This is a genomic window from Streptomyces macrosporus (genome assembly GCF_039533145.1).
GTDB lineage: Bacteria > Actinomycetota > Actinomycetes > Streptomycetales > Streptomycetaceae > Streptomyces > Streptomyces macrosporus.
The window spans coordinates 56,151-107,022 of record NZ_BAAASZ010000028.1 but is presented as its reverse complement, the minus strand read 5'-3'; the positions used below and the strand labels follow the sequence as shown (position 1 = coordinate 107,022).

The 50,872-nt window shown below is 72.5% G+C and carries 36 protein-coding genes and 7 pseudogenes; 18 read left to right on the top strand and 25 right to left on the bottom strand.

Going from position 1 to position 50,872, the window contains the following annotated elements; genetic code table 11:
- The 3 genes and pseudogenes from ABD335_RS21245 to ABD335_RS21235 form a co-directional block, all read right to left on the bottom strand.
- Positions 1 to 530 (bottom strand): annotated as a pseudogene (locus ABD335_RS21245) (hypothetical protein); the annotation flags it as partial.
- A complete protein-coding gene (gene pelF / locus ABD335_RS21240; RefSeq protein WP_344325954.1) occupies positions 527 to 2,035 on the bottom strand; it encodes a GT4 family glycosyltransferase PelF in 1,509 nt (502 codons plus the stop codon). The gene pelF and the pseudogene ABD335_RS21245, both read right to left, overlap by 4 nt.
- A 53-nt stretch (positions 2,036 to 2,088) precedes the next feature.
- Positions 2,089 to 4,395: a hypothetical protein gene (locus ABD335_RS21235; RefSeq protein ID WP_344325951.1), complete on the bottom strand. Its 2,307-nt coding sequence runs from the start codon at positions 4,393 to 4,395 to the stop codon at positions 2,089 to 2,091.
- 786 nt (positions 4,396 to 5,181) lie between these two features.
- On the opposite strand from ABD335_RS21235, the gene ABD335_RS21230 reads away from it, so the two are divergent.
- Entirely contained in the window at positions 5,182 to 5,313 is a 132-nt protein-coding gene (locus tag ABD335_RS21230; RefSeq protein ID WP_344325948.1) for a hypothetical protein, read from the top strand.
- Positions 5,310 to 6,470, top strand: coding sequence for an MAB_1171c family putative transporter (locus ABD335_RS21225; RefSeq protein ID WP_344325946.1), 1,161 nt, complete (start codon positions 5,310 to 5,312; stop codon positions 6,468 to 6,470). Before ABD335_RS21230 ends, ABD335_RS21225 begins: the two co-directional genes overlap by 4 nt.
- Before the next feature lie 70 nt (positions 6,471 to 6,540).
- Here the strand turns inward: ABD335_RS21225 and ABD335_RS21220 are convergent, their stop codons facing one another.
- From ABD335_RS21220 to ABD335_RS21200, 5 genes are read right to left on the bottom strand one after another with little or no spacing between them, the layout of a single operon-like run.
- The gene (locus tag ABD335_RS21220) at positions 6,541 to 7,827 is read right to left on the bottom strand and encodes an ABC transporter substrate-binding protein (protein ID WP_344325943.1); all 1,287 of its coding nucleotides are present in this window, start codon (positions 7,825 to 7,827) and stop codon (positions 6,541 to 6,543) included.
- Positions 7,824 to 8,804: a hypothetical protein gene (locus ABD335_RS21215; RefSeq protein ID WP_344325940.1), complete on the bottom strand. Its 981-nt coding sequence runs from the start codon at positions 8,802 to 8,804 to the stop codon at positions 7,824 to 7,826. The genes ABD335_RS21220 and ABD335_RS21215 overlap by 4 nt, the downstream gene beginning before the upstream one ends.
- Complete coding sequence (locus ABD335_RS21210) at positions 8,804 to 10,468, bottom strand: vWA domain-containing protein (RefSeq protein ID WP_344325937.1); 1,665 nt, start codon at positions 10,466 to 10,468, stop codon at positions 8,804 to 8,806. The genes ABD335_RS21215 and ABD335_RS21210 overlap by 1 nt, the downstream gene beginning before the upstream one ends.
- Positions 10,465 to 12,825, bottom strand: coding sequence for a serine/threonine-protein kinase (locus tag ABD335_RS21205; RefSeq protein WP_344325935.1), 2,361 nt, complete (start codon positions 12,823 to 12,825; stop codon positions 10,465 to 10,467). The genes ABD335_RS21210 and ABD335_RS21205 overlap by 4 nt, the downstream gene beginning before the upstream one ends.
- On the bottom strand, positions 12,822 to 14,585 hold the full coding sequence (locus ABD335_RS21200) for a trypsin-like peptidase domain-containing protein (RefSeq protein WP_344325932.1): 1,764 nt from the start codon (positions 14,583 to 14,585) through the stop codon (positions 12,822 to 12,824). Before ABD335_RS21200 ends, ABD335_RS21205 begins: the two co-directional genes overlap by 4 nt.
- 80 nt (positions 14,586 to 14,665) lie before the next feature.
- Between ABD335_RS21200 and ABD335_RS21195 the strand changes: the two genes are divergently transcribed.
- Positions 14,666 to 14,989: a trypco2 family protein gene (locus tag ABD335_RS21195; RefSeq protein ID WP_344325929.1), complete on the top strand. Its 324-nt coding sequence runs from the start codon at positions 14,666 to 14,668 to the stop codon at positions 14,987 to 14,989.
- Between the two features lie 43 nt (positions 14,990 to 15,032).
- Positions 15,033 to 15,551 (top strand): NUDIX hydrolase, encoded by a 519-nt coding sequence (locus ABD335_RS21190; protein WP_344325926.1) that lies wholly within the window; start codon positions 15,033 to 15,035, stop codon positions 15,549 to 15,551.
- Here ABD335_RS21190 and ABD335_RS21185 read toward each other — a convergent pair.
- Both ABD335_RS21185 and ABD335_RS21180 read right to left on the bottom strand, forming a co-directional pair.
- On the bottom strand, positions 15,487 to 16,785 hold the full coding sequence (locus tag ABD335_RS21185) for a DUF4132 domain-containing protein (protein ID WP_344325923.1): 1,299 nt from the start codon (positions 16,783 to 16,785) through the stop codon (positions 15,487 to 15,489). The genes ABD335_RS21190 and ABD335_RS21185 overlap by 65 nt on opposite strands.
- 58 nt (positions 16,786 to 16,843) lie before the next feature.
- A complete protein-coding gene (locus tag ABD335_RS21180) occupies positions 16,844 to 17,716 on the bottom strand; it encodes an LLM class flavin-dependent oxidoreductase (RefSeq protein WP_344325920.1) in 873 nt (290 codons plus the stop codon).
- An 80-nt stretch (positions 17,717 to 17,796) separates the two neighbouring features.
- Between ABD335_RS21180 and ABD335_RS21175 the strand changes: the two genes are divergently transcribed.
- A complete protein-coding gene (locus ABD335_RS21175; protein WP_344325916.1) occupies positions 17,797 to 18,279 on the top strand; it encodes a hypothetical protein in 483 nt (160 codons plus the stop codon).
- A gap of 35 nt (positions 18,280 to 18,314) precedes the next feature.
- On the opposite strand, the gene ABD335_RS21170 is transcribed toward ABD335_RS21175, so the two are convergent.
- From ABD335_RS21170 to ABD335_RS21150, 5 genes are all read right to left on the bottom strand, one after another.
- On the bottom strand, positions 18,315 to 18,560 hold the full coding sequence (locus ABD335_RS21170) for a WhiB family transcriptional regulator (protein ID WP_344325913.1): 246 nt from the start codon (positions 18,558 to 18,560) through the stop codon (positions 18,315 to 18,317).
- Between the two features lie 256 nt (positions 18,561 to 18,816).
- A complete protein-coding gene (locus tag ABD335_RS21165; RefSeq protein WP_344325910.1) occupies positions 18,817 to 19,404 on the bottom strand; it encodes a hypothetical protein in 588 nt (195 codons plus the stop codon).
- A 65-nt stretch (positions 19,405 to 19,469) separates the two neighbouring features.
- A complete protein-coding gene (locus ABD335_RS21160) occupies positions 19,470 to 20,264 on the bottom strand; it encodes a hypothetical protein (protein ID WP_344325907.1) in 795 nt (264 codons plus the stop codon).
- A gap of 68 nt (positions 20,265 to 20,332) precedes the next feature.
- A complete protein-coding gene (locus ABD335_RS21155; protein ID WP_344325904.1) occupies positions 20,333 to 20,917 on the bottom strand; it encodes an Rv1352/Rv1906c domain-containing protein in 585 nt (194 codons plus the stop codon).
- A gap of 52 nt (positions 20,918 to 20,969) precedes the next feature.
- Entirely contained in the window at positions 20,970 to 22,199 is a 1,230-nt protein-coding gene (locus tag ABD335_RS21150) for a DNA sulfur modification protein DndB (protein ID WP_344325901.1), read from the bottom strand.
- A 231-nt stretch (positions 22,200 to 22,430) separates the two neighbouring features.
- On the opposite strand from ABD335_RS21150, the gene ABD335_RS21145 reads away from it, so the two are divergent.
- Positions 22,431 to 24,545, top strand: coding sequence for an N-6 DNA methylase (locus ABD335_RS21145; RefSeq protein ID WP_344325898.1), 2,115 nt, complete (start codon positions 22,431 to 22,433; stop codon positions 24,543 to 24,545).
- 517 nt (positions 24,546 to 25,062) lie between these two features.
- Here ABD335_RS21145 and ABD335_RS21140 read toward each other — a convergent pair.
- On the bottom strand, positions 25,063 to 25,479 hold the full coding sequence (locus tag ABD335_RS21140) for a hypothetical protein (RefSeq protein ID WP_344325895.1): 417 nt from the start codon (positions 25,477 to 25,479) through the stop codon (positions 25,063 to 25,065).
- Positions 25,480 to 25,553: 74 nt separating this feature from the next.
- Positions 25,554 to 27,704: a tetratricopeptide repeat protein gene (locus ABD335_RS21135; RefSeq protein WP_344325892.1), complete on the bottom strand. Its 2,151-nt coding sequence runs from the start codon at positions 27,702 to 27,704 to the stop codon at positions 25,554 to 25,556.
- 412 nt (positions 27,705 to 28,116) lie between these two features.
- On the opposite strand from ABD335_RS21135, the gene ABD335_RS21130 reads away from it, so the two are divergent.
- The 3 genes and pseudogenes from ABD335_RS21130 to ABD335_RS21120 form a co-directional block, all read left to right on the top strand.
- On the top strand, positions 28,117 to 28,386 hold the full coding sequence (locus tag ABD335_RS21130) for a hypothetical protein (protein WP_344325889.1): 270 nt from the start codon (positions 28,117 to 28,119) through the stop codon (positions 28,384 to 28,386).
- On the top strand, positions 28,379 to 29,014 hold the full coding sequence (locus tag ABD335_RS21125) for a DUF6879 family protein (protein WP_344325886.1): 636 nt from the start codon (positions 28,379 to 28,381) through the stop codon (positions 29,012 to 29,014). Before ABD335_RS21130 ends, ABD335_RS21125 begins: the two co-directional genes overlap by 8 nt.
- Before the next feature lie 131 nt (positions 29,015 to 29,145).
- Positions 29,146 to 29,271 (top strand): annotated as a pseudogene (locus ABD335_RS21120) (DUF5655 domain-containing protein); the annotation flags it as partial.
- Between the two features lie 347 nt (positions 29,272 to 29,618).
- Here ABD335_RS21120 and ABD335_RS21115 read toward each other — a convergent pair.
- A pseudogene (locus ABD335_RS21115) lies at positions 29,619 to 31,193 on the bottom strand (helicase-related protein); the annotation flags it as partial.
- A gap of 525 nt (positions 31,194 to 31,718) precedes the next feature.
- On the opposite strand from ABD335_RS21115, the gene ABD335_RS21110 reads away from it, so the two are divergent.
- The 3 genes and pseudogenes from ABD335_RS21110 to ABD335_RS21100 all read left to right on the top strand — a co-directional run.
- A complete protein-coding gene (locus ABD335_RS21110) occupies positions 31,719 to 36,503 on the top strand; it encodes a DUF6531 domain-containing protein (RefSeq protein ID WP_344325883.1) in 4,785 nt (1,594 codons plus the stop codon).
- A 68-nt stretch (positions 36,504 to 36,571) separates the two neighbouring features.
- The gene (locus tag ABD335_RS21105; protein WP_344325880.1) at positions 36,572 to 37,108 is read left to right on the top strand and encodes an SMI1/KNR4 family protein; all 537 of its coding nucleotides are present in this window, start codon (positions 36,572 to 36,574) and stop codon (positions 37,106 to 37,108) included.
- Positions 37,105 to 37,299: pseudogene (locus tag ABD335_RS21100) on the top strand (SUKH-3 domain-containing protein); the annotation flags it as partial. The gene ABD335_RS21105 and the pseudogene ABD335_RS21100, both read left to right, overlap by 4 nt.
- 138 nt (positions 37,300 to 37,437) lie before the next feature.
- Here the strand turns inward: ABD335_RS21100 and ABD335_RS21095 are convergent.
- Positions 37,438 to 37,719, bottom strand: a pseudogene (locus tag ABD335_RS21095) (VOC family protein); the annotation flags it as partial.
- A gap of 789 nt (positions 37,720 to 38,508) precedes the next feature.
- Here ABD335_RS21095 and ABD335_RS21090 point away from each other — a divergent pair.
- Together ABD335_RS21090 and ABD335_RS21085 are read left to right on the top strand one after the other, a co-directional pair.
- Positions 38,509 to 38,649 (top strand): hypothetical protein, encoded by a 141-nt coding sequence (locus ABD335_RS21090; protein ID WP_344325877.1) that lies wholly within the window; start codon positions 38,509 to 38,511, stop codon positions 38,647 to 38,649.
- A gap of 894 nt (positions 38,650 to 39,543) precedes the next feature.
- Positions 39,544 to 39,672 carry a DUF6408 family protein gene (locus ABD335_RS21085; protein WP_344325874.1) on the top strand — a complete coding sequence of 43 codons (129 nt, stop codon included), beginning with the start codon at positions 39,544 to 39,546 and terminating at the stop codon, positions 39,670 to 39,672.
- Between the two features lie 76 nt (positions 39,673 to 39,748).
- Here the strand turns inward: ABD335_RS21085 and ABD335_RS21080 are convergent, their stop codons facing one another.
- The 3 genes and pseudogenes from ABD335_RS21080 to ABD335_RS21070 form a co-directional block, all read right to left on the bottom strand.
- Entirely contained in the window at positions 39,749 to 40,642 is an 894-nt protein-coding gene (locus ABD335_RS21080) for a DNA/RNA helicase domain-containing protein (protein WP_344325871.1), read from the bottom strand.
- Positions 40,643 to 40,736: 94 nt separating this feature from the next.
- A pseudogene (locus ABD335_RS21075) lies at positions 40,737 to 41,174 on the bottom strand (DNA/RNA helicase domain-containing protein); the annotation flags it as partial.
- A 907-nt stretch (positions 41,175 to 42,081) separates the two neighbouring features.
- A pseudogene (locus ABD335_RS21070) lies at positions 42,082 to 43,963 on the bottom strand (DNA/RNA helicase domain-containing protein).
- 293 nt (positions 43,964 to 44,256) lie between these two features.
- On the opposite strand from ABD335_RS21070, the gene ABD335_RS21065 reads away from it, so the two are divergent.
- Positions 44,257 to 44,565 (top strand): transporter, encoded by a 309-nt coding sequence (locus ABD335_RS21065; RefSeq protein ID WP_344325868.1) that lies wholly within the window; start codon positions 44,257 to 44,259, stop codon positions 44,563 to 44,565.
- 48 nt (positions 44,566 to 44,613) lie between these two features.
- Here the strand turns inward: ABD335_RS21065 and ABD335_RS21060 are convergent, their stop codons facing one another.
- A complete protein-coding gene (locus tag ABD335_RS21060; protein ID WP_344325865.1) occupies positions 44,614 to 44,949 on the bottom strand; it encodes a hypothetical protein in 336 nt (111 codons plus the stop codon).
- Between the two features lie 261 nt (positions 44,950 to 45,210).
- On the opposite strand from ABD335_RS21060, the gene ABD335_RS21055 reads away from it, so the two are divergent.
- Positions 45,211 to 45,732, top strand: coding sequence for a hypothetical protein (locus tag ABD335_RS21055; protein ID WP_344325862.1), 522 nt, complete (start codon positions 45,211 to 45,213; stop codon positions 45,730 to 45,732).
- A 130-nt stretch (positions 45,733 to 45,862) separates the two neighbouring features.
- On the opposite strand, the gene ABD335_RS21050 is transcribed toward ABD335_RS21055, so the two are convergent.
- A complete protein-coding gene (locus tag ABD335_RS21050; RefSeq protein ID WP_344325859.1) occupies positions 45,863 to 47,035 on the bottom strand; it encodes a dienelactone hydrolase family protein in 1,173 nt (390 codons plus the stop codon).
- 178 nt (positions 47,036 to 47,213) lie between these two features.
- The gene (locus ABD335_RS21045; RefSeq protein WP_425583694.1) at positions 47,214 to 48,842 is read right to left on the bottom strand and encodes a M4 family metallopeptidase; all 1,629 of its coding nucleotides are present in this window, start codon (positions 48,840 to 48,842) and stop codon (positions 47,214 to 47,216) included.
- A 322-nt stretch (positions 48,843 to 49,164) separates the two neighbouring features.
- On the opposite strand from ABD335_RS21045, the gene ABD335_RS21040 reads away from it, so the two are divergent.
- Entirely contained in the window at positions 49,165 to 50,094 is a 930-nt protein-coding gene (locus ABD335_RS21040) for a carbohydrate kinase family protein (RefSeq protein ID WP_344325854.1), read from the top strand.
- Between the two features lie 100 nt (positions 50,095 to 50,194).
- Positions 50,195 to 50,872, top strand: a 678-nt coding sequence (locus tag ABD335_RS21035; protein WP_344325851.1) for an RNA ligase family protein, incomplete at its 3' end; no start/stop codon positions are given.

The window sequence follows — 50,872 nt, the reverse complement described above, 5'->3', positions numbered from 1 at the left end:
TGGGCGAGGGCCTGGTTCCAGGCCCAGGCGGCGAGCGCGGAGGCGGCCAGCGCGACCGTGCCGGCCGGGAGCCCGAACCGGTCGGGCGTCCCGGTGAGGAAGGGGGCGCCCAGCGCGTAGCCGAGGCCGGGGAGGGTGAACACCAGCCCCCGCAGCAGCGCGGCGAGCGGGTCGGCCCGCCAGGGGTCGGGGGCGGGCGGGGGTTCGGGGAAGGCGCGCGGCACCCGGGCGTACAGCTCGGCCGCGGCCTCGAAGGTGTCGCGCCGTCCGTAGCGGCGTTCGATCTGTTCGTTCGTCAGCCCCTGGGCCTCCAGGTGGGCGGCGATCTCGTCCGGGTGGACGGCCGCGGCGCACACCTCGGCCAGCTCCTCGGCGAGTTCGTCCAGCGGGTCGGCGGCCCAGCTCGGGCGCCGCCGCGGCCGGCGCGTCGGGGCGGTGCGGGAGGACGGGCGGGGCGCGGGACGGGGCGCGGGGCGGGCCGGCGCGGGTGGTTCCGGTGCGCCGGGGACGAGCCTGAGCGTTCCGCTCACCGGGCACCTCCCGCGGCCGGTGCCAGGGCGAGGGTGGGCGTGTCCGTCCCCGTGCCGGGCCGGCCGGACTCGGCGAGCTCGTGGTAGATGTCCCGGAAGGCGCTGATGGTCTGTCGGAGGGTGAACTGCTCGATCACCCGCAGCCGGGCGCCCTCGCCCATCCGCGCCCGGGTCTCCGGCTCGTTCAGCAGTCGCAGCGCGGCCCGTGCCATGGCCTCCGGATCGCGGGGCGGCACGACCAGGCCGCACTCCCCCACCGCCTCGCGCACGCCGCCCACGTCCGTGGAGACCGTGGCGCGTCCGCAGGACATGGCCTCGATGAGGGTGAAGGGGAAGCCCTCGCTGACGCTGGAGAGCATCACCACGTTCCCGGCGGCGTAGGCGTCGCGGATGTCCTCCACCCGCCCCTCGAAGGTGACGGCCTCGGCGACGCCCAGGTCGGCGGCGAGCTTCTCCGTCTCCGTCCGGTACGCCTCGGCGCCGCGCGGGGTGCCGCCGAAGATCCGCAGCCGGGCCGCGGGCAGCTCCCGGCGGACCAGCGCGAAGGCGCGGACGAGCGTGGCCAGGTCCTTGATGGGGTCGATGCGTCCGGCCCAACTGAGCGTCGGCTCCGCCGGTTCGGGGCCGGCGGGCGGGAACGCGGCGGGGTCGACGCCGTTGTAGACGGTGCGTATTCGCTCGGGCGGGGTGCCGCCGTGCTCCTCCCAGCGGCGGTTGTAGCGGTTGCCGGGGGTGACCAGCGCGGCGCGTCGGTAGCCCTCCTCGGCCAGCAGCCGGAAGAAACCCAGCAGCACCGCCTTGACCGGCCACCGGTACGGCTCGGAGCGGCTGCTCAGATAGCGTTCGCGCAGGTAGACGCCGTGCTCGGTGAGGAGGAACGGTACGCCGTGGCGGTGTCGGGCGACCAGGGCGGGCAGGGTGGCCAGCCCGCCGCTGACCGCGTGGGTGATCCCGTCGGTCACCGGCGGGGCGGCCAGCGGGCGCAGGGCGTGCTCCAGCAGGTCGACGGCGGTCAGCGCGTCGTGGAGGGTGGGCCGCGCGGCGGCGGTGGTCAGGTCGGGGCGGTTCCACAGGCGGGCGAGGGTGCGCACGGCGCCCTCCGAGCGCAGGGCGGGCGAGAGTTCGCCCCGGGCCGCGTGGTCGGCCAGGGTGTGGAGGGCGGCGGGGAACCGCTCCTCCGCCGCGGGGTCGAGGAGGCTCAGCAGGAAGTCCTCCAGGTCGGTGAGGACGCGGCGCAGCCGTCTGCCGCGCGGGGCGCGTCCGGGCGGGGGCGGGCCCCACAGCGGGAGGGTGCGGACCTCGCGGACGTGGGCGGGCGTGTCCCAGACGGGGGTCTCGTCCCCGGTGCCGGTGACGGCCAGGACGCGGAAGTCGACGTCCGGCATCCCGTGCACCAACTGGTCGCACCACACGCTGACTCCGCCGTGGCTGTGGGGGTAGGTGCCCTCGGTGAGCAGGGTCACCGAGGGGGTGCCGAAGCAGGGTTCGGCCAAGGGTCCGTGCATGGGGGTTCGTCGTCTCCGAAAAGAGCGGGGCGGCGGCTGACGGGCCCGGCGGTCTAGCGGCCGGTGGTGTCTCCGGGGCCGTACGGCACGGGGTCGGCGACCCCGGCGGGCACGGGGAGTTCTCCGGCGGGCTCGGCGTCCGGTGCCGTGGACCGTTCGGCGTCCGGGACGATCGCGCCGCACAGCTTCTCCAGCAGGCCGAGGAGGTCGAGGAGGCGCAGGAACTCCGGGAGACATCGGGGGTCGGGGGCCTGCGGATCGTCCGGCTCGTCCGGGGTGTCGGGGGTCTCCGGGGTGTCCGGGACGCCGGCCAGGTCGAAGACCGACGCCCGTCCGTCGGCGGCGGGCCCGGCCCAGCCCGAGCGCAGGCCGGCGTAGGCGCCGCCGAAGGCCCGGTCGGTGCCGTCCGTCCGCTGCGTGGCGCCCTCCGGCAGGGTGAGGGGGGCGTGCGTCCCGTCGGGGGCGGTGACGGTGACGGTGTCGCCGATCCGGTGGGCGGTGACGTCCCCGGCGTCCAGCGCCGTCTTCCAGGCCGCGCGCCGCCGCAACTCCTCCCCGATGTCCTTCATCCGCAGGTTGACCAGCGGGGTGTCGTCGGCGAAGAGGTCCGCGTAGTCGTCCAGGAGCCGTTCCAGGACGGGATAGGCGATCCGGTCCTCGGCCAGGTTGGACTGGTGGACGAAGTGCGGGCGCGGGTCGTTGGCCAGCACGTGCCGCAGGGCGATGCGGGCCTCCAGGGGCACGATGTACGACGTGTAGCCGGTCGCCGGGTCCAGCGGGGCGTCCAGGCAGGTGGTGGTGGAGGAGTTCTCGCAGATGCCGCTGCCGCCGTCGGAGGCGCGGGTGTAGATCCAGTTGTACTCGTCGACCTGCTCGGCGGCGCGGCCCGCGTTGTAGAAGACGTTCATCGGGTGGCGGGGCACGGTGCGGGCGGGACCGGCGGCGCGCTGCCCGCTCTCGCGGGAGGCGTCGGAGGCCAGCCAGGTGACGCCGGTGTCGGTGAGCGCGGGGCCGAGGTTCGGGTTGTCCTCCGGCTGCTGCGGGAGGACGGCCAGGCCGGAGTGTTCGCCGGTGACCAGTTCGGTCGGGTCCACGGCGAGGCCGTTGGCGGCGGCCCAGTCGAGGTTGTCCCGGATCTGCGCGGTGACGGTGGACCGGCTCGTCCAGACGGTGTTCCCCCGCTCGTCGGTCTCGCACCGCCACGGCACCACGGTCGTGTTCTGCGCGCAGCCCAGGAAGGGGTGGTCGTAGGTGTGGTTGATCCAGCGGTGGGCGTCCTGGTCGGCCAGGAGCCGGTCGGCGAGGGGGTCGGCGCCGTCGTTCTCCTCGCGGTGGGTGACGCTGCCGCCGCCGTTGAAGGCCATGTCCAGGGTGAGGCCGTGCTCGTCCGACCACCGCGCGGCGTGCTCGGCGTCCGCCGCGGTCATCCGGATCGTGTCGGGCTCCACGCCCTCGCCGGCCTCGCCGCAGTCCACGTCGCCGGGGGTGCAGTTCAGCTCGGTGTTCCAGCGGTCGTCGGCGGCGAGGACGTCGTCGACGTGGACGGCGAAGTGGTTGCGGTCCACGCCCAGGTGGACGCCCTGGGTCAGCCAGGCCACGATGCCGCGGGCCAGCAGCCGGAACTGCTGCTGGTACCGGTTGTAGACGAAGGTGACGACCAGTTCGCGCCGGCCGTCGTGGGCGTACTCGCCGATCAGCGAGCCGCGTGCCGAGGAGTCCGGGACGGGCGCGTCGACGTAGGAGGTGAAGACGGCGTCGCCCGGCGGGTCGGCCAGGGGGACGGCCAGGTATCCGTAGCTCTCGTCGACGCGCGGGTCGTTGTCCTCGAACGGCACCTCGCCGTCGAGGTAGCCGAACGGTCCGGCCTTCCCGGCGTCCGTGACGCGGGCGGTGGTTCCGTCCAGGGGGCCCGCGTGGCCGGGGTCCTGCGGCCGGTTGAGCCCGACGGCCGGGGCGGCGTAGGTGTAGGCGTCGACCTGTCGGACGCCGAACTCCGCCTCGTACGCGGCGAGGGCGGCCATCTCGGGCGAGCCGGCGCCGAAGGGGTTGTCGTCGGGCAGCACCACGCCCTGGTACTTGGCGCGCGGGCGTCCGTCCACGGTGTCGGCGAGGAAGTCCTCGTCCACGGTCGGGCGTCCGTCGTCGGACAGGTCGACCGTGGTGTAGGGGGTGCCCGCGCCGTCGAGCGCGGCGGTGACGGCGTCGATGGCGGGTCCACCGTCGTCGACGACCAGCACCCGCAGGTCGACGCGCGGTTCGAGGTCGTCGGCGGGGTCGGCGACGGCGGTGCCGACCGGCGTGAGGGCCGCCAGTAACGCCGCGGCGAGGCAGGCCGCGGCCGTACGGATCGCATGCCTCATGGCTGTTCTCCCCCCGGGGCGGCGCGCGAGCGGGCGGCGCCGGCCTGTGTCGACGGCGCTCGGGCACCTCGAGGGCGTGCCGTGTCCGCGCCTGTTTCCCCTTGGCAGGTGGTGGCCGCGGTACCCGGGGCTCCCCTCCCCGGTCGGTGTACGGCGGACACCGTGGGCGCCCGAACGGGGCCGGTCGTTGCGGGAAAAGACGTTCCCGGTTCCGCCGGCCTGTCGGTCGCCCAGCCATATAGTGCGTCATCCCGGGGCTCCGCGAACGTCTCCGGGCCAAGACGTCGGAAGCCGTTCGCCGTGGCGTGACCGGAATTCACCGGGGCGCAACCGGTTGTGCGCCCCCCTTTCCGGAACCTCGGGTTCGGCGGCATCTCCCTCGCACGCTGCGTCATCAGTGGTCTATACAACTTCCGGGGCGGGGCGCGTCCCGCGACGCGGGGAGTGACGTCCCCGGCGCGCTCCCACCCGAAAATCGGCCGAATGACGACGGTTCGCTTTGCCGCCTTTCCACCGCCTTCGCCCTGATTCCGGGAGCCGTCTTCCGGCCTCCGGCCCACGATTCGATTCCGTTCGCCGCCGCCACCGGGCCATCGACGCGCCACGTCCGCCGTCTCCGCCGGGGCGCGCGGCTGGACTCGTTCTCCCGCTCCTGCCACCCTCTGTCCCCACGAAGGAGGCCGGGACGGATCACGGGGTGGTCGTCCCAGCCGGGCTCCGTGCGCGGGGAGGCGTGCGCCGCGGCGCACGGCCCACGACGGCGAACGGGAGCGGGAGGCCGGGACGGTGGCCACGATCGTCTTGGAGACCGCCCCGGAGCGGGCCTCGGTCCCGGACCGCGTGGCCCCGCGCTCGTCCGCCGACGCCGCGGCCCGGCGCATCGGCGCCTCCCTCGGAGACGGATGGGGCTGGTTGTGAGTCTGCTGCTGTTGCTGTACGGCGCGGGGTCGTCGCTGGTGCTGGCGTGGGCGGCCCACCGGCTGGCGCGGGCGCCGCGCGACGTGCCGACGTGGGCGGTCACCGGGCTGGTCGCCTGCTGGGCCGCCGCCTACCCCTTCGGGCTGGCGGCCGACCGGAACGAGGTGTTCCTGGGCCTGGCCCCCATGACGTCCCGGCTGCTCCAGCACCTGCTGGCGCTGTCCGCGGTGAACTGCATGGTGTACTTCTACTTCTTCTCGGCGCTGGAGCCGGCCAGGGCCCGCAGACGGGCCGCCTGGTACGGACTGGCGCTGCTGGCCGCGGTCACCGTCCTGACCGCGGCGGTCGCCGCGACGCCCGACGGGGTCCGCACCCGGGACCACACGGTCACCGGCGTGGCGGTGTTCTTCGTGACGGCCGACCTCTACCTCGCGGCGGGCTTCGCCCTGGGCTGGGTGTGGACGCGGCGGCTCGCGCGCGACGCCGCGCCCCGTTCGGCGCGCGGGCTGCGGATCACCTCCGTCGGCATGGCGGCGGTCGTGGCGGCCAACGCGCTGTTCGTCCCCGCGGTGTTGATGCGCTGGGCCGGCGGCGAGCGGGCGCCCGACTCGCTGGACACGGCGGGAGCCGCGGAGACGACGCTGGGCTGGTTCGGCGCGGTCTTCCTCCTCCTGCCGGGCATCGCGCTGATCCTGGTCGGCATCACCTACCCGGCCGCGGCCACGCGGCTGACCGCGCTGCGCGTGTGGTGGCGGCACCTGCGGGCGTACCGCGGCCTGGAGCCGCTGTGGACGGCGCTGCACCGGCACCTCCCCGAGGACGCGTCCCACCGGCCGCCCGCGCGGTCCCGGCGCGACGCGCTGAGCCCGCGCGGGGTGCACCGCCGCTACCACCGCCGGGTCGTCGAGTGCCGGGACGGACTGGCCCGCGTCGGCCTCCGCCTCGCCGCGCCCGACACGGACGGCGGCGGGACGGGCGAACCGGCCGGCGCCGCCCCCGAGGAACCGGCGCGGCGGCTGCGGGAGGCGCTGCGGGCGCACGCCGAGGGCCGCCCGGTGTCCGCCTCCGCCGTGCTCGTCGCCGTGCCGGACGAGGGCGGCCCGGACGCCGAGGTCCGCCGCATGGTGGCCCTGTCCCGGGCGTTGCGGTCCCGGTGACCGGACGGACCGGCCGAACCGGACGGACCGGCGTGACCGGCGTGACCGGCGCGGGGCGCGGCATCCCGCGTCAGCCGCACGCCCTCCGCAGCCAGGGGGTGTCCTCGGGCAGCCCCTCCTTGACGCGCTGGATCTGCTCCAGCAGCCGGACGGGGTCCTGCCGGGGGTCGGCGAGGAACTCCAGGACCTTCTCGTGGAAGATCCTGCGGATCGCGGGCGGCATGACGTCCGAGGCGTCCAGGCACAGCCGCTCGGCCTGCCGGAACTCCCGCACGATGCGGCGGCTGACGGTGTCGCCCTCGGGGTACGCCTCCTGGGTGACGCCCCGGTGCGCGGAGAAGAAGGGCGGGTCGACGCCGGTCGCCCAGGCCCGCTGGGCCTCCAGGGAGGCCAGGAAGCGCATCAGCGCCCTGGCCTGGGCGCTCTCCTTGAACATCGCCGCGAAGTCCCCGGACACCTCGCGGACGTCGCTCTGGCCGTCCGCTCCGGGCAGCAGCAGGGGGGACGCCACGAAGTCGGCGCGGGGGGCCTCGTCGCCGTACAGGCTGCGGGCGAAGCTGCCCTGGTGTTCCAGGTCGCAGTCGCGGTCGGGGTCGAAGAGCAGTCCGTTCCCGTCCTCGGGGCCGCGGTGGTCGGTGGTCAGCGCGGTCTCGGCCGCCCGGTCGTCGCCGGACATGAACGCGCCCCAGGTGCGCCAGGCGTCCACCACCGGGTCGGCGGTCCACGCCATCTCGCCGGTGGCCCAGGCGTCGTAGTCGTCGGCGCCGGACCGCTGGAGGAGGATGTCCTCGATCCAGTCGCTGCCGGGCCAGCCGGAGGTGGCGTCGGAGCCCATGCCGATGCACCAGCGGGCCACGTCCTCCCTGGCGGCGGTGCCGGGCGAGCGCCCCTTCTCGTACCAGACGATGCTCTTGAGGTCGACCTTGACCGGCAGCCAGTAGCGTTCGGACATCCCGGTCGGCTGGGACAGCCAGGGGCCGCCGTACTCGTCGTCCTCGACGATGTCCTCGTCCAGCCGCCGCAGTTGGTTCCGTTGGACGTAGTCGGCCAGGTCCCCGAGGACGGGCAGCACCGCGACGTCCGGCGGGGCGCCCGCGAGCACCCCGGAGAGCAGCACCTCGCGGGTGGCGGTGGTCCCCTGGTAGTCGACGCGGACGCCTTCGTTCCGCTCCTCGAAGCGGTCCAGCAGCGCTCCGAAGGACTCCGCCTCCCGCCCCGTCCACGGTCCCAGGACCGTCAGGACGTGGCGGGGTTCGTCGGCCTGCCGGGCGCAGCCCGTCGGGCCCGCCGCGAGCAGCAGGCACAGCAGGCCGAGCACGGCCCGTCTCGCGCGGCGCGCGCGTCCCGGCCGGCTCACGAGCGGAACCTGTACTGGCTCAGGTGCCGTTGCAGTCCGGCCAGGGACAGCGCCGCGACGGCGAACCCGCCGGCGACGATCACCGCGACGCCGGTCCCCCGGTCGGCCGTGGCGTCCATGGCGCGCGTCACCTCCTCCAGGGCGTCGGCGGTGGCGGCCCTCGTCTCGTCCAACTCCTCCTCCCGGAACCCCTCGCCGACCCGCACCCCGCTCTGCCGGTCGACGACCTCCACCAGCTCCTCGCGGGCCCCCTCCAGCAGCCGCTGGGTGCCCTGCGCCCACGTCACGGGCTTCACCGAGGCCAGGAGGATCAGACACGCCGCCAGCAGGCAGGGGTTCAGGCGCTGCGGGAAGCGCTCGTTCAACTGCCACTGCACGACGGCCAGCGCCACCGCGAGCACGGCCAGGGCCGCGGCGGCCGACTCCCAGGCCGTCCGCCGGGGACCGGTGAACACCGTCTGCTCGGACAGCTTCCGGAGCTGGTCGTCCTGGAGTTCGTCGAGCCGGGCCAGGATGCCGGTCTCCCTGCGGTTGAGGATGGTGTCGGCGCTGTGGAACCACGCCCGGCCCAGGGCGCCCTGCTCGGCGTGGCGCACCGCCAGGTCGATCGCGTCCTGGTAGACGACGAGCAGGGCGGTGACGGTGCTCAGCGCGCGTTCGCCGGCCTCGCCGGCGACCTGCTCGTCGGCGATCTGGGACAGGCTCTGGGTGGCCGCCGCGGCCTGGGTGCGGTAGGTCTCGTCGGTGCCGGCCTCGTCGGTCAGCCCGGAGTCCAGGTGGTCGCGCGCGGCCAGGTGGGCGCTCATCAGCGCGGTGCGGGCGGCGGCGACCTCCAGGACCGCCGGCGCGATCCGGTCCCGTACGGCGCCGGGGCGGCGGTGGGTGTCGTCGTAGGCGGCGGACAGGGCCACCGAGGCGACCGCGGTCAGCGCCAGCAGCACGCCGAGCTGGAGCCGCAGCAGGCGCCGGGTGCCCATCACCGCTCCCCCGTCCGGGAGGTGCCGGGGCGGTGCCCTCGGGAGACGTCGAGGGAACGGTCGAGGGATCGGTCGAGGGGGTGTCCGCAGTTCTCGCAGAACCGTCCCGGCCGCACCCGTGCGGAGCACCGGGCGCAGCGGACCGGTTCACCGCCGGAGGGCGAGGGCGGCGCCCCGCCCCGGCCGTGCGCGCTCGGCGGGGCGGCGGTGTGGCTGCTGCGGACGATCAGCGCCTGGACGCGCCCGGGGGTGATGTCGTCACGGATCCGCACCTGTCCCAGGGCCGCCTTCTCGACGGTGACCAGATCGCGCAGCCGCTCCAGGCGCGCCTCGTCCCTCAGCTCGTACGCCAGGCGCACCGCCCGGCCCAACTCCCGTTCGGCCTCGGCGGTCTCGCCGTGGTAGAGGGCCATGGCGCCGGCGCGGGACGCCTCCCGCAGCTCGTCCTGGCGCCGGAAGTGCCGGCCGGCGGTGCCGAGGTCGGTCGGCGGCGCCTCCTCGCCCGTCCACCGGACCGTGACGTGCTCCTCCCCGGGCAGCTCCACGTCCTCGGCGCCCTCGGCCTCCAGCCGCACGGTGGCGAGCCGCGCGGCGTGCGGCTCCCGGCGGCCGGGGTGGTCGGGGTGGTCGGGGTCGACGCGCATCCTCAGCTCGTACCAGCGGTCCTCGTCGCCCCAGGCCCCGGTGGGGAAGAGCGTGCGGTCGCCCTCGTCGACGGCGGTGTCCGTCAGGTCCAGGACGGTCGGGTGGACCTGACGGAAGAGGTCGACCGACAGGTACGGCGCGGTGCGCACGTCCAGGGTGAGCTGCGGCAGCGCCCGGCGGGTGGAGGCCCCGACCAGTTCGTGGAACAGCCCGGTGAGCTGCGCCTCGAACTCCTCCGCGCCGTCCGCGACGACCGCCTCGGCCCGGCCGTGCAGCCGGTCGGCGATCCGCTGGAGCTGCGCGGCGTCCCAGTCCTCGCCGATGCCCAGCGCGTCGCAGGTGAACTCGCCCGCGCAGACGTCCAGGACGCGCTCCAGCTCCTCGGCCCGGCCGTGCTCGTCCCTGCCGTCGGTGAGCAGCAGGGCGTGGCGGAAGGGCGCGTCGGGGCGCGCGGTGAGCAGCCGGTGGGCCAGGGTGAGCCAGGCGGAGATCCGGGTGCCGCCGTGGGCCTCCAGGGTGCGGGCGGTGCGGCTGCCGTCGGCGACGGTGGCGGGCGTGGCGGCGACGGTGGCGGGCTCGGTCGGGTCCGCGAGCCGGTCCCGGGCGGGGTAGGCGAGCCGGGCGGTGTCCGTCCCGGCGACGAGGGCGAAGTGGGTGCCGTCCGGCAGCCTCTCGATCGCCGCGGCGGCGGCCTTCCGGGCGGCGGCGATCTTGCGGAGGGTGGGGTGGGCCATGGAGCCCGAGCAGTCGATGATGACGACCTCGGACCGCTGCGGAGGACGGCGCGGCACGACGGCCTCCAGGCCCTCCGTGCGGACCTCCACGATCACGTTCACCTCGTGGTCGTCCCGGGCGTCGGGGTCGCCGACGGGGCTGTACTGCTCGCGGGCGTACTCCACGGCCAGGTGGACGCGGGGCCGCCCCGGTTCCGCGCCGGTCGCCGGACGGGCGGTGCCGGGCGTCGGACGGGCGGTGCCGGGCGTCGGACGGGCGGTGCGGTCGGTCGCGTGGTCGGTCATCGGGTCGGCTCCTCGGCCGGTCGGACGAACCAGGTGCGGGGGAACACGGCGTTGGAGCAGTCCACCAGGTGCTCGTTCTCGGCGCGGGTGACGCCGGGCTGGTGGGCCAGGTCGCGGAAGGAGCGCGCCAGCAGCGTGCGCAGGCCGCGTTCGGTGGGGGGCTCCCCCGGCCCGCCGCCGAACAGGGCGCCGCCCAGCTCCGCCGGGGGCGTGCCGTCCGTCCCCGCCGCGCCCCCATCCGCCGCGCCGGCCGCCGGGGCGTTCGCGGCGCCGGGCGCCGTCCCGGGCGGCGCGGTGACCCGCTGGAGCCAGTCCAGCGCCCACTCGCGGATCTCGGCCTCCAGCCGGGCGCGTTCGCCGGTGTCGAGGACCAGGCGGGGCAGCTCCCTCTGGACGGCCGCCAGGCCGCGCCGGTCGGGCAGGCCGTCCCGCCCCGGGGAGAGCCGGGCGGCCCGGATCCGCACCGCGGCGATCCGGACGGCGTCGTAGTGCCGCGACATCGGCGGCACCCTGCCGAGCACGTCGACGGCCTTCTCGCGCTCGCCGCGGGCCAGGTGGACCCGGGCCAGGCCGAAGGCGGCGCTGCCCTGCTGGGTGTTGCGCCGCCACACCGCGTGGTAGAAGCGCTCGGCCCGGTCCAGGTCGCCGCGGTGCTCGGCGCAGTAGCCCAGGGCCAGCTTGGGGGCGTACTCCCCCGGCAGCGCGCCGTGGACCTCCGCGAAGTGCTCCTCGGCGGCCCCCACCTCCTCCCGCGCGAGGCGGACCAGGCCGCGGTGCCAGGCGATGCGCCAGTCGGGGACGGAGTCCCGGCCCGAGGGGAGGCCCAGGATCTCCTCCGCCTCCCGCAGCCGCCGCTCCGCCTCCCGCAGCCGCTCGCCGCGTTCCCGGTCCCCCGGCGACAGGTTGTCGCGCACCTCCAGGTGGGCGCGGCACAGCCGCAGCCGGACCTCCACGCTCGGCGCGTACTCGTCCCCGTCCAGGAAGCTCTCCAGCCGCCGCACGACCGCGCGGGGGTCCTGCGGGGCGGGCAGGCGCAGTTGGACGTCGGCCGGGTCGTCGCGGCGCGGCAGCGGCACCGGCAGCCCCGCGGCGACCCGGGAGGGGGTGGGGCGGCCGGGGTCCAGCGGGGGGCTGGTGACGGTCCGCCGGTAGGCCCGGGCCCGGCGGTCCCGCCAGCGTCCGAGGCCGGGCACGGCGCCGAGCCCCGCGTCCAGCAGGGCGTGGGTGGGGGCGAAGACGTCGGAGGGCCGGGTGTACTGCCGGCCCGTCCGCAGCGAGATCAACTCCCGTAGGACGCCTTCCAGTTGCTCGGACATCTCGGTGGCGGACGAGAACCGGCGCTCGGGCCGCGCGTGGGTGGCGCGTTCCACCACCCGGTGGAAGGAGTCGTGGCCCAGCCCGGTGCCGGCGGCGCCGGGTTCGCCGTCCACGGCGGCCCGGGCCAGCTCCGCCAGCGTCCTGCCGACGGTGTGGACGTCGTGCGCGACGGTGGGCGGCCCCTTTCCGTCCTCGACCTCGGGGGCCGCGTACCCCTTGGTGGTGACGGGCGTGCGGTCCGGGTCGCCGGGCCGCTGCACGCCGCCCAGGTCGATGAGCACCACCCGGTCGCCGCGGTGGATGACGTTGTCGGGCTTCATGTCGGAGTAGACCAGGCCGCGGTCGTGCAGGACCGCCAGGGCGCCCAGGATCCGGCAGCCGTAGCGGGCGACGTGCTCCAGGGTCAGCGGCTCGCCGGAGCCGAACGGTCCCGCCTCCGTCCCGGCGTCCTCCAGGATGCCGCGCAGCGACTTGCCGCCGACGTACTCCATCACGATGTAGTCGGCCGGGGTCCTGTCGTCGTCGGGCTGGTGGGGCACGTAGTCGACGATGCGGACGATCGACTCGTGGCCGATGGCGATCATCTGGTTCCGCTCCTCCAGCATCCGCTCCCGCGCCTCGGGGTCGTGCGGGTTGAGCACGCCCTTGAGGACGATCGGACGGTTGCGCAACCGGGTGTCGACCGCCAGGTAGACCCAGCCCAGGCCGCCGTGCGCCAGCGGGCCGCGGACCTCGTAGCGCCCGCCGTCGAGCGGCTCCCCGGGCCTGAGCTGGGGAAGCAGGGAGTAGCGGGTGCCGCAGTTCGGACAGTAGCCCTCGTACCGGACGGGCGTGCCCGGGTAGCGCGTGCCGACCGTGCGGCGGCACCGGGGGTTCCCGCAGGGGCGGCCGAGCAGGGGCGGGGTGGGGTTCCGCAGGACGAGGGCCTCGGGGGAGGCGGGCGGGGGCACCTCGGGGAGGCTCAGCAGCCCGCGCCCCTCCCCGGTGGGCTCTCCGCCGGGCTCCGGTCCCGCGCCGTGCGCCGTGCGTCGTCCGTTCACCGCCGCCCCTCCGGTTCCTCCCCCGCCGCGTGCCCCTCCGGCTCCCCGTGCCCGTCCCCGTGCCCGTCCGGTTCCCGCGGCGGCCAGCCGAGCACGCGGCGGACGGCGTCCACGTAGCCGGCGACCGCCTCCGCCGCGTCCTCCGCCGCGAACCGCCCGCTGTACAGCGCCCGGTGGGCCGCGCGGTACACCCTGTCGAGTTCGACGTCCTCGATCCGGCCGTGCCGGACGGCCAGTTGGCGGTACGTCCGCAGCTCCCCGCGGAGTTCCGCCCTGCGCTCGTACCCCCTGCGGGCCGTCTCCCAGGCGGCGTCCGCCTCCCGCTCCGCCCGCCCGGTGCGACGTTCCAGACGCTCCAGGCGGTCCTGCGCGGCGCGCGTCCACCGCGGCGTCGGACCCTCTCCGACACGGTGGGCGTGCCGCAGCAGGGACAGGTCCATGTGCAGGTCCGTCACGGCGTCGCCCGGCGGCTCCACACCGGCCAGCCGGGCCCTGGCCCGGGCCAGGCGGCGCAGTCGTGCGTCGAGCGCGTCGAGGCGTTCGGCGAGGGCGCCCATGCGGTGCCGCAGCGCCAGGTCGTCCTCGGTCTCCCGGCCGGGTCGGGTGCCGGTGCCGTGGAAGACCAGCAGCAGGCGGCAGCCGCGCTCGGCGAACTCGCCGCACAGCCCGAGCAGCCGGTCCGGCTCGGCGGACTCGTTCACGCCCAGGAGCGCGACGGTCAGCGGCATGCGGCCGGCGCGCAGCCGCTTGAGCGCCCGCGCCGGGTCCGGCTCCTTGAGGTTCATCCGCTCGGCGACCTGCGCGACCACCTCGTCCACCGTCGCGTCCCGCGCGTCGACGGCCAGGTCGAGGCTGCCGACCGGGGGCACGGTCTCGGCGGGATCGGTGGAGAGCACGGTGGGCGCGTCCACGGACAGTTCGCGGTCGGCCAGGGCCAGGGCGCGCTGGAGGGTGCGGTCGCGTCCGGAGCCCCGCTCGACCTCGGTGACGTGGACCGGCGAGGGGTTCCCGCCCCCGAGCCAGGCGGCGAGCCGTTCGGCGTAGTCGAAGTCGGTCGTCCGGCCGGTGGAGGCCGAGGAGGCCAGGTGCGGCCTCACCCCCGGCGGTCCCGTGACCCAGGGCCGCACGTCCGGCAGGTGCCTGACGATGGTCTCCACCGGGATCATGTGCGCCATCGCCAACGGCGCCGGCCCCGCGGAGTCGAAGTACCGGGTGACGGTGATGCCCAGCACGCTGGGCGGGTCGTTCATGTCCAGCACCGGGCCGCCGCTGAAGCCGCGCCGCGGCAGGTGCGAGGGCGGCAGGTTGAGCTGGACCCGTTCGCCGAACGGCAGGCTGACGGTGGCCGACAGGGCGGCGCCGCGGACGTACCGGAGCGAGTCGGCGTAGCCGCACAGGTCCACCCGCATGCCCCGCATCGCCGCCGCCCGCAGCAGCGGCGCGGAGGGACGGCCGGGCGGCGGCCGGTCCAGGCGCAGCAGGGCCACGTCCCCGCGGTCCTCCCCCTGCGGGGGCACCCAGCAGCCGTCGAGGACGGTCGCGGTGGAGCTGTCGGCCCCCTCGATCTCGGGGAAGTCGACGGTGACCGGAGACGTCCGGTCGACCAGCACGTGCGCGCAGGTCAGGACGGTGTCACCGCCGAGCAGCACGCCCGACCCGATGATCCTGTCCGACCCCTGGGACCGTATGCGGACGCGCCACGCCCCTCGCGCGGCGTGGCCCGTGGTGTCCGAGGTCCCCCGTGTGACACCGTCCCCCATGGCTCGGCAGCATACGCGCGAACCGCTTCTCTCTGTAACCTCTTGGTGTCAAGTCGTAGACGGGGCAGGGGGATCGAGCCGTGACCGACGCACGCGACACCTCGGACGACAGCGAGATCGGACTGGTCGACGTGATCCGCCAGGTCCGCGCGGACCTGGCGGCGGCACAGCGCGAGGGCGACGGCCGCGGCGGCGAACTGCGCTTCGCCGTGGACCGGGTGTGCCTGGAGGTGGCCATCCAGGTCCGCAAGGAGGGCACCGGCCGCACGGGTCTGCGCATCGGCGTGGTGACGGCCGATCTGGGCGGCAAGGCCGGCAAGGACACCACCCACCGCATCCAGGTCGAGCTGGTCCCCCGCCACCGCGGCGGCACGCTCCACGTCGGCGGGGAGCCCTGCGACTGACGGGGGTCCGGGGCCGGCCGGGCGTGTGGGCGGGCGGAGCCCCGTGACCCGTCCGCTCGCCGTCGACGCCGACGGGAACGTCCTGGTGTCCCTGGTGCGCGGGCGCGAGGACGCGCCCCCGACCGACGCGCCGCTGCCCCTCGCCCTGACCGCCCTGTGGCACGCCGGCCGGGTGCTGCTGGTCTTCGACCGGTTCCGGCGGCGCTGGGAGCTGCCGGGAGGGCTGATCGAGGCGGGGGAGACACCGCGCGCGGCGGCCGTGCGCGAACTGCTGGAGGAGAGCGGGCAGCGGCCCGACCGGCCGCCGCGGTTCGTCGGCTGGGCGGCCTTCCTGCTGGGCCCCGACCGGCGGGCCGAGTACGGGGCGCTGTTCACGGGCCGGACCGCCGCTCCCCGTCCCTTCCGGGCGAACGAGGAGATCGCGGACGTCCACTGGTGGGATCCGGACGACCCCTTCCCGGGAGGCGTCCGATCCCTGGACGCCCGCCTCGCCGAACTCACCCGGGACGGACCCACCGGGGGCGGGCCCACCGGGAACGGAGGCTCCGCGGGCTCCGGATGACGCACGGACCGCTCACGGCGCTCCGGCGCCCTGGTCGAACGAGGGCCGCACACCGGCTCGGGCGACGTGCTCCCGCCAGGCGGCCACCTCGTCGGCCGGCGCCCGGTCCGCGCGCCACAGCCGGACCGGGTCCTTGTCGTCGGGGGCGGGGAGCGTCCGGCCGTCGGCGGTCGTCGGTTCCCCGCCGGGCGCGGTCGGACGGGCGGCGGTCCACCTCCCCCCGCGCGTCCCGGAACTCCCAGACCAGGCCGCGCGCGACCACACCCGTGATCGGGTGGTCGCGGTACAGGTGCGCCCACTCCTCGAACGTCCGGTCGCGGTCCTCCTCGGCCAGGCCCCGGAGCCGTTCGCGTTCGCCGCGCACCGTGTCGAGCACGTTCTTGGCGTACCGCCGCATCCAGTCGACGGTCTCGGCGTGGTGGCGCTTCTCGAAGCCGTGCGGTGCGGCGAACGGGTGGACGGTGCGCTGCTCCACCTCAGCGTCGGCGTAGACCAGGCTGACGGTGTGGGCGTCCTCGACGGTCACCAGCGCGGAGAACGTGGGCAGGTGCCAGTGCGCCCCCCGCCCGAGCCGGCCGCCGAAGGCCACCGACCCGTCGGCCCGCAGCCCGAGGGCCGGGACGGTGCGCTCGGCCTGCCGCTCCGGCGGTATCCCGAGCCGGTCGGCCGCCTTGGGCAGCACCCTGGCGTAGAGCCGGCGGTGGGGCCTGCCGGGGATCAGATCGCGGTGGAGCGTCCACAGCGTCTCCAGCGCCGCCGGATCGGCCCACTCCGCCGGCGCGTGGATCAGGGACTCCGTCAACCGGTCGCACGGGGAGAACTCCGGCAGGTTCCCGCCGGCCCGCCGGCCGACCGTCAGCAGGTCGGCGAGCACGGCCGTGTCGCCCGCCGACGTCGCCGCCCACAGGAAGCCGCGGGCCACGCCCAGGTTGGGGTGCCCGATCAGCCCCCTGTCGTCCCAGGAGGCGGAGTAGACCGGAACGCGTCCGGGGCCGCACCGGGCGAGCAGCCGCACCCCGTCGGCCACCACCGCCCGCGCGTCCGGCTCCCGGAGGAGTGCGAGCGTGCGGCGCTTCCAGGTCCGCCGGGGACGCGCGTCCTCCAACGAGGCCAGGTGTGCGACCAGTTCGGCCACCCGGGGCGGGGCGCCCGCCAGGCGCCTCCGCAGCGCCCCGGCCCAGTTGTCGACCGGTGCGAGCACGTCCTCGGGCGGGTCGATCGTTCCGTCGGTCATGCGGGCAGCATGGCAGCTCCCTGCGACAACTCCCCCTCTCCCGGCCCGCGTTCACGGTTCAGGGGACGAGCGGACGGACCTCCTCGGCGGCGAAGCGGACCAGGCCCTCGATGTCCGGTTCGTCGGCGGTGGGCTGGAGGACGACGGTGTCGGCCCCGGCCTCGGCCAGCCGCCTCACGGCCTCCGCGACCGCCTTCGCGTCCCCGGCGACCCCGAACGCCTCCTCCGGGGGGACCGGGCCGCGTTCGAGTTCGGCCGCAAGGCGCGCGTCCGCGTCCGGCCCGGTCGCGGTGTGGAGGTAGACGACCACCCGGTGGCGGCCGGTGCGTCCGGCCGCCGCGCGTCCCTCGTCGGCGAGGCGGCGGGCCCGGCGCACCCCGTCGGGCGGGGTGTCGGCGGTGAGGATGGTGCCGTCGGCGGCCTCGCCGGACAGCCGCAGCGAACGCGGCCCGGTCACCCCGGCGAGCACGGCGGGCGGCGTCCGCGGGGGCCAGTCGAGGGCGACGGCGTCGAGCCGCACGTAGCGGCCCTCGGTGGTGACCTCCTCGCCGCGCAGCAGCGCCCGCAGCGCGTCGAGGTACTCGCGCAGCAGTGTGAGCGGCGACTCGGCCCGTGCGCCGACCTGTCCCATCCAGCTCTGCACGCCGTGGCCGACGCCCAGGGCGAGGCGGCCGGGGAACATGCGGTCCAGGGTGGCGGTCTCCATCGCGGTCAGGGCGACGTTCCGCAGCGGCACGGGCAGCAGGCCGATCCCGACGCGCAGCCGCTCCGTCCAGGCCAGGACCGCGGCGGCACTGGCGATGCCGCTCTCCAGGAAGCAGTCCTCCCACAGCCACAGCTCCTCCAGCCCGGCCGCCTCGGCGGCACGGGCCACGGCGCGCAGCCGTTCGGGGGGCAGTTGGGGACGGAACACCACACCGAGAGCAGTCATGCGTGCCTTCCTACCGGCCGGTCACGGGATCGGCAACGGCGTTCCCGGGCGCGCCGGCCGACCGCGTTAGGGTGTGGCCCGTGGCAGCGACGCACCTTCTGATCATCGGCGACCGGGAGCCGCTCGCCTGGGTCGTCACGGCGCAGCGCATGGCCTTCCCCCGGGGCCGGGTCCCGTCCTCCCTCGCCGAGGGCGACGAGCTGCTGATCTACACGACCCGCGGCTGCTTCCACAATCCCACCCGCGACCTGGGCCGGATCGTGGCGCGGGCGCGCGTCGCCGGTCCCGTCCGCGTCCTGCCCGAGCCGGTGCGGTTCGGCGAGCGCGAGTTCACCGAGGGGTGCGAGCTGCGCATCGAGGCACTGGCGCCGTTCCGCCAGGGGCTGGTGCTGCGCGATCTGGTGCCGCGCTTGTCGGTCTTCCCCGATCCGGCCTCGTGGAGCGTCCGTCTGCGCCGCACCGTCCTGACGCTTCCGCCCGAGGACGCCGAGTTGATCGGCCGCGAACTCGCCCCGCACCTGCGGTCCTACGAGGAGACCGTCGACGGCTACCGCACCGCCTGACGGGCGTCGCCGGGCGTCGCCGGACACCGCCCGCGTCAGGCGCGCTTGAGCCTGCGGCGCTCCTCCTCGGAGAGTCCGCCCCACACGCCGTAGCGCTCGTCGTGGGTGAGGGCGTACTCCAGGCACTCGACGCGCCCCTCGCACGACCGGCAGATCCGTTTGGCCTCGGCGGGTGTCCTGCCCGGTTCCGGGAAGAACGGCTCGGAGCCGATCTGCGCGCACAGCGCGCGCTCCCACCAACCGGGGAGCTGCCTGACAGGGCCGGAGAAATCGATCGCCATACGGGTCACCCTGCCCGCCGTCGATCAACAGGCCATCAACATCCGATCAACGCGCGATGATTCGCCACCGACCGCCCCCACGGCCCCCGACCATCCATCCCCCTCCGGCCCCGCTCTCAACCCCACCGAGGACCCGCCCACGCTCCCACACCGCGCCGATCACCCGTCGCGGTCTCCGGCCCCGGGCGTGTCGGCGCGCCGGCGAGCCTTCGGTTGGAAGGCGGTGCGGCGTACGGTCCGGTGACGCCTCGTGTTGTCATTCACCGATGCTGAACGAGAGTTCACCTTCCCGGAGTTCGGCCTCGGTGTGGGTCAGGGCGCCCCGGTGGGAGACCTCGACGCGGTACAGCTTCGAGCCCGCCGGGATGTCGTCGACCGTGAACGTGAAGACGCAGGTGTAGTCGGCGACCTCACCGGGTTCGAGGGAGCCGGCGGCCACGACGGTGCCGGAGGCGTCGGTGACGGTCACCTCGGTGCCCGCGTCCAGGTCCTCGTAGCCGTTGTCGCCGCTGCACCCCTCCGACAGCTCGGTGAAGCCATCCGGGTCGGCCAGGGTGATGCTCCCACTGGTGCCGAAGGTGTCCGGACCGCCGAACTCCGCGTCGGTCAGCGTCCAGAGGAGGCCGACGGCCGAGGCCCCCGCGACGGCGCCGACGGCGAGTGCGGTGGTGGGCCGCATCGCCCGTACCCGCGCGGCGAGGGAGCGGCGCGCGGTGGCCGGCGGCGGAACCTGTGGGGTCGGCGGGTACGGCGGCGGAGCCGGGACCGGCACCTCGGTGGTCGCGGGAGCGGGGGCCTGCTCGCCGGGGATGCCGTCCTCGGGCTCTCTGGGGTCTTCGGACATGTCGGTGGTGCCTCTCGTGAGGGAGGTGACGGATGGGTGTCGTGCGGTCGGAGCCCTGGTGCGCGTCAGGCGGTGGCCGGGGAGCGCAGATAGCGGATGCCCGCCCAGGTGATCCAGTCGGCGGTATCGGCCCCGAGCTTCCAGGGGCGCTTGAGGAGCACGACCCGCACGGTCCCGCGGTCCTCCAACTCCGCGGGTATGGGCGGCAGGTCCTTCAGCCTCTTTCCTCCCGCACCCCAGTGCTCGTGCCGCGGGTCGCCGACGGCCTCCAGGAAGGCGTCGACGAGCTTCGGCCAGTTCGGGTGTCCCCACCAGTGGGAGCAGGCGCCCGCTCCGTGCGCGGCGGCACGCAGGAACGCATACCGCACCCCTCTCTTCTCTCCTCCCGCGAGGAATCCCGTGAGGGCCCGCTCGGCGTCGTCGGCGTACGTTTCCACGGTGTCTCCGGCCTCGGAGGCGAGCCGGGCCAGCGTCATTCCGTTGGCGAGCGTCCGGGAGGGGCGGACGAGCCAGCGGAAGAGCCGGACGGCGAGTTCCTCCAGGTCGTCGGCGTCGAGGGTGTCGAGGGCGGCCGTCTCGTTGCCCCGGGACAGCCCGTACTCCCGCAGCCAGCCCTTCAGCCTCTGGTGCGTGCCGTACGTGGTGGCCGAGTTGATCCGCAACATGTCACCGTCGGACAGCGGGCCGTCGCCCGCGTGCCAGTTCTCCACTCGGGTGTTGCGCCACGCGCCGTTGGTGAGGCCGATCGCGACGAGCACGGTCACGTCGGCCAGGGAAGCGGGGTCGGACGCCCCCTGCTCCCGGATCATCTGCTCGATGATCTCGTTCTCCTTCTCCGGAGACAGCTCGGGAAGTTTCACGGACACTCCTGACGGGATGGCGGCCTGTCGGCCGGTCACGGTGGAAATCGTGGTTCTGCGGGACCGACTCAGCCGGCCTTCTTCCACTCCAGGCAGCCGTTGGTCTTGAAGACCTCCCCCTTGGCGACGGTCACCCGGCCGGGTCCCTGGAGGTTGTTGTTGGTGATGATCGAGTCGAACTCGCCGCTGGAGTCCTTCGCGCGCTCCCAGTAGCAGCCCCACTCGTCCTCGGGGCCCTCGGTCTTGTAGGTGCCGGGGGCGATGTCCTCGCCGACCAGGTACTCACCGGTTCCGGAGAAGCCGGTCGCCGGCTCGGGCTTCTCGGTCTTCTTCGGCTCGGCCTTCTTCGGTTCGGCGGTGACCGTCTCGGTGACGGTGGGTGCGGGGTCGGCCTCGGCGGTCTCGGTGGCGGTCACCGTCACGGTCGGCCGCGGCCCGGCCTTCGCGGGGGTGTCCGTGGCGCCCGCCTCGTCGCCGCCACCCATGACGGCTCCCACGAGCAGGGCGGCGAACGCCACCGCCCCGTGAGTGATCAACGCCTTGCGGCGCGCGGCCTGTCGGGTGTTCGGGGGCGGCACGGGACCGTACGGGTGGGGGTTCGGAGGGCCGAAGCGACCGGGCTGCTGCGGCGGGGGCGGGGTCGGGATGTTCACGGCGCGTGTTCCCTTCTGTCGTCGGGTCGGGCGGTGGCGAACGAGGGGCGGACTACCAGCCGCGGATGCGGCGGCCGTATTCGGTGTCGGGGTGCAGCAGGGCGTCGGCGACCCGGCCGCCGGAGTCCTTGGCGCCGCCGCCGAAGTTGAGGACTCCCCGGGCGTTGGCGCTGGCCGCGACGCCGTCCCAGTAGCGGGCCTCGCGCTCCCAGCGGACCTGTGCCAGCAGCCGCAGCAGCTCGCCCTCGTTCAGCCGTCCGGCCTCGGTCGTCCAGCTCGTGGCGCGGTGGGCGGCGATGCCGATCCCGGCGAGGACGGCGGGTGCGGAGATCGCCTCGCGCGCCGCGAAGTGCGGGTACAGGTGGGAGATCAGCGTCGAGAGCAGCGGCACGAGCTCCCGCTCGGCCCGCTCCGCGTCGATGCCCAGGACGAGGAGGTCGTCCTCGCGCACGGTCGAGGAGGACCGCTCCAGGCCGCGCTTGCCGTACAGAGTGGTGATCACCAGCACACGCAGCGCCGAGAGGGTCACCAGCTCCGGGTCGGTCCTGGTGAGCTGCCGTTTGCGAGCCTGCACCAGCTTGGCGAAGGGGACGATCCTCCCTTCGTGCTCGACCTTGACGGTGTCGGCGACCCGGTGGGCGAGCTGGGTGCCGATGTCGCGCTGGTCCATGGACATCGCCAGGTTCTTGGCGACGGGGACGCCCTCGACGTTGCGGTCGTAGAAGATCTGCCGGGCGTCCTCGACGCTCAGGCCGAAGTACAGCTCGAACGGCACTCGCACCGTGCCCAGTCGCTCGTACGTCACGCCGAAGCGCTCCGGGGCGTCGTACAGCTCGTGCCAAGCGGTGACCTGGGTCTCCCCGTCGATGGCGACGACCGGCGAGCCGGGCAGCACGGTGATGGTGCGGATGCCGCTGCCGGGGATCAGCTCCTCGCTCACCGCGCCGGGCTGTCCGTCCAGCCACAGGGTGATGGGCGGGGTGGACCAGGCCGAGCCGTGGTCGCCGTTGACGCCGGCGGCGATGTAAGCGGCGTAGGCCGTGACGTTCTTCCCCTTCTGGGACGCCTTGAGCATCCGCTGCACCAGGCCGCGCACCTCGGCGTGGCGGCGCAGGGCTCCGGACGCGTACTTCAGCGCCCTCTTGTCCTCCTCCGCCTTGGGCGAGGGGACGAGTTGGAGCAGCGTCGGCAGGCCCATGGTTCCGATCACCGCGTCCGGGCGGAACGGGGTGACGGTGAGCTGGACGCCCTCGACGGCGGCGGTCGGCATGGTGATGGGCACGAGCGGTTCCCTTCGGTTGGGGTGAGTGGACAGGAGGGGCCCGGCCGCGTTCGGGCGGCCACGGCACGACGGACGAGCACCGGTGAGTCCTGGCAGACCGCGAGAGAGACGCTGCCATCCGGAAGCGTCACCAGAGAAACATGAGCCTGAAAGCATTGTCAATCCAGTTATCGGGCTAGATGGACGGTATAGTCTCTTGGCAGCCAGCCGACCCCGGACGTCAGGAACGTCATGCCGAAGCCATCCGCCCAGGTGACCGCCGCCGACATCTCCCGCATGGCGGGAGTCACGCGCGCCACCGTCAGCAACTGGCGCCGCCGGCACGAGGACTTCCCGGCCCCGGCCGGTGGCACCGACGCCAGCCCGCTCTACGACCTCCAAGCCGTACGCGCCTGGCTGCGGGCGCGCGGCCACGTCGCGGCCGCCACCCCCGCCGAGGAGTTGCGCACCGTGCTGCGTCTCCACTCCGGCGACTCCGCCGCGACCCGCGCCCTCCCTCTCGTCCTGGCCGCCGCGCGCCGCGACAAGGACGCACTCACCGCCCTGACCGAGCTGCCCGACGCGGACCTGGCGACACGGGCCGGCGGTGCCGTGGCCGAGCTGTCCGGGACCGTCCCCGGCGCCGACGCCGTCCGCTACCAGCCGGGCGACGCCGACCTGCTGCGCGCCCTGCTCCGCTGCGTCCGCGACGACGGCGGGCAGAGCGCCCTCGACGTGCTGGCCGAACGGGAGTTGGACGACAGCGCCGCCTCCGGCGCGTACCAGACCCCCGAGCCGCTGTCCGACCTGATGGCCCGTCTCCTCGCCCCGGCCACCGATCCCTACCCGTCACGCGTGTTCGACCCGGCGTGCGGCAGCGCCACCACGCTCGTCGCCGCCGCCCGCCTGGGCGCCACACACCTGTACGGGCAGGACGTGCTGTCGGTCCAGGCGCAGCGCAGCGCCGTACGGCTCGCCCTCGCCGCGCCCGACGCGGACGTCGCGGTGCGCGACGGCGACAGCCTGCGCGCCGACGCCTTCCCCGGCCTGACCGTGGACGGCGTGCTGTGCGCTCCCCCGTACGGCGTCCGCGACTGGGGGCACGACGAGCTGGCCTACGATCCGCGCTGGGCGTACGGCCTCCCGCCGCGCGCGGAGTCCGAACTGGCCTGGGTCCAGCACGTCCTGCATCACCTGGAGCCCGGCGCCCTGGCCGTGCTGCTGCTGCCGCCCGCCCCCGCCGCCCGGCCGTCCGGCCGCCGGGTCCGTGCCGAACTACTGCGCGGCGGTGCGCTGCGCGCCGTGATCGCTCTCCCACCGGGTGCCGCCGCCCCCCTCCACATCGGGCTGCACCTGTGGGTGCTCCAGCGCCCCGAGCCGGACGGCGGCGGCGGCCGGGGCTCGGTGCTGTTCGTCGACACCGCCGAAGAACCGGCCGGGAACCGGCGGGGAACCGGTTCCGTCGACTGGGACCGTCTGACCGGGACGGCGCTCACCCACTGGCGGGCCTTCGCCGAGGACCCGTCCGGCTTCGTCTCCGTCCCCGGCACCGCCCACGCCGTCCCCGTCATCGACCTGATCGACGACGTCACCGATCTCACCCCGGCCCGCCACGTCCGCGCCGCCGGCCCCGCCGCGTCCCCGGCCGACATCGCCCGACAGACGCGCGAGCTGTACGGGCGCCTCACCGAGAGCGTCAAGTCCCTTGCGGCTTCCGGCGGTCATGGTGACTGGCGGCCCGCCGGCGACCAGCTCCGGTCGTGGCGCACGGCGACGGTCTCCGACCTGACGCGCGGCGCGGCGCTCACCCTCCACCAGACGGTCCCGGCCGGCGGGCGGGGGAAGCGGGTCGCCGAGTTGCCGAAGGAGTACGCCGGCCGTCCCGTCCTGACGGGGCAGGACGTGGCCACGGGCACCCCGGCCTCCGGAGAGCTCGACACCCCGATGAGCGCGTATGCCGTCGCCGAGCCCGGCGACGTGATCCTGCCCCGGGTGCTCAGCAGCTACAGGGGGGTCGCCGCCCGCGTCGCGGACGAGCGCGACGCGGGGCACGTCCTCGGCCCGACCCTGTTCCTGCTCCGTCCCGACCCCGACCGCCTGGACCCCTGGTTCCTGGCGGGTTTCCTCAGTGCCGAGGAGAACATCAGCAGCGCCTCCACGCTCGGCACCAGTGTCCGCCTCACCCCCGGACACCTGCGCGTCCCACTGCTCCCGCTGGAGGAGCAGCGCCGCTACGGCGAGGCGTTCCGCCGCCTCCACGACCTGCGCGCCGCCGCCCGCCGAGCCGCGGAACTCGCCGCGGAAGCGGTCGACCTCACCGCCTTGGGCCTCACCAGCGGCGCCCTGCTACCGCCCGAGGCGCCGTAAGACGTAAGGCCGCGAATCGGCTTGATCGCGTCACACCCAGGGTGTCTTGCGTGATCGAGATCTGTCCGGACTCATCCGGTGAGCCCGAGGGCGGCCAGGGCTCGCCGCACAGTTACGGGACGCGGTCAAGGTCGCGACGGCCCAGGCCAAGGAATTGGCGGAGGGCGGACGCTTCGCCCAGGCGGCCGAGGTGCTTCGGGCCGTCATTGCCCCGGCGGCGGAGGCGCTCGGTGCCGAGAACCTGCGCGTGCTGAGCCTGCGCAGGCGTCGAGCGGCGGTTCTCATCGTGGGCGGGGACTTCCGGTCGGCGCTCCCGGAGTTCGACGCCCTCGTCTCCGCGTACCGCCGCACGGCCGGGCGAACGCCCCGTCCTGTGTCCCCGGGGCTCCGGGGCGAAGACGTACCCCGGCCCCGACCAGGCCTTCGTCCGCGACCGCTCGTGCGTGCCCTGGAAGCGCCGAGGGCGGCCCGCGTCCTCCGGACGTCCGCCCGCTCCGGCCTCCGGTGACCGTGCTGCTCAGGCGTCGGTGATGTGCTGGTCGCGTCCGGCCATGTAGATCCGCGCGGAGTCACGGGCCTCGGCCCGCATGACGACCGCCTGGTTCCGGGCCCGCTCGTCCGGGGAGAGGGCAGGAGCCAGGTGCTCCTCCAGCAGCCGCCGCAGCCCGGCCGCCAAGGCCGGGTCCTCCTCCAGAAGCTGCTGCAAGCGCAACCGCCAGGCTCCCGTCAGCGCTTGCTCGGTCTCTTGGTCCGCCTCCTCGCGGGCCGTCAGCACCCGGCCCCGCAACGCCTCCAGCTCCGAGTCGACCTCCTCGGCCCGTTCGGGGCGGTGGCGCCGCCACCAGGCCACCACCGCGTCCCGCACGTGCTGCCAGCCGTCGGTGGCCATCGCGCTCACCAGTGCCCCGCCCGCCGCCGCGACGATCGGATCCATCCGCATCCCTCCCCTGTTCCGTGCCCTGTCCTGTGTCCCCGCTCCGTCGGGTTCTTCCGGCCGCCGGCATTCCGTCATGAGGGGACGGCGTCCCCGTCCGCTCTGCCATCTCTCCTGAGTTCGCGCAGGAGTTCGCGGCTCGCGGCCGTGAAAGGGTGGTCGGCCCCCAGAGCACGTTCGCGCCGGGCCACGACATCGGCCATGAGCTCGGCCCCCTCGTCCGGGTGGCCGAGGGCGGACCGGGTCCGGGCCAGGAGTTGCCTGGCCGAGAGCGCGATCGGGTAGTCGGGGCCGAAGCGGCGGTCGTACTCCTCGGTGACCAGCCGGATTTCCTCGTCGGCCGCCTCGATGCGGCCCAGCACGTACAACGCCCAGGCGTGATTGTGCCTGGCGCCCAGCGTGACGGTGTGGTCCGGGCCGAGGTGCCTCGCGCACTCCTGCGGCAGAGAGAGCAGGGTGCCGTCGTCCTCGGCCGTGAGTTCGGAGGCGGACAGGATCACCAGGAGGCTGGCGCGCGAGCGCAGGGTCAACGGGTGCGAGGGGCCCAGCACCGCGCGCCGGCCCGCCACGGTCCGCCGCAGGAGCGCCAGGGCCTCCTCACGTCTGCCGACGTTGCCGAGGACGAGCTGGAGGCCGTGACAGGTGTCCAGGGTGTCCGGATCGTCGGCGCCGACCAGCCGTTCCTGGGTGGCGCGGACGCTGCGGAGCAGAGGTTCGGCCTCGGCGTATCTCCCCAGCCGGAAGAGTGCCCGTCCCTCTCTGGACCGCGCGGCCAGCACGAGCCGGTGCTCCGGTCCGAGGCGCGGTTCCGCGAGAACCACCGCGGCGCGGACGGTCTCCCAGGCGGACAGGTAGTCCCCGGTGCGATGCAGGGCGACGGACAGCCGCGTCGCGACGGACAGCGCATCGGCCGCCGCCGACGGGTCGTCCGCCACCCGCCGCAGCAGGGCGAGCGCGTGGGGGGCGAGCAGCCGTAACCGCGGCTCGTACGGTCCGGCGTCGGGGACCGCGGGGACGGCCGCGTCGAGCAGCCGGATCGCCGTCGCGTCGAGGACCGCGAGTCCTTCGCGGGGTGTGGCGGCGGCGACGCTGTCGAGCAGTACGCCGTGGCTGCGCACGCAGCGCACGCCGGCGTCGACCAGTTCGGTCAGCGAGTGGTCGAGGAGTGCTCTGAGCGCGGTCTCGATGCGGGCGCGGGGCAGGACGTCGCCGACTTCCGGACTGTTCAGCACGGACAGGGGCAGCGGTTCGGGCGCCAGACGGGCCAGCAGCCTCAGCAGGGCCACGGCCTCGGGCAGCCCGTGGGCCTCGAACGAGTCGAGGGTCAGTTGCCATGTCCGGCCCACCAGATGCCGGGGGTCCTCCTCGTCCAAGGCGTCAGCTCCCTGGTCTATGAGCTCCACTCGTTCGCCCTCGTCGAGACAGCGTCCGTAGACCTCCATCGACCAGGGATCGATCAGTTGGTGGGAGAGGAAGCCGCCCGCGAGCGTGAGCGCCAGCGGCAGCCGTCCCAGCCGGTCGGCGATCTCGGCCGCCTGCTCCATTGTGCCGCTCTGCGGGGCCAGGTCACAGAGCACGCGCGCGGCGTCCTCGCGCGGCAGCACCCCGATGTGCTGCAACCGCGCCCCCGGCCACCATCGGGCGGCGGCCCGGCGAGTGGTGACCACGACGATGCCGCGGGGGCTGGTGCGCAGCCAGCTTCCGTCCCGGAGTATCGCGGGGTCGTCGGCGTTGTCGAGCACCAGCAGCCAGGGCTCGGCGGAGCGGTCGAGGTAGTCCCACACCAGATCGGCGGCGGGTCGGAAGCCGTTGCGGACCGCCAGCAGCTCGCCGTCGCCGGCTCCTCGGTCGGCGGCGACGGCGAGCATGCCGGCACGCAGACTCGCGCGGTCGGACGCGTTGACCCACAGTCCGACCCGGCCGAACTCCTCGGTGGCGGTCCGGAAGAAGTCGTAGGCGACGGCCGTCTTGCCGCAGCCGCCCATGCCGTGGAGTACGTGGATGTCGCAGCCGCGGTCCGATGCCGCGCTCTCCCGCAGGCGTTCCAGGACCTCGGCCCGGTCGCGCAGGACCACCGGAGGCCGGCCGACCATCGGGCGGCGGACGGAGTCGGGGGTGTCCGAGACGGGTTCCCGGCCGGCGTGGTGATGGTGGTGGTGCTCGCTGATGTGCTGGTCGCCCGACGCCTGGTAGACACGGCCGCCGTCCTCGGCACGGCCGTCCATCGCGCCCCTCATCGGCCCACGGCTGGCCGTCGTCGGGCGTTTGCCGTCATCGCGGTGACCGATGTTGCCTCCGCGCTGTGTGCGGGTGAAGAGACTTCCGGTTCCACAGTTCCCCAGCCTGGTTTTCCGGCGGCACCCGGTTGGACGTCAATGGTCCATATGGCTTAATTTCCGTCGCACGGACAGGTGATTCCTTTCTCGATCATTCGTTGATACACCAGTGCGGCGGAAGCGACAAGAGAGCCTGCCTGGAACAGCACTGCGAAACCACCGAACGCATATGCCACCCTTCCCCCATCTTGAGCAAGTCGACTCAAAAGAGGGTTTCCCGGGACACTCCGAGCGCTACAGTTGTAACATTTCGGCCGACTCGAAAGGTCGACCGGCAGGGTCGGCCAGAGGGGGTGATGGTGTGGTCAGGCCATGGGAAGCCGACCCCGCGACAGGGTTCAGAAGGAGACTGGGGAAGGCACCCCAGGAGTTAGGGGTGACGACGGACAACCCCGACTGCCCCGACATCTGGGAACTGGACAACGGGGATATCGCCGTCATCGGGAGAGATCTCACGGAATCACTCGGAAAGCACCTTCCCACAGGGGTCTCGATCGGCGCCGACGAGCGCCTGGTGATAATCCCAAGGAGCATGATGATCGCGGCGAAGCCGGATATTCCCAATGTTTGAATCGTTCCCGGGAAACTCATCAGAACGCCTCGACCGGAAGGCGTACCACCAGGACTTCTACCGCGTCTTCGAGAGCGGGATCAGGCACCTGAGAAAGCTTGAGCGGGGCCAGCACTTCAAGGAGAAGGGCTTCGCGAGCTGGGAGGCCTTCGCCGCCGGGGAGTGGGAGGAGGCACTCTCGCTCGTCGAGGAGAAACGCAAGCTCTACACCGAGCAGTTCCGGGACGCGGCCGACCGCGGCGTCCTGCAGCGCCGCCTCCGCGTCGTGGAATTCCCGGTGACCCCGTACGTGCAGTGGGAGTTCCACGTCCTCCGCCTGCGCGTGGAACTGGGCGACAACATCAGGGTGATCGACGCGCGGGCCATCTCCGACATCGAGATGCACCGCCCCGTTCCCGAGGTCGTGATCCTCGGGGACCGGGTCATGTACGAGGTGCTCTACGACGACGGAAACGCGGCGGGAGCCAACCGGTTCACCGATCCGGAGTTGATCGCCGAGACGTCAACAGGTTTCGACACCCTCTACGACCGCGCGGAGGACTTCCTCGGCTTCTTCGACCGGGAGATCTCCCCGCTTCCCCCGCCGCTGGTCGGCGACCGCGTCCCTGCCCATCACGGGCAACGCTGACCCGGTCACCGCCCTCGCCGTGACGGCGTCGGGCCACGCCGCCGGGGGACGGCGTGGCCCGACGTCTCATCGCCGGACGGTGCCCATGGGTGGTGGCCCTGGAGCGGCACCTGCGGACATTGATCGAGAACATGGAGGCCATGCTCGGTGTCCGCTTTCTCGCCACCGAGTACGGCACCGACCCCCGGCACGGCGGGCGGATCGACTCACTCGGTGCGGACGAGAACGGCAGCCCTGCGATCGTCGAGTACAAGCGCTCTCAACGAGAACGTAATCAGTCGGCGCGGAGTCCACTTGACCTCAAGCGGTGGGCAGGGCCCGGTGGGCGGTGGCGCCGGTGCCGGTTGAGCCCTCATCAGGCATGTTGTGGCTCACTCGCATCACTTTTTCCGCGGGGGTGAGAGCCCGTCAAAGCAGCCCGTTCACCCGTTTCCAGAACGTGAACCGGACCGCAAAGGCCAGACCGGCCGGATTGATACGCCGTCGACCGGAGTGGCTGCGCGCCCACCACCGTTTCGTTTGCCTGGGAGGCCGAGTCGCCGGGTTCAGTCGTCCTGGTCCACCGGGAGCCCCCAGCAAGCTCTCCGCGGCTCTCCCCGTCGGCTCACCCCGTGTGGTGGAACCGCACGGGCTCCGCCAGAGCCGCCATGGCACCGTCGAAGTCCGCCAGCCGGGCCGCGACCGTGGCGACGGCGAGCCGCTCCGGAAGGGCGGCGGAGAACTTCAGCCCGCGCACGGCCCGGGGGTCCACGTCGGGGAAGACGAGGTGCTCCCCCATGGTGTCGAGGACCGCGCGCCACATCTCGGGCGTCAGATCCTCCCGTAGCCGGACGCAGCGGTCGTTGGGCCGCTGCACCGGGTCGGCGATCGTCCGTAGGGTGGCGGCGAGGGTGGCGTTGGCCCGGTATCCGGCCCAGGTCCACCAGCGCACGTCGTTTCCGACCCGGGTCACCAGTGTCCCGCCCGGGTGGACGGTGTCCGGCGCCTTGGCCTCGCGCATCTCGGCCGGCCGCGCTTCGGCACGGCGGGTGAGCGTCACCGGCGGATCGGCTCCGAGCAGCACCTCCCTCATGGCCTGGGTCAGCGCGTACGACAACCCGATGATGCCGCCGCTGGTCCACTTGGCGACACCACCACTGTCGGTGGGTTCGACGAACACCCGTTTGCGTTTCCAGTCGATGAAGGTGACCTGCCAGCTCCGTCCGGCCAGCAGCAACCGTCTCGGGCCGGGGCGTTCCTCGGTCAGCACCGATGGGTCGGTTCGGCCGATCTCCTGCCGTCCGGACAGGACGGTGAATTGGGGCGGGGCGGTGAAGGAGGCGGTCAAGTCCATGAAATGCCGCCGCCCGAAGCGACGTTCCGCCTCGGGGCCGACGAACAGCATGCCGCCGTCCTCGTCGAGGAAGCCCTGCTCCAGCAGATGTCAAAGGACGGGGGCCGCCGAGCGGTCGAAGGGCGCCAGCCCGTTCCACTGCTCGTGCCACATCCGGTCTCCGAGCTTGTGCTCCTGCAGCGTGACGGCGAGGAGTTGCTGTGCGACGAGGTGGCGCGGCTCGGGTGGCGCGGTCACCGGTTCGACCCAGCCCCGTCCCCACAGCAGGAGGAGCCCGGCCGCCTGGAGCAGGGTGTCCTCGTCGGTGGTCAGGAACAGGCAGTTGCGTACGGTGTCGGCGCGGCGGCCGGTGCGTCCGATGCGCTGCAGGAACGACGCCACGGTGGTGGGCGAGTCGATCTGGATGACGCGGTCCAGGTCGCCGACGTCGATGCCGAGTTCCAGGGTGGAGGTGGAGACGATGACGCAGTCCCGCGCCTCGGCGAATGCCTGCTCCGAACGGGTGCGTTCGTCGACGGAGAGGGAGGCGTGGGAGAGGAAGACGGTCACGTCGCGGGCCCGTAGGGCCGCGCCGAGTTGTTCGACCTGCCGCCGCGAGTCGCAGAAGACGAGGCGTTTCTCTCCGCGGTGGAGGGCTGCGATCAGTTTGGCGGCGTTCTCCAGCGACCCCACGTAGTCCAGTTCCACCTCGCCCGCGGGCCGTGTCTCCCCAGGGGCGGCGGTGATCTCTGGGGCGACGACCCGGCCGGGACGCTGGCCTCTGCCCGCCCCTTGCAGCCATTCCAGCAGGTGCCGGGGGTTGCCGACCGTGGCCGACAGTCCGATGCGTTGGATGGTCCGCACGGTGCCCAGCAGGTGCGCGTGGTCGGTTGGCTGAGCGGCGTGGAAGCGACGGGCACGCAGTGGCTGACGCTCGCCGTCGTCGCCGCCCTGTTCCACCTGCGGTTCCGGCTGACTCTGACGCTCCCCGTGCCCGGGGTGGTGCCGCTGATCCTCGTGTCGGTCAACGCACTGGTGCTCTGGCTCATCGTATGGCTCACCGGCCTGCTGCACGTCGACGGCTTCTGGCCCCTCGTCGGGACGGTCGCCTCGATGTGGGCAGTGGAATGGCCGAGCCGCCTCGCGGAGGCCGCCGCAGAGGGCCCGGGCCAACCCACCCCAACCTCCGCACGCCCCCTTCCGGCCGGAGCACCACATGCCGCAGATGCCGCTGCGCCGACCAGGGCCTGCTCATCATCGGAGAGCACCTGTCATGCTCTCCCGCGGCTCGCTCACCAGGTGCCCGGAAACCGTTCGGTGGCCAACGAACGTGTATGGAACAGTAGTTCGCCGGCCGGCAGGGAGCCGGTGCAGGCGGTAAAGGGGAGTCTCGTGGCCGTGGTGCTGCCCGACGGTGTGGACGCCATCCTCGATCTGATCGGGGTGGGCTGGCCCAACGTCGACGAGGACGCCTACCGGGACATGGCCAAGGACCTGCGGGACTTCGCCGACGACGTCGACGAGGACGCCCACGCCGCCCACCAGAACATGCAGCGGCTGATCTCCTCGGGGGAGAGCGAGGCGCTGACCGCGCTGAACGGCTACTGGGGCAAGGTCAAGGACAAGCACCTGAAGGACCTGGCGGACGCGGCGCGGATCTTCGCCGGCGCGATGGACGCCGCGGCCGACATCATCGAGGGTCGCAAGTGGGTCGCCATCGGGGAGCTGACCGCGTGCGCGGCCTCGGCCGGCATCTCACTGGCCGCCGCCCCGTTCACCGCCGGGCTGTCCACGCTGATCGGCGCGGGCGCGATCCAGGCCTGCCGGATCGCGGTCAAGCGGGCCATCAAGGAGATGACGGAGTTGGCGGTCCAGGAGATCGTGACCGCGATGACCGCGCCGGCGGCGGCCGCGTTGGAGAACATGGCCGCCGAACTGGTGGTCCAGCTCGCCGCGGACGGGCTGGGTCTGCAGGACGGCGTCGACATGGACAAGGTGGGCGACGCCGGCAAGGAGGGACTGAAGGACGGCCTGACCCTCGCCTCCGCCGACGGTGTGCCGCACCTGGGCGGGCTGATCGGCACGCTCGACATCGACCCCGACGAGCACGACCGCGCCGCGACCAAGCTCAACGGGGTGAGCACTTCGCTCAACGGTCGCACCAGCGGCAAGCTGACCAAGGCCAAGGCCAGCCACAATCGCACCCGCGGCCGGGACGACATCGCCCAGGCCATCGATGCGGTCGCCGACAAGATGATGGGCTCGTTGGAGAAGGCCACCAAACAGCTCGGCGACCACCTCGGCGGCGCGCTCCCCAAGGGCGTGCGGAACATCTCCACCGCCCACACCACCAACGACAAGAACACCAAGGACAGGTTCGACGCCCTCAAGACCCCCGACACCACCGACGGCCGGAAGGGCGGCGGCCCGGGCGGAGGCGGCCCCTCGTCCCGGCGCGACGGCGATGCCTCGAACCCACACACCAAGCCCGACTCGCTGCGCACCGTCACGTCCGACCCGCGCACCCACAGCATCCCGCTGGGCAAGAAGACGTGTCTGAACGATCCGGTCGACGTGGCCACCGGCGAGATGACCCTGGCCCAGACCGACCTCGAACTCCCTGGCGTGCTGCCGCTGGTGCTGCGCCGCACCCACCTGTCCAACTACCGGTGGGGGCACTGGTTCGGCCGTTCCTGGGCCTCCACCCTGGACGAGCGGCTGCACGTCGACGGCGACGGCACGGTGGTCTGGGCGCGCGAGGACGGTTCGCTGCTGACCTACCCCGGGGTGCCGGAGCCGGGCGGAGAGCCGGTGCGGCCGGTGGAGGGACCGCGCCTGCCGCTGGCCCGCACTGCGGGCGAGTCCGGCGTCTCCTTCTCCGTCACCGATCCGCACACCGGGTGGACCCGGTACTTCGCCGAGGCGGAGCTGCCGGAGAGCGTCTTCGACGCCCCGGCCTTCTGCTGGTTGGCCGCGATCGAGGACCGCAACGGCAACCGGGTGGACATCGTCCGCGACCCGGGCGGCACCCCCACCGCGGTGGTCCACTCCGGCGGCTACCAGGTGGAGATCACCACCACCCGCCTCGACGGGGACGGCCCGGCACGGGTGACCGGCCTGGCCCTCCACACCCCGGACGGCCCCGTGACGGTGGTGTCCTACGGCTACGACGCGGCCGGGAACCTGGACGCGGTGGTCAACTCCTCGGGGCAGGCGCTGCGTTTCGCCTACGACGACGCGGCCCGCATCACCTCCTGGACCGACCGCAACGACTCCACCTTCCGGTACGTCTACGACGACGCCGGACGGGTGGTGGGCACGGTCGGGCCCGAGGGCATCCTCTCCTCGACCTTCGAATACGGCACGAACGAGGTGGGGAACCAGGTCACCCGCTACACCGACTCCACCGGCGCGGTCACCGTCCTGGAGATCAACGGGCTGCGTCAGGTCGTCGCGCGGACCGACCCGGCCGGCCACACCGCCCGGCAGACCTGGGACGGTCGGGACAACCTGCTGACCCGCACCGACGCGCTCGGCCGCACCACGGCGTGGACGTACGACGACGCGGACAACGTCACCGGGGTCACGTTCCCCGACGGCAGCACCGCCACGGCCCACTACAACGAGCTCAACCTGCCGGTGGAGATCACCGGCCCGGACGGCACCAGCTGGCGTCAGACGTATGACGAGCGCGGCAATCGCACCTCCGTCACCGCCCCGGACGGGACGGTCACCACCTTCACGCACGACGACCGCGGCGCGGTGGTGGCCGTCACCGACCCGGCGGGCACCGTCCAGTACCTGACCAACGACGCCGCCGGGCTGCCGTTGACGGTGACCGACGCCGCCGGACACATCGCCACCATGGTCCGCGACGCGTTCGGTCGCCCCACCGAGATCACCGATCTTTCCCCTGCCTCCGGCGGGGAGACCCCCAGGGGCGCGGTCACGCGCCTGGAGTGGACGGTCGAGGGGCACCCGGCCCGCCGCACCGCGCCGGACGGCAGCACCGAGTCCTGGACGTGGGACGGCGAGGGCAACTGCACCTCCCACACCGACCCGAACGGCGGCACCACCCGCTTCGAGCACACCCACTTCGACAAGCTCGCCGCCCGCACCGGCCCGGACGGGGCGCGCTACGAGTTCCGCTACGACACCGAGCTGCGTCTCACCCAGGTCACCGACCCTCAGGGGCTGACCTGGGACTACACCTACGACCGGCTCGGCCGGCTGATATCCGAGACCGACTTCGACGGCCGCACCGTCACCTACGACCACGATGCCGCGGGTCGCCTCACCTCCTACACCACCCCGCTGGGCCACCGGATCCGCTACGAGCACGACGTCCTGGACCGTCTGGTGGCCAAGGAGGCCGAGGGGGCGCGCACCGAGTACACCTACGACGCCGCCGGCCACCTGATACGCGTCGCCTCTCCCACCTCGACCCTCACCGTGGAGTACGACGTCCTCGGCCGCGTCCTGGCCGAGACCGTCGACGGCCGTACCATCCGCTACACCTACGACGTCCTCGGTCGCCGCACCTCCCGCACCACCCCCGGCGGCGCGGTCACCGAGCTGACCTACGACGAGGTCGGCAACCGCACCGCCCTGACCGCCTCCGGCCACACCCTCGCCTTTCGGCACGACGCGCTGGGTCGCGAGCTGGAACGTTCCTTCGGACCGCCTGGCCGGCCCGTCACCCTGGCCACCGCCTTCGACCGGCTCGGCCGTCCGACCGAGCAGTCCCTGGCCGCGGCCGGGCGCACCCTGCGCTCCCGCGCCTACACCTACCGGCCCGACGGCCACCTCACCTCCATCACCGACCGGCTCACCGGCACCACCCGCCACGTCGACCTCGACCCGGTCGGCCGCCCCCTGACCGTCACCGCCGAGGACTGGACGGAGACCTACGCCTACGATGCGGCGGGCAACCAGACCTCCGCCCACTGGCCCGATGTCGCGCCGCACCCCGAGGCCCGCGGCTCCCGTGCCTACCACGGCACCCGTCTTCTCCAAGCCGGCCGCGTCCGCTACGCGTACGACGGGGCCGGCCGCACCGTCCTGCGGCAGAAAACCTACCTGTCGAAGAAGCCCGACACCTGGCGCTACGAGTGGGACGCCGAGGACCGCCTGATCTCCTGCACCACCCCGGACGGCACCCTCTGGCGCTACCGCTACGACCCGTTGGGCCGCCGCACCGCCAAGCAGCGCCTCACGGTGGATGGCGAGGTCGCCGAGGAGATCCGCTTCACCTGGGACGGCACCCGCTTGGCCGAGGAGACCAACACCGCCACCCACACCGTCCTGACCTGGGACCACGACGGCCACCGCCCGCTGGCCCAGACCGAACGCCTCCTCGACCCCGACGACCAGGCCGAGGTCGATCGCCGCTTCTTCGCCATCGTCACCGACCTGATCGGCACCCCCACCGAACTCGTCGACGAGACGGGCGAGATCGCCTGGCACACCCGCACCACCCTGTGGGGCACCACCACCTGGAACACCGACGCCACCGCCTACACCCCGCTGCGCTTCCCCGGTCAGTACGCCGACCCCGAGACCGGGCTGCACTACAACTACTTCCGCCACTACGACCCGGACACCGGCCGCTACACCACCCCCGACCCCCTCGGCCTCGCCCCGGCGCCCAACCCGGTCACCTACCCCCACAACCCCCACGTCTGGACCGACCCCCTCGGCCTGGCGCCGTGTGACGAGAGTGACCCCGAATGGGGTGGCCGGGTCCAGTACGGCGCGCCCGGCCCGCACGGGCGGGCCACAAGCATGCACGCCACCATCACCAAGGCCATGATCGGCGGGAAGACCGACCCGCAGGTCGATCCGGCCGGCTGGGTGAGCAATCAGGGATACAACAGGGCCCACCTGCTCGGTGCGCAGCTCGGCGGCTCCAACAAGGATCCTCGAAACTTCGTCACCATGCACTACTATGCGAATTCCCCGGTCATGCGGGGAATCGAACGGCAGGTGAGACTGGCGGCCGAAGCGGGAGAAATAATTCAGTACAGCGTGACACCGATCTATCGGGATGGCAACAGTAAAATCCCTCTCGGTGTGACCATAGAGGCATACGGAGACAAGGGATTCACGTTTACGCCTCGCGGGTCCGACGGCGGCGGAGTGAACGTGGTGACCATCCTCAATGTGCCCAAACGTTGACCGGTCTCCACGGACAGTGAGAGAAAGCCCTGTACGGCCAAGAAAACCGCACCAAACGAGGTTCTGTGATGAGCGGCAAGATCAATCGTCTTACATCCATCGTCGTCCCTCCTGGTTCCCCCATGCGGAAGGACTGGGATTCCCACCAGCAGGAAATCGGATTCTCGCTGCCGGAGGACTACAAGGAACTCATCGAGACTTACGGCGGAAGCCACTGGGACGACTACCTTTACATCCTTGAACCGGAATGCTCGAATGTCCACTATGACATGATCAAGTGGGAGCGGGAGCAGAGCGAGATCCTCGAAGAGGACTGGGAATTCGAGGAAAAGCCCGTCCAGCTCCAACCGGAAGGAAGTCGACTGGCCCCTTGGGGTACCACCGACAACGGAGAGGTACTCTTCTGGCTGGTACTTCCCGGAGAAGACCCGGACAACTGGACCGTCATGATCCGGGAAGCTCGCGGAGAAGGTTGGGAGCACTTCGAGATGGGATGCGCCGATTTCCTTGCGGCTGCACTGACGGGAGAGGTGCGTTCCGAAATCCTGTCCTCTCGTTTTCCCTTGGATAAACACAGGGTCGAGCTCCTGCGTGCCGCTGACTGATTGCTTTCCCGTGCACGGAGGCAGAGAAATTCAGGAAAACAAGCAGGGGGCTGGGGCGGAAACTCTTCCCTGTGGGGTACGGGACCGTCGAGAACGGGCTGGTGCTCGTCGACGGTCTCGGCCGGTTCTTCTGTCTGCACTTCATGGGACCGTACTTCCTGGGCGTCGGCGAGGCGCAGGCGTTGTCGAGTCTCATGACCGGCGAACGGGGTCCGGCGGAGGACCGCTATGCCTGGGGGAGGCCCTGGTGTCATTTCCCCTCTCCTGGTACAGGGCACCGTCGTCAGTCAAAGGGAGAGGGCTCCCCACCTCGCCGTCTCGGGGGACGCTCAGTCGAGACAGAACTCGTTGCCCTCGATGTCCTGCATCACGATGCACGAGTCGTTGCCGTCGTACAGCAGCCGCTCGCGTACCGCGCCGAGCGCGACCAGGCGTGCGCACTCGGCCTCGAGTGCGGCCAGGCGCTCCTCACCCACGAGTCCGGTGCCGACCCGCACGTCAAGGTGCCCCCGATTCTTGACGACCTTGCCTTCGGGAACGCGTTGGAAGAACAGGCGCGGGCCCACACCCGAGGGATCAACGCTGGCGAACCGTGACCCCTGGTCCTCCGGCTCACCGGCCGCGCAAGCCTCGCCGCCGGCCTCCGCCGCCACGTCCGCAGCCCCGCCGGGCCCTCGGCCACCTTGGACGTCAGGTGATCGAATCGGACACCCCGCGAGAACGACGCAGCCCTGCCCCATGTCTCGGCAGAGGCCGAGACATGGCTCCGCCGACACGGCTGGAGGGCCGCCGGTGGCGGTGGCGCTTTCCCCGGATCGGGGTGTGTCATTCAAGAAGGGTGATTCTTCACCCGATGATGCACAGCGAGGAAAGCCTGGAGGCGGAGTTCGAGCGTCCTCGGAGCCGCCCGACCAACGAATCGGCCACCTGTCCTCTGCGAGTTCACGGTGGACCTTTCCGGTGATCCGGCCCGGTACGCCGAGCGGCTGCGCTCGGTGCTCTCGGCCGCGGTGAGCCAGGGGGTCACCGCGGACTTCGAGGAGGGCGAACTCCCCACCGAGGGCGTACCGGACTGGTTCGTCGCGGCCTGCTCACCGGGCGGGGACGGGGCTCCGGACTTCGCGAGGAGCGGGCGTGCCGCGTACGAGGCCCACACGGGGGCCGGCCGTGGTCGCTCCAGAACTGGCTCCACCGGTTCGACCTCGATGACGACTCCAGGGGGTGGGAGTGGTGGGACGTCACCCGGGCCGGGCCCTCCCGCGTACGGACCTGGGTCGACAGCTGGGAGAGTCCTTCTTCGGCTGCCAGACCTGCGCTGGGCCGCGCTCACCGCCGGTACGTTCGGTCACGCTTCAACCCCTGCCTCACCGCGCCATTCAGGTCGGCCTCTCGGAGGAGCCGTGGAACGGTACGTCGAGGCCGGCCGTCTCGACGAGGCGGCGTCCGGGCTTCCGCGGGAGGTCTCGTACCCGTTGCCCGAGGGGATCCGCAAACGCATCGGCGGCACGGAGACGGGCGGGGAATTCCCGGCACGGCCGTAGACGCTGCCTCCCCAGGACCGCGGCACCCGACAGGGGGCACGACACCGTGTGGCCGCCGGGGCCCCCGCTCCCGACCGCGCCCGTCAGCCGGCCCGGATCCACCACCGAGTACGCCCAGCCGGCACGCCGCGTCGGTCGGCAGACTTCGGGCCTCTTCACCGCCCTCCGATCGGGCCCGCCCGTGTGACCTGCCGCGCCACGGACCACCGGAGACCTTCCACACATCCGTCCGCCGACACGTGGGCCCTCTCCATCACACCGGGCCGGAAGGCCGCTCGCCCTGCCGCTCGCGGTCGGGCGGATCGCTGCGGGACCGGCGGACGGCACCGCCTCCACGGGCGCGTACGCGGTCGGAACCTCCACGCTCCGGTGCGGCACGGGCACATGCTCGGGCTGGGCTTCGAGTTGTGACCGTCCCCGACGTGGTCTGCTGCGCATCGCGGTCTCCGGCGGGGCGAGTGCCTGCCGGTGGGCAAGACAGCCCGGGCCGAGACCCTGCTGCTCGGCCACCTGCCGGCCGGCAGATCGGCCCGGTGGACCGGATTCCTCCCATATAGGGCCACGCATCCGTCCGCAGCGTTCCGCTGAGAACAGACACCAAGGCAGGAAAAGAAATCGGAGGAATTGATTCCGGCAGCGTCTCAGCCGTCTGAATCCCGGTACCCGTTCACCGCTCCCACCCGACGGGATGTCAGCAGTACCCCAAGTGTCCATGCGATAAACTTCTTTCGCGCCGCGCGCCTTCCCGGAGGGTACGAGTGCGGAGTTCGCGAACCACTTCCAGGCCGTGAGCACGGGACGACGGATCCACCATGGACCTCACCTCGCGTGAGGGCGGATGCCCCGGTGGGGCAACCCCTGTCGCACCACTTTCACGCCGAGGAGTGGTCCTGTATGAACCCTGTCGAGTACAAGCCCGCGCGCCGTGGTTGGGGCCGTGAGGTCCTGGTCGGTACCGTCGCCGGAATCATTTCCGGTCTCGTGCTGGATGCGCTGGCGGCGGCAGCGCATTGGCTCTTTTGAGCCGGACGGGCGGCGGGTCCGGGAGCCCACCGCCCCTTACTGGATCGAGGCGATCCCGCGACCGGGAATCCTTCCTTCAGAACAGCATTCCCTGCCGCCCTCGACCCTTCTTGACGTTCTTTCCCGAGCCACGGTTGTTCCTCCCACTGCGCTTGGGGCGCCTCTGGTGCGGAACACGTGCTTCCGGCGGAAGGTTGCCCCAAGTGGGACGGAGGCCGTCGAGTCGGACCTCCCCCACGAGTTTCTTCAGATAGGCCCTTGTCTCCTCGTCCGTGGAGTAGAGCACCGCCGCACGGCTCGCGCGGGTCAGCAGCACGTGGTAGGCATGGCGGACACATCGTTCGAACTCGTCGTCGTCCAGACTGCCGACGTTCACCTTCGGGTCCTGGGAGCCGGGCACCGCAACCCTCCTGAGCCCCGTCTCGTCCTTCCGGGATTTCCCCCGCTGGAACACCCACCGGTCCCCGCGGCGCACCATGTCGTCCCCCATGATCACGCCGCACCAATCCCATTCGAGTCCCTGCGCCGTGTACACACAGCCGATCTGACCGACCCCGTTCGGATGAACCGACCAGATGTCGGAAGGAGGAACCTCACCACCCTCGCAGTACTTGTCACCCTTGGCGTTCCAGGGGCGGTGCCAGTCTCCGATGCGGACATCGGGTTCGAGTCTCAGTTCATCGCCCTGCGGTTCGCTCCAGGGCCAGCAGAAACCGGCGACCATACGCGCCGACGCGCCGGCGGCGGCTTCCGTCCGGATGATCCGCTCCAGTTCTTCGGGGGTGTCGACGGTCTCGACGTGCATCAGTCCGTCCGGCGTCCACTCCCTCGGTTCCTCTCCCGACATCTCCAGAAGGCCGTGCACCCAGCGCAAGTAGGCGTCGCTCCCACCGCACCTGAACTGCTCCCGCAGGTGGTATCGACGCACGGTGGTTCCGTGGCGCTCCGCGGCGTCCTCGATCAGTTTCACCGTGCCCACCTCGTCGGGCCTGAGAGACTGCCCCCTCGTCCAGGAAGAAAACCGTCAGCCGCGAGGCGTCCAACAACTCGTCCACTTGGGGCTTCTTCCCCCACTTCTCCTGTGGCCAGAACCGATTGGTGGAACGCGCCCGAATTCGGTGTGCCTCGTCGCAGATCAGCACGTCCAATGGGGGCTCGGGCGGAGTGACGAAGCTGCTGAAGTAGGTAAAACTCTCCTTGAACTCCCTGTCGCCGTAGCCCACGTGTTCCTGCATGGCACTGTTGAAGGCGCCCGAACCGCTCGCGTACTTGACACTCCGCCCCTCGGCCTCGAAGCGCGCCTTGAGTTCCAGACCGATCGCGCTCTTCCCGGTGCCGGCACCACCGGTCACCAGGAACACAGCTCGTTTCGGGTTGTCAACAAGAGCTGTCTGTTCCGGAGGGTCGAGAACCTGGGCCGCGGCCTTGAGGGCGTCCTCCACCACTTCCCTCTGTGCCCCGCGCAGCGTGAACACGGTGTCCTCGCCACGCGAGTTGATCATGGCGTCCAACAGGGGCGTGTTCCGCAGATTCATCCGCTGCAGCAGTAGCTCGGCCTCCGAGGCACCGCCGTCTTCCGCGAAATACCGGCGCATGTCCTGTAGAAGCTGTTTCCGGCCGTCACTCGTGTAGGTGCGGGCGTATATCCCGGTGGGCACGTCGATGTCGAACAGCGGCTTCACCGACTCGTCGGACGCGTTGTGCAGGTAGGCGAAGCCGCCGCACTCGAAGGACAGCCCGTTCAGCGGTCCTTTGTCACCGGTGAAGAGATGGTGGTACTCGCGCAGTTGCACGACCGGGTGCTTCTTCTTCTCGTTCTTCTCTCCCAGCCCCGGCACGCGGACCATCTCGGCCGTGGCCTCCTCCACCCTGGTCACGGTCGACCACCGCTTCAGCTCGACGAGCTGGACCGAGATGCGTCCGTTCTTCGGATGACGGCCGACCAGGACCACGTCGATGAGGCGAGGCCCACCGGGACGGTCGTCCTCTTCGGTCGTCGCCGCGCATTCGACGATCATCTCCACATTGCCACGGTCGGCCGCCACCAGGTCCTCGGCCAAGGTGACGAGACTCTCCGCCCACGCCGAGCTTTCGCCCTCCGATGCCTCGCTGCCCCGGAAGCGCTTCCACCTCGCGGCGAGGTGAGGCACCATTCTGCGCCGTTCGTTCAGAGCGAGCAGGTCCCTGGCCGAGAGTTTCAGCAAGAGCATGGACACGAGGTGGTTCCCCCAGAACACGAGTGGTCTCGTGCGGGTGGGGGCGTGTCCTGTCGGAGGAAGCCCGTCGGGCCGCGATTCGGTCAGGTGATGCCGGACGACCGGTCCTGCGTACGAGCACCGGTTCCTGCTTCTTCACGGTGCGGATGTTCGGTTCGCCGTGCCTGCTCGACGGCATGGCTCCGCCGAAGGGTCACACTGCGGCCACTTCTCGCCTCTCTCCGACGAGTTCCCGCAACTTCTCCTGCGTCTCCGGGTCCGTCGAGTAGACCACCGTGCCGACCATGCCGCGGGTCAGCAGCACCTTGTAGGTGTTGCGAATCAGGCGGTCCACGTCGGCATCCGGTGTGGACTTCTTGAACACCGGGTCCTTGGACGCCGTACGGTCGGTGACCCACCGGTCGCCGCGCCAGACCAGGTCCGGGCCGATGATGACGCCCGACCAGTCGTACTCGAAACCCTGCGCGGTGTAGACGCAGCCGACCTGCCCGAAACCGGCCGGATCGGTGGCCCACAGCGCCGCCGGGGGCGCGCCGGAGACGGAACGGTCGCCGCGCAGGTTCCAGGGGCGGGCCCAGTCGCCGATCACCACGTCCGCCGGAAGCGGGTCGCCCGGCTTCGGCTCCGGCGACCACTTCCAGCAGTAGCCGGCGGATATGCGGGCGCCGTAGCCCTGGGCACGGCGCTCCTCCAGGAACGCTTCCATCTCCTGGGGGCTGTCGGCGACGAGGAGCCGCATCCGACCGTCGGGTTCCCACACCACCGGGCCGCCCGGTTCCAGGCCGAGGAGCCGCACCACCCACCGCAGGTAGGCATCGCTGCCGCCGCAGCGGAACTGGCTGTCCAGCGGAATGACGTGACAGGTGAGATTCCTTCTGGCCGCGGCCGCCATGATCTCCGCGACCGTGCCCATCTCGCCGGGCCGCACCACTTGGTGCTCGTCGAGGAGGAAGACAGGGACGCGGGCGACATCGATGAGCTCGTCGATCTGCGGTTTGCCGGTGCGGTGTTCGGCCTTGGTGTAGCGGTTGGCGGAGGTTTCGCGGATGCGGTGGGCCTCGTCGCAGATCAGGACGTCGAGAGAGTTCTTCTCGGCCGTCATGAAGCTGTTGAAGTACTTGAACAGGTCCTGCACCTCGCGCTTTCGGGCGCCCGCGACCTTGCGCATGGTCTTGGTGAACGACTGGGAGCCGGTGGCGTGCAGGGTGGGGACGCCCTGCCGGTACAGCTCGCCGAGCAGAGAGCGCGATGACGCTCTTGCCCGTGCCAGGGCCACCGGTGACGACCACGACCTCCTTGTGGTCGGATTGTTTGGCCCTGCGCACGGCGTTGAGCACCATGCGGTACGCGACCTGCTGCTCGTCGAGGAGGACGAACTGCTCGCGTTCGCGCACCTCCTGGGCGGCGACGGACATCAGCTGCCTGGACGGGACCGCCTTGCCGGAGAGGAGTTCGTCGGCCGCGCGGGCGCCCGGGTGCTCGGTGCTCAGCTTGGCGCGGAGGTAGTCGATGAACGCCCCCCGGCTCCCGGCGGTGTAGAGCTGTCCCCGGTCGTCGGTCTCGATCTCGCGCAGGCCGCTGACGCCGAATTCGGTGGCGTTGTGGAGGTAGGCGACACCACTGACGCGCTCCGGGTGCTCGGCGACCGCGCCGTTGAAGTTGACGAGGTACTCGCAGTAACGACGGACCTGTTCGATGGGGTTGAGGACCGGGCGAGCGTACGCGTCGATGTGGCACAGCGTCGGGTCGTCCTCGTCCGGTGTGGCCTGGCTCCACTGCTTCAGCTCGACCACGACGTACGACGGTTCTCCGGTGACCGGGTGCACTCCGGCGAGCACGGCGTCGGCGCGCTTGCTGTTCAGCGGCAGCGCGTACTCCAGCATGATCTCCACGCCACCGAGGCCGGCCTCGGTGAGTGCCGTGGCCAACACAGGGATGCTCCGTTCCCAGGAGCGGACCTCGGGGAGGCCTGGTCGGTGGCCGTGCGTGTGGACGAACTGCTCGGTGAGACGCAGGAAGAGCGAGCTGTCGAACGCCATGACGGCGATCGTCTCGGCGGACTCACGGAACAGCAAGGAAAGCCCCCAGGCAGCACGGAAGAACTCGTGCGGGTGGGGGCATGTCCTTCGAAACTCCACGGGAGTGGAGCGGAAGCCCGTCGGGCCGCGATGACGATGTGATCAAGGGTAATCGTGTGGCGGAAGACGGTGGAGCTTTCCGGTCAGGCCCCAAAAGGCGGTGTGGCCTTCCGCGGACGAATTCGACAAGCCTCCGGCCGAGCACGCTCAGGTGCTCCGCCCGTGGCCTGTTGGGGAACCGAGTACGGCTACTCATGCCTCCGGCCACGGTTCGTCGGCACGGTGGGGGGATGAACAGCACGGCCCGGACGAGGGCTTCCCGAGGCACCGACGCCCTGGTGGCGGTGCTCCTGTTCCTGCTGGACGCCGCGCTGGTCGGTGTGCTGCTCTACCTCACCGCCGTGTCCTACGGCTTCGACGTCGTGCCCGACCGGGAGGCGGCGGCCGGCATGGCGGGGAAGGCCGCCGTGGCGTGTGCGGTCGGCGCGGTGGTCACGGCCGTGCCGGCGGCCCGGGCGCGGGCGTGGATCGTCTTCACCGTCCAGGCCGTCGCCCTCGGCGGCTCCACCCTGTTCTTCGTCCTGCTCGCCGTGCGGTGAGGCGCGGGTTCGATCGACGCGGTTCGTCGGGATGCCCGCCGGGAACGGTCAGCGTCGGCGGCCGAGGGTGGGCAGCCCGCCCGAGACGGTCCGGACGCTGGTGCCGCGTTCCGTGATGTCGCGGAGTTCCTCCCGGGACGCCTCGGCCTCGCGGTCGTCGTCGTACGCGAGCGCGTCGGACCACACCGCGGACGCGGGGAACGGGCGCCCTCCGTTCCGTCGGGTCGTGGTCTTCGCGATCCGTCGGACCGTCACCGGCTGCTCTTGGCGGCGCTTCCCCCCGGAACCGCTCCTTTTCTCGCCCTGCCCGCCGTTCTTGCGGGACGAACAGGCGCACCCCATGCCGATGAGGAGGTCGCACCGCTTGCACCTGGTTCCGCTCATCCAGACCCACCCCCGAGAACCCTCTTGGGCCGACGACGTGTCGACCACTATCAGCCTACGCACGCGTTCACGGACGTCAATGCCTTTGACTCAGTTTTCACATGCTTTTCTCCAAGGGTCGCCGGTCCGTGCTCCCGGAGGGAAGTGGTTCCGAGGAGTGGGCGGGCGAGGACTTGCGGAGCCCCTCTCCCGGGTCTCCCGGGCGGCACCACGGTGGTGGCTCCCGCCCCATGCGGTTTTGTTCACGCGTGCCGACGACGGTTGTACATCGCCGCGGTAGGCAACCGAACCGGCATGACAGGAATGAACCGGGCGGCTGCCGCCGTCGTGGGGCTCGTGGTGTTCGCGGTGCCGGCCGTGGTCGGCTGCTCCTCCTCGCCGAAACAGGAACTGATCGAGAGCACCGACGAGCGATGCCGCACGATCAACGAGCGGTTCGCCGGCGACCTCGCGTACGGCGAGGGCATCGGCGTCGAGTCGGTGTCGAAGCTGCGCGAACGGGTGGCCCTCCTGAAGGACCTGCGCAGCCACGTGCGCAAGATGCCCAAGCCGGAAACCGGTCGGGCCGAGCTGAACGGCTGGCTGGACAAGCTCGGCGAGTACATCACCGGCCTGGACGATTTGAGGAGCCAACTCCAAAACTATCGGCCCGGAATGGACCTGGTGGTGATCCTGCAGGCGGGCGTCAATCACGACGCGGCGAAGGCCGTCGGCTCGGCGGCGAAGCGCTTCGGGTTCGAGGACTGTGCGCAGACCCGGAAGTGGGAGCACATCGCCTCCTGATGCCGCGACGCCCGCGCGACGCCCGGCCGCCGACCCGATCGCTCGGCGGCCGGGCCGCGATCCCGGGCGACGGCGCGGCGTTCGCCCCGGGGCCTTCCGCCGGCTCGCTCCGGCCCCGGCCGCTCCCGGCTCAGCGACGGGCGCGGCCCACCCACCGGTCCAGCCAGGCGAACGCCTCGTCCTGCATATCGCGGGTGAAGACGTGTCCCAGCTCCGGCCACACCTTCGTCCGGAGCCGGTCGTCCGCGTGTCGGGAGCGCCAGACGGCCCGCAGCTTCCGGTAGGCCGTCTCCACGCCGGCGGCGGTGAACAGCGTGTCCCGTCCGCCGTTGAAGAACAGCATCGGTTTGGGGGCCGCGATGCTCGCCACGTCGGGAATGTCCAGGTGCCGGGAGAGCCCGGGGTGGAGCATGAAGTAGGCGGACTGGCCGCGCAGGGTGTTGTCGCCCGGCACCATCATCTCCTTCAGGCCGGTCATCCAGCAGACGGAGACCGCCGCGCGGACGTGGTCCGACAGCGCGGCCACCTGCCACGCCCGCCAGGCGCCCATGGAGAAGCCCAGCGCCGCGACCCTGTCGCCGTCGACCTCGGGCAGGGACGCGAGGAAGGCCGCCGCGCGCTGGTCCTCCCGTGCCATGAGGCCGGCCGGTGACGAGCCGAGGTGGAGCAGGTTGCTCGCGAGGGCCTGTTGGCCCTCGTAGGCGAGTCCGGAGCGGTCGCCCCAGCCCAGGGCGTCGACGGCGAGCACCGCGTAGCCGCGGCGGGCGAGTTCGTCGCCCACGAAGCGTCCGCCGAAGCACCTGTCCGCCCAGGCCCGCGCCGACGACAGCTTCGCCTCGTCGTACCAGGGGCGGACGAGCTTCTCCTTGCCGATGTCGAACGTCGAGCCGTGGTCGTGCAGCAGGAGGACCGCCGGGAACGGGCCCCTGCCCTCCGGCAGGAGCATCGTCGCGCGTACCCGGCTGAAGCGTGTCACGTCGAAGTGGACGATCCGCCGGCGGTGGCCCTCCTCCACTCGCTCGTCGACGGTCTCCGCGTCGAACGGGGAGTCGTCCGCCGGGTGGAGGAGGTGCGCCTCGACGGTGGCGCGGGCGGTCGCGCGCCAGGTGGGGAAGTCCCGGATCGGGGACGTGCCCCAGGCGAGCGGGAAGGTCAGCTCCTCCTTGAGCCGTTCGTGGAAGGCCGGGAGGTTGTCGCCCACCACGGCCGGGGACTCGACGTCCGAGGAGGAGGAGGCCGGTGCGGTGCCGGGCGGCGTCGGTTCCGTCGGGGCGGTGGAGGCCCGCCTGCCCGGGTGCGTCATGTGTGCGCCCTTCCGCCGGGGCCCGTCGGTGGCTGAAACGAATCGACAACGGATCGGCGCGGAACCTAGCGAGGGGCCACCGCCCGCACAAGGGCGCCGGCGGCCACGGGAAAGGGGGGAGGGTCGCGCCGTCCGGACGACGGCGCGACCCTCCGGGTGTGGCTTGGTGTGGCGCGCGCTACTTGACGTTGACCGCCGCCCAGGCCGCGTTCACGGCCTGGTGCTCGGCGCTGCCGCTGCCGTACAGGTCGGCGGCGGCCGACAGGGTCGCGGTGCGGGCGCCCGCGTACTTGGTGGTGGAGGTCATGTAGACGGTCAGGGCGCGGTACCAGATCTTCTCGGCCTTGGCGCGGCCGATGCCCGTGACGGCCTTGCCGTCGTAGGTGGGCGAGTCGTAGCTCACGCCGTTGATCGTCTTGGCGCCGCTGCCCTCGCTGAGCAGGTAGAAGAAGTGGTTGGCCGGGCCCGAGGAGTAGTGGACGTCCACGCTGCCCAGGGTGGAGGACCAGTAGTCCCTGGAGTTGCCGTCGCGGCTGGGCTTGTCCATGTAGCGCAGCGGGGTGCCGTTGCCGCGGATGTCGATCTTCTCGCCGACGAGGTAGTCGCCGACGTCCGTGCTGTTGGCGGCCCGGAACTCCACGGCCGCCGCGAAGATGTCGGAGGTCGCCTCGTTCAGGCCGCCGGACTCGCCGCTGTAGTTGAGGCGGGCGGTGTTGGAGGTGACGCCGTGGGTCATCTCGTGGGCGGCGACGTCGATCGACGTCAGCGGCTTGGAGTTGCCGGCCCCGTCGCCGTAGGTCATGCAGAAGCAGGAGTCCGACCAGAAGGCGTTGGCGTAGGCGTTGCCGTAGTGGACGCGGCTGTAGGCCGCTCTTCCGTCGTTGCGGATGCCGTTGCGGCCGTGCACGTTCTTGTAGTAGTCCCAGGTCAGGGCCGCGCCGTAGTGAGCGTCCACACCGGCGGTCTGGCGGTTGGACGCCAGGCCGTTGCCCCAGACGTCGTCGGCGTCGGTGAAGAGCGTGCCGGTGCCGGAGGTGCCGCCGTTCAGGTCGTGGGTCTTGTGACCGCCGCGGGCGGCGTCGGTCAGCGTGTACGAGCTGCCCGAGCCGCTGGTGCCGAGGGTGACCCGGCCGCTGTACATGCTCTCGCCGGTACCGGTGTGCACGCCCTCCCACTCGGCGAGCTTCTTCCCGGTGCGGGCGTCGGTGACGACGTGGAGTTCGCTGGGGGTGCCGTCCTCCTGGACGCCGGTCACCACGGTCTCCCAGGCGAGCGCCGGCTTGCCGTCGGCCGCCCAGATCACCTTGCGGGGGGCGTCCCCGGCCTCGGCCTCCGCCGTCTCCTGCGCGGAGGCCGCCCGCAGGGCGGACTTCTCCGCCGCCGCGGCGGACACGTCCGCGCTGGTGCTCGCCACCGTGATGCGGGCCGCGGTGGCCTTGGTGACGTCGCGGGTGCCGTTCTTCTTCTCGTGGACGACGAGGTCGCCGCCGAGGACGGGCAGCCCGTCGTAGGTGCGCTCGTAGCGGGTGTGGACGGTGCCGTCGGCGTCCTTGACGACGTCACGGGCGACGAGCTTCTCCTTGGCGCCCAGGCCGAGCGCGTCGGCCTGGGTCGCGGCCTCGGCCTGGGCGGCCTTGACGGCGGAGGCCCGCTGAGTGGGGGTCAGCTCGACCGCCTGGGCGCCGGGCTCCGGCGCCGGTCGGGCACCGGCCGGTCCGGCCTGCACCCCGGCGAGCGCCACGGCGGCCAGGGCCACGGGTATCGCGATGCGCAGGGTGGTCTTCCGGGTGGTGGGGGGAGGGGTCACTCGGTCTCCTCGGTACAGAACCGCGTGGGGCGGTCCGTTCATCGGTGGCGCGGCGTCCATGGCCGTGTCGGGGCATCACGTCGGGGGACAGGCCGGAGCACGCGGAGTCGATCGTGTTTTCGACACGCGGCGACTCGTTCGAGAGAGTGTCATCCCCTGGGCGTCATTGACAGGTGCTTGACAGGTTTTTTGCCATGAGCGGTCATCGGGAACCGATATTCGGCACACCAAAAGGGGCGTTCCTCCCGTGAGTTGCCCGGTGCGGCGTCCGCTCGGACCGCGCGCCCATACTGGGTGGCGGTGACGGGAGCGAGGAGGCGGAGTGACGGTCCGACGGCACGCGGAGTACGACGTCCTGGTGGTCGGGGGCAGCGGGGTGGACACCGTCGTCCGCGTCGACGCCCTGCCCGTGCCCCTCGCCGACTCGGTCCACGTCGGGCCCATCGAGGAGCACCCCGGCCAGACCGGCGGGTACGTGGCCCTCGGCGCCCGGGCGCTCGGCCTGCGGGTGGCGCTGCTGGACTTCGTCGGCGACGACCGGCTCGGCACCCTGCTGCGCGAGCGACTGGCCGAAGGGGACGTGGAGTTCGTCCCGGTCCACTCCCCCACGGGCACCCGCCGCGCCGTGAACCTCGTCGACGCCACCGGCCGCCGGATGTCCTTCTACGACGGCCGCGACCCGGCCGACCTGCGGATGCCCCGGGACTCCTACCTCCCCTGGCTGCGGCGCACCCGCCACGTCCACCTGTCCATCTCGCACTTCGCCCGCTTCCTCTACGACGACATCGAGGCACTCGGCGTGCCCGTCTCCACCGACCTGCACGACTGGGACGGACTGGCCGAGCACCACCGGGAGTTCGCCCTCCGCTCCGACCTCGTCTTCCTCAGCGCGGCGGGCGCGGGCGAGGACACGCCCGCGCTGATGCGGGAGATCCTCCGCGAGGGCCGGGCGGAGGCGGTCGTCGCCATGGCGGGCGCGGACGGCGCCCACCTCCTCACCCGGAACGGCGGCCCCGACCCGCGCCACGTCCCGGCGGCCGTCCCGCCGGCGCCGGTGGTGGACTCCAACGGGGCGGGCGACGCGTTCGTCTGCGGCTTCCTGTACGGCAGGCTCGCCGGCCGGGACCCGCTGGAGTGCGTCCGCCTGGGCACGGTGGCGGGCGCCCACGCCTGCACGGCCACCGGTTCCGCCGCGCTCGTCGGCCCGGAGGCCCTGTCGGCGGCGGACCGGGGACGCGGCGGCGGTTCGTAACCCGCAGAAGCCCCCGCCGACCGGCGGTTATTCGCTGGAGTCCGCTCCCGCGCCCCTCCTACAGTGGCCCGCGTCCCACCAGCCCTGCCAGGAGCGGATCATGCGCGTGCCGTACCCCCGTACGCCGCACCTGCCGTGGTCGCCGGGGGCGTCGCCGGACGACGTGCGGGCGGGGGACCTGTCGGGGCTGCGCGGCCGGGAGGTCGTGGTCACCGAGAAGCTCGACGGGGAGAACACCACCCTCTACCGCGACGGGACGCACGCCCGGTCGCTCGACTCCGCCCACCACCCCTCGCGCGCCTGGGTCAAGGCGTTGCAGGGGCGGATCGGCGCGGCGATACCGCCGGGGTGGCGGGTGTGCGGGGAGAACGTCTTCGCCCGGCACTCGATCGCGTACGAGGAGTTGGAGGGCTACTTCTACGGGTTCTCCGTCTGGGACGACGACGACCGCTGCCTGGACTGGGACGGCACGGTCCGGTTCCTGCGGCGGCTGGGCGTGCCGGTGCCGCGCGTGCTGTGGCGGGGCGTCTTCGACGAACGGGCCCTGCGCGGGCTGAGGTTGGACACCGCGCGCCAGGAGGGGTACGTCGTGCGGACCGTCGAGGGGTTCGCGCGGGAGGAGTTCGGGGGCCGGGTGGCCAAGTGGGTCCGCCCGCACCACGTGCGGACGGACACGCACTGGATGCACGCCGCCGTCGTGGCCAACCGTCTGGGCCCGGCCGCCGCGCTCTGGGCCGTCCGCTCCGGTGCCGCCCCCGACGTGCCCGCCCTGTCGGCC

What these genes read in the sequence shown, in the direction of transcription:
- pelF (WP_344325954.1), bottom strand. Translation starts at nt 2,035, where the DNA reads ATGCACGGACCCTTGGCCGAACCCTGCTTCGGCACCCCCTCGGTGACC.
- ABD335_RS21235 (WP_344325951.1), bottom strand. Translation starts at nt 4,395, where the DNA reads ATGAGGCATGCGATCCGTACGGCCGCGGCCTGCCTCGCCGCGGCGTTA.
- ABD335_RS21215 (WP_344325940.1), bottom strand. Translation starts at nt 8,804, where the DNA reads ATGGGCACCCGGCGCCTGCTGCGGCTCCAGCTCGGCGTGCTGCTGGCG.
- ABD335_RS21210 (WP_344325937.1), bottom strand. Translation starts at nt 10,468, where the DNA reads ATGACCGACCACGCGACCGACCGCACCGCCCGTCCGACGCCCGGCACC.
- ABD335_RS21200 (WP_344325932.1), bottom strand. Translation starts at nt 14,585, where the DNA reads ATGGGGGACGGTGTCACACGGGGGACCTCGGACACCACGGGCCACGCC.
- ABD335_RS21185 (WP_344325923.1), bottom strand. Translation starts at nt 16,785, where the DNA reads ATGACCGACGGAACGATCGACCCGCCCGAGGACGTGCTCGCACCGGTC.
- ABD335_RS21180 (WP_344325920.1), bottom strand. Translation starts at nt 17,716, where the DNA reads ATGACTGCTCTCGGTGTGGTGTTCCGTCCCCAACTGCCCCCCGAACGG.
- ABD335_RS21170 (WP_344325913.1), bottom strand. Translation starts at nt 18,560, where the DNA reads ATGGCGATCGATTTCTCCGGCCCTGTCAGGCAGCTCCCCGGTTGGTGG.
- ABD335_RS21165 (WP_344325910.1), bottom strand. Translation starts at nt 19,404, where the DNA reads ATGTCCGAAGACCCCAGAGAGCCCGAGGACGGCATCCCCGGCGAGCAG.
- ABD335_RS21145 (WP_344325898.1), top strand. Translation starts at nt 22,431, where the DNA reads ATGCCGAAGCCATCCGCCCAGGTGACCGCCGCCGACATCTCCCGCATG.
- ABD335_RS21140 (WP_344325895.1), bottom strand. Translation starts at nt 25,479, where the DNA reads ATGGATCCGATCGTCGCGGCGGCGGGCGGGGCACTGGTGAGCGCGATG.
- ABD335_RS21135 (WP_344325892.1), bottom strand. Translation starts at nt 27,704, where the DNA reads ATGGACGGCCGTGCCGAGGACGGCGGCCGTGTCTACCAGGCGTCGGGC.
- ABD335_RS21125 (WP_344325886.1), top strand. Translation starts at nt 28,379, where the DNA reads ATGTTTGAATCGTTCCCGGGAAACTCATCAGAACGCCTCGACCGGAAG.
- ABD335_RS21105 (WP_344325880.1), top strand. Translation starts at nt 36,572, where the DNA reads ATGAGCGGCAAGATCAATCGTCTTACATCCATCGTCGTCCCTCCTGGT.
- ABD335_RS21085 (WP_344325874.1), top strand. Translation starts at nt 39,544, where the DNA reads ATGAACCCTGTCGAGTACAAGCCCGCGCGCCGTGGTTGGGGCCGTGAG.
- ABD335_RS21065 (WP_344325868.1), top strand. Translation starts at nt 44,257, where the DNA reads ATGAACAGCACGGCCCGGACGAGGGCTTCCCGAGGCACCGACGCCCTG.
- ABD335_RS21060 (WP_344325865.1), bottom strand. Translation starts at nt 44,949, where the DNA reads ATGAGCGGAACCAGGTGCAAGCGGTGCGACCTCCTCATCGGCATGGGG.
- ABD335_RS21050 (WP_344325859.1), bottom strand. Translation starts at nt 47,035, where the DNA reads ATGACGCACCCGGGCAGGCGGGCCTCCACCGCCCCGACGGAACCGACG.